At 70.4% G+C, this 57,407-nt stretch carries 49 protein-coding genes and 4 pseudogenes (1 of these 53 running past the window's edge); 39 read left to right on the forward strand and 14 right to left on the reverse strand.

The annotated features are described in order from the left end of the window. Positions 1 to 87 precede the first annotated feature (87 nt). The 5 genes and pseudogenes from ACWIHT_RS43805 to ACWIHT_RS43825 form a co-directional block, all read left to right on the forward strand. Positions 88 to 495: pseudogene (locus tag ACWIHT_RS43805) on the forward strand (DUF5994 family protein); the annotation flags it as partial. 201 nt (positions 496 to 696) lie between these two features. Next, positions 697 to 1,320 (forward strand): hypothetical protein, encoded by a 624-nt coding sequence (locus ACWIHT_RS43810; RefSeq protein WP_456174221.1) that lies wholly within the window; start codon positions 697 to 699, stop codon positions 1,318 to 1,320. A 13-nt stretch (positions 1,321 to 1,333) separates the two neighbouring features. Beyond that, positions 1,334 to 2,065, forward strand: a complete 732-nt coding sequence (locus ACWIHT_RS43815; protein ID WP_456174222.1) for a CBS domain-containing protein — start codon at positions 1,334 to 1,336, stop codon at positions 2,063 to 2,065. Between the two features lie 15 nt (positions 2,066 to 2,080). Continuing rightward, the gene (locus ACWIHT_RS43820; protein WP_456174223.1) at positions 2,081 to 2,590 is read left to right on the forward strand and encodes a flavodoxin domain-containing protein; all 510 of its coding nucleotides are present in this window, start codon (positions 2,081 to 2,083) and stop codon (positions 2,588 to 2,590) included. 162 nt (positions 2,591 to 2,752) lie between these two features. Further along, a complete protein-coding gene (locus ACWIHT_RS43825; RefSeq protein WP_456174224.1) occupies positions 2,753 to 3,454 on the forward strand; it encodes a response regulator in 702 nt (233 codons plus the stop codon). A 17-nt stretch (positions 3,455 to 3,471) separates the two neighbouring features. On the opposite strand, the gene ACWIHT_RS43830 is transcribed toward ACWIHT_RS43825, so the two are convergent. From ACWIHT_RS43830 to ACWIHT_RS43840, 3 genes are all read right to left on the reverse strand, one after another. Beyond that, positions 3,472 to 5,193: a GAF domain-containing protein gene (locus ACWIHT_RS43830; RefSeq protein ID WP_456174225.1), complete on the reverse strand. Its 1,722-nt coding sequence runs from the start codon at positions 5,191 to 5,193 to the stop codon at positions 3,472 to 3,474. A gap of 787 nt (positions 5,194 to 5,980) precedes the next feature. Continuing rightward, on the reverse strand, positions 5,981 to 6,526 hold the full coding sequence (locus tag ACWIHT_RS43835) for a hypothetical protein (RefSeq protein ID WP_456174226.1): 546 nt from the start codon (positions 6,524 to 6,526) through the stop codon (positions 5,981 to 5,983). Between the two features lie 495 nt (positions 6,527 to 7,021). After that, positions 7,022 to 7,876, reverse strand: a complete 855-nt coding sequence (locus ACWIHT_RS43840; RefSeq protein ID WP_456174227.1) for a slipin family protein — start codon at positions 7,874 to 7,876, stop codon at positions 7,022 to 7,024. 455 nt (positions 7,877 to 8,331) lie between these two features. Between ACWIHT_RS43840 and ACWIHT_RS43845 the strand changes: the two genes are divergently transcribed. After that, positions 8,332 to 8,793 (forward strand): universal stress protein, encoded by a 462-nt coding sequence (locus tag ACWIHT_RS43845; protein ID WP_456174228.1) that lies wholly within the window; start codon positions 8,332 to 8,334, stop codon positions 8,791 to 8,793. Positions 8,794 to 8,922: 129 nt separating this feature from the next. Further along, on the forward strand, positions 8,923 to 11,745 hold the full coding sequence (locus ACWIHT_RS43850) for a cation-translocating P-type ATPase (protein WP_456174229.1): 2,823 nt from the start codon (positions 8,923 to 8,925) through the stop codon (positions 11,743 to 11,745). An 83-nt stretch (positions 11,746 to 11,828) separates the two neighbouring features. Here the strand turns inward: ACWIHT_RS43850 and ACWIHT_RS43855 are convergent, their stop codons facing one another. Then, a complete protein-coding gene (locus ACWIHT_RS43855) occupies positions 11,829 to 12,806 on the reverse strand; it encodes an Acg family FMN-binding oxidoreductase (RefSeq protein ID WP_456174230.1) in 978 nt (325 codons plus the stop codon). 130 nt (positions 12,807 to 12,936) lie between these two features. Then, positions 12,937 to 13,638 carry a response regulator gene (locus ACWIHT_RS43860; protein ID WP_456174231.1) on the reverse strand — a complete coding sequence of 234 codons (702 nt, stop codon included), beginning with the start codon at positions 13,636 to 13,638 and terminating at the stop codon, positions 12,937 to 12,939. A gap of 984 nt (positions 13,639 to 14,622) precedes the next feature. On the opposite strand from ACWIHT_RS43860, the gene ACWIHT_RS43865 reads away from it, so the two are divergent. Next, entirely contained in the window at positions 14,623 to 14,970 is a 348-nt protein-coding gene (locus ACWIHT_RS43865; RefSeq protein ID WP_456174232.1) for a MerR family transcriptional regulator, read from the forward strand. Between the two features lie 22 nt (positions 14,971 to 14,992). Here ACWIHT_RS43865 and ACWIHT_RS43870 read toward each other — a convergent pair whose 3' ends face one another. After that, a complete protein-coding gene (locus ACWIHT_RS43870) occupies positions 14,993 to 15,400 on the reverse strand; it encodes a cyclic nucleotide-binding domain-containing protein (RefSeq protein WP_456174282.1) in 408 nt (135 codons plus the stop codon). Between ACWIHT_RS43870 and ACWIHT_RS43875 the strand changes: the two are divergent. The 17 genes and pseudogenes from ACWIHT_RS43875 to ACWIHT_RS43955 all read left to right on the forward strand — a co-directional run. Beyond that, positions 15,332 to 16,841, forward strand: a pseudogene (locus ACWIHT_RS43875) (pyruvate formate lyase family protein); the annotation flags it as partial. The gene ACWIHT_RS43870 and the pseudogene ACWIHT_RS43875 overlap by 69 nt on opposite strands. A gap of 14 nt (positions 16,842 to 16,855) precedes the next feature. Continuing rightward, positions 16,856 to 17,584: a pyruvate formate-lyase-activating protein gene (gene pflA, locus ACWIHT_RS43880; RefSeq protein ID WP_456174233.1), complete on the forward strand. Its 729-nt coding sequence runs from the start codon at positions 16,856 to 16,858 to the stop codon at positions 17,582 to 17,584. A 215-nt stretch (positions 17,585 to 17,799) separates the two neighbouring features. After that, a complete protein-coding gene (locus ACWIHT_RS43885) occupies positions 17,800 to 18,426 on the forward strand; it encodes a hypothetical protein (RefSeq protein WP_456174234.1) in 627 nt (208 codons plus the stop codon). Positions 18,427 to 18,591: 165 nt separating this feature from the next. Continuing rightward, entirely contained in the window at positions 18,592 to 19,503 is a 912-nt protein-coding gene (locus ACWIHT_RS43890; RefSeq protein WP_456174235.1) for a universal stress protein, read from the forward strand. 23 nt (positions 19,504 to 19,526) lie between these two features. Continuing rightward, a complete protein-coding gene (locus ACWIHT_RS43895; RefSeq protein WP_456174236.1) occupies positions 19,527 to 20,549 on the forward strand; it encodes a zinc-dependent alcohol dehydrogenase in 1,023 nt (340 codons plus the stop codon). 5 nt (positions 20,550 to 20,554) lie between these two features. Next, positions 20,555 to 21,439: a universal stress protein gene (locus ACWIHT_RS43900; protein WP_456174237.1), complete on the forward strand. Its 885-nt coding sequence runs from the start codon at positions 20,555 to 20,557 to the stop codon at positions 21,437 to 21,439. A gap of 47 nt (positions 21,440 to 21,486) precedes the next feature. Then, on the forward strand, positions 21,487 to 23,871 hold the full coding sequence (locus ACWIHT_RS43905; protein ID WP_456174238.1) for a phosphoketolase family protein: 2,385 nt from the start codon (positions 21,487 to 21,489) through the stop codon (positions 23,869 to 23,871). A 31-nt stretch (positions 23,872 to 23,902) separates the two neighbouring features. Continuing rightward, positions 23,903 to 24,916, forward strand: a complete 1,014-nt coding sequence (gene gap, locus ACWIHT_RS43910) for a type I glyceraldehyde-3-phosphate dehydrogenase (RefSeq protein ID WP_456174239.1) — start codon at positions 23,903 to 23,905, stop codon at positions 24,914 to 24,916. A gap of 181 nt (positions 24,917 to 25,097) precedes the next feature. Then, on the forward strand, positions 25,098 to 25,778 hold the full coding sequence (locus tag ACWIHT_RS43915) for a pyridoxamine 5'-phosphate oxidase family protein (RefSeq protein WP_456174240.1): 681 nt from the start codon (positions 25,098 to 25,100) through the stop codon (positions 25,776 to 25,778). A gap of 283 nt (positions 25,779 to 26,061) precedes the next feature. Then, positions 26,062 to 26,826 (forward strand): universal stress protein, encoded by a 765-nt coding sequence (locus tag ACWIHT_RS43920; RefSeq protein WP_456174241.1) that lies wholly within the window; start codon positions 26,062 to 26,064, stop codon positions 26,824 to 26,826. Between the two features lie 314 nt (positions 26,827 to 27,140). Further along, positions 27,141 to 27,341 (forward strand): annotated as a pseudogene (locus ACWIHT_RS43925) (universal stress protein); the annotation flags it as partial. A 285-nt stretch (positions 27,342 to 27,626) separates the two neighbouring features. Next, the gene (locus ACWIHT_RS43930) at positions 27,627 to 27,959 is read left to right on the forward strand and encodes a universal stress protein (RefSeq protein WP_456174284.1); all 333 of its coding nucleotides are present in this window, start codon (positions 27,627 to 27,629) and stop codon (positions 27,957 to 27,959) included. Positions 27,960 to 28,184: 225 nt separating this feature from the next. Then, positions 28,185 to 28,493: a transposase family protein gene (locus ACWIHT_RS43935; protein WP_456174285.1), complete on the forward strand. Its 309-nt coding sequence runs from the start codon at positions 28,185 to 28,187 to the stop codon at positions 28,491 to 28,493. A gap of 105 nt (positions 28,494 to 28,598) precedes the next feature. Further along, on the forward strand, positions 28,599 to 29,018 hold the full coding sequence (panD, locus tag ACWIHT_RS43940; protein ID WP_200717505.1) for an aspartate 1-decarboxylase: 420 nt from the start codon (positions 28,599 to 28,601) through the stop codon (positions 29,016 to 29,018). A gap of 22 nt (positions 29,019 to 29,040) precedes the next feature. Beyond that, entirely contained in the window at positions 29,041 to 29,394 is a 354-nt protein-coding gene (locus ACWIHT_RS43945) for a GNAT family N-acetyltransferase (protein WP_200717504.1), read from the forward strand. Between the two features lie 19 nt (positions 29,395 to 29,413). After that, on the forward strand, positions 29,414 to 30,082 hold the full coding sequence (locus ACWIHT_RS43950; protein WP_456174242.1) for an aspartate/glutamate racemase family protein: 669 nt from the start codon (positions 29,414 to 29,416) through the stop codon (positions 30,080 to 30,082). Positions 30,083 to 31,047: 965 nt separating this feature from the next. Beyond that, the gene (locus tag ACWIHT_RS43955) at positions 31,048 to 31,401 is read left to right on the forward strand and encodes a VOC family protein (RefSeq protein WP_456174243.1); all 354 of its coding nucleotides are present in this window, start codon (positions 31,048 to 31,050) and stop codon (positions 31,399 to 31,401) included. 39 nt (positions 31,402 to 31,440) lie between these two features. Here the strand turns inward: ACWIHT_RS43955 and gndA are convergent, their stop codons facing one another. Then, positions 31,441 to 32,880: an NADP-dependent phosphogluconate dehydrogenase gene (gene gndA, locus ACWIHT_RS43960; protein ID WP_456174244.1), complete on the reverse strand. Its 1,440-nt coding sequence runs from the start codon at positions 32,878 to 32,880 to the stop codon at positions 31,441 to 31,443. A 254-nt stretch (positions 32,881 to 33,134) separates the two neighbouring features. On the opposite strand from gndA, the gene ACWIHT_RS43965 reads away from it, so the two are divergent. Next, positions 33,135 to 34,364 carry a transglycosylase family protein gene (locus ACWIHT_RS43965; protein ID WP_456174245.1) on the forward strand — a complete coding sequence of 410 codons (1,230 nt, stop codon included), beginning with the start codon at positions 33,135 to 33,137 and terminating at the stop codon, positions 34,362 to 34,364. Here the strand turns inward: ACWIHT_RS43965 and ACWIHT_RS43970 are convergent. Beyond that, positions 34,354 to 35,478, reverse strand: coding sequence for a DMT family transporter (locus ACWIHT_RS43970; RefSeq protein WP_456174246.1), 1,125 nt, complete (start codon positions 35,476 to 35,478; stop codon positions 34,354 to 34,356). The two genes, ACWIHT_RS43965 and ACWIHT_RS43970, sit on opposite strands and share 11 nt — an antisense overlap. A gap of 210 nt (positions 35,479 to 35,688) precedes the next feature. On the opposite strand from ACWIHT_RS43970, the gene ACWIHT_RS43975 reads away from it, so the two are divergent. From ACWIHT_RS43975 to ACWIHT_RS44010, 8 genes are all read left to right on the forward strand, one after another. Next, positions 35,689 to 36,438 (forward strand): (2Fe-2S)-binding protein, encoded by a 750-nt coding sequence (locus ACWIHT_RS43975; protein ID WP_456174247.1) that lies wholly within the window; start codon positions 35,689 to 35,691, stop codon positions 36,436 to 36,438. Between the two features lie 39 nt (positions 36,439 to 36,477). After that, positions 36,478 to 37,629 carry a glycogen synthase gene (gene glgA, locus ACWIHT_RS43980; protein WP_456174248.1) on the forward strand — a complete coding sequence of 384 codons (1,152 nt, stop codon included), beginning with the start codon at positions 36,478 to 36,480 and terminating at the stop codon, positions 37,627 to 37,629. A 51-nt stretch (positions 37,630 to 37,680) separates the two neighbouring features. After that, complete coding sequence (gene glgC, locus ACWIHT_RS43985; protein WP_456174250.1) at positions 37,681 to 38,901, forward strand: glucose-1-phosphate adenylyltransferase; 1,221 nt, start codon at positions 37,681 to 37,683, stop codon at positions 38,899 to 38,901. Positions 38,902 to 39,044: 143 nt separating this feature from the next. Continuing rightward, a complete protein-coding gene (locus ACWIHT_RS43990; RefSeq protein WP_456174251.1) occupies positions 39,045 to 41,660 on the forward strand; it encodes a PA14 domain-containing protein in 2,616 nt (871 codons plus the stop codon). Positions 41,661 to 41,677: 17 nt separating this feature from the next. After that, complete coding sequence (locus ACWIHT_RS43995; RefSeq protein WP_456174252.1) at positions 41,678 to 43,987, forward strand: GH92 family glycosyl hydrolase; 2,310 nt, start codon at positions 41,678 to 41,680, stop codon at positions 43,985 to 43,987. Positions 43,988 to 44,142: 155 nt separating this feature from the next. Continuing rightward, positions 44,143 to 45,468, forward strand: a complete 1,326-nt coding sequence (locus ACWIHT_RS44000; protein ID WP_456174253.1) for a wax ester/triacylglycerol synthase family O-acyltransferase — start codon at positions 44,143 to 44,145, stop codon at positions 45,466 to 45,468. A gap of 106 nt (positions 45,469 to 45,574) precedes the next feature. Further along, positions 45,575 to 47,068, forward strand: a complete 1,494-nt coding sequence (locus ACWIHT_RS44005; protein ID WP_456174255.1) for an SDR family NAD(P)-dependent oxidoreductase — start codon at positions 45,575 to 45,577, stop codon at positions 47,066 to 47,068. A gap of 73 nt (positions 47,069 to 47,141) precedes the next feature. Continuing rightward, on the forward strand, positions 47,142 to 47,375 hold the full coding sequence (locus ACWIHT_RS44010; protein WP_456174257.1) for a hypothetical protein: 234 nt from the start codon (positions 47,142 to 47,144) through the stop codon (positions 47,373 to 47,375). A gap of 9 nt (positions 47,376 to 47,384) precedes the next feature. Here ACWIHT_RS44010 and ACWIHT_RS44015 read toward each other — a convergent pair whose 3' ends face one another. The 3 genes from ACWIHT_RS44015 to ACWIHT_RS44025 all read right to left on the reverse strand — a co-directional run bounded on the left by ACWIHT_RS44015 (position 47,385) and on the right by ACWIHT_RS44025 (position 49,567). After that, complete coding sequence (locus ACWIHT_RS44015; protein WP_456174258.1) at positions 47,385 to 48,194, reverse strand: SDR family oxidoreductase; 810 nt, start codon at positions 48,192 to 48,194, stop codon at positions 47,385 to 47,387. Between the two features lie 25 nt (positions 48,195 to 48,219). Beyond that, positions 48,220 to 48,795 carry an HD domain-containing protein gene (locus tag ACWIHT_RS44020; RefSeq protein ID WP_456174259.1) on the reverse strand — a complete coding sequence of 192 codons (576 nt, stop codon included), beginning with the start codon at positions 48,793 to 48,795 and terminating at the stop codon, positions 48,220 to 48,222. A 136-nt stretch (positions 48,796 to 48,931) separates the two neighbouring features. Further along, positions 48,932 to 49,567: a TetR-like C-terminal domain-containing protein gene (locus ACWIHT_RS44025; protein ID WP_456174260.1), complete on the reverse strand. Its 636-nt coding sequence runs from the start codon at positions 49,565 to 49,567 to the stop codon at positions 48,932 to 48,934. Positions 49,568 to 49,679: 112 nt separating this feature from the next. Between ACWIHT_RS44025 and ACWIHT_RS44030 the strand changes: the two genes are divergently transcribed. Further along, on the forward strand, positions 49,680 to 50,750 hold the full coding sequence (locus tag ACWIHT_RS44030) for an alpha/beta hydrolase (RefSeq protein ID WP_456174261.1): 1,071 nt from the start codon (positions 49,680 to 49,682) through the stop codon (positions 50,748 to 50,750). 19 nt (positions 50,751 to 50,769) lie between these two features. Here ACWIHT_RS44030 and ACWIHT_RS44035 read toward each other — a convergent pair whose 3' ends face one another. Further along, the gene (locus tag ACWIHT_RS44035; RefSeq protein ID WP_456174262.1) at positions 50,770 to 51,333 is read right to left on the reverse strand and encodes a class I SAM-dependent methyltransferase; all 564 of its coding nucleotides are present in this window, start codon (positions 51,331 to 51,333) and stop codon (positions 50,770 to 50,772) included. 131 nt (positions 51,334 to 51,464) lie between these two features. Between ACWIHT_RS44035 and ACWIHT_RS44040 the strand changes: the two genes are divergently transcribed. The 3 genes and pseudogenes from ACWIHT_RS44040 to ACWIHT_RS44050 all read left to right on the forward strand — a co-directional run. Beyond that, positions 51,465 to 52,775 carry a sensor histidine kinase gene (locus ACWIHT_RS44040; RefSeq protein WP_456174263.1) on the forward strand — a complete coding sequence of 437 codons (1,311 nt, stop codon included), beginning with the start codon at positions 51,465 to 51,467 and terminating at the stop codon, positions 52,773 to 52,775. Next, positions 52,772 to 53,479 carry a response regulator gene (locus ACWIHT_RS44045; protein ID WP_456174264.1) on the forward strand — a complete coding sequence of 236 codons (708 nt, stop codon included), beginning with the start codon at positions 52,772 to 52,774 and terminating at the stop codon, positions 53,477 to 53,479. The genes ACWIHT_RS44040 and ACWIHT_RS44045 overlap by 4 nt, the downstream gene beginning before the upstream one ends. Positions 53,480 to 54,045: 566 nt before the next feature. Further along, positions 54,046 to 54,126, forward strand: a pseudogene (locus ACWIHT_RS44050) (hypothetical protein); the annotation flags it as partial. Here the strand turns inward: ACWIHT_RS44050 and ACWIHT_RS44055 are convergent. Together ACWIHT_RS44055 and ACWIHT_RS44060 are read right to left on the reverse strand one after the other, a co-directional pair. Beyond that, positions 54,126 to 54,326: a DUF6882 domain-containing protein gene (locus ACWIHT_RS44055; protein WP_456174286.1), complete on the reverse strand. Its 201-nt coding sequence runs from the start codon at positions 54,324 to 54,326 to the stop codon at positions 54,126 to 54,128. The pseudogene ACWIHT_RS44050 and the gene ACWIHT_RS44055 overlap by 1 nt on opposite strands. Positions 54,327 to 54,483: 157 nt before the next feature. Next, positions 54,484 to 55,554, reverse strand: a complete 1,071-nt coding sequence (locus ACWIHT_RS44060) for a hypothetical protein (protein WP_456174265.1) — start codon at positions 55,552 to 55,554, stop codon at positions 54,484 to 54,486. A gap of 282 nt (positions 55,555 to 55,836) precedes the next feature. Here ACWIHT_RS44060 and ACWIHT_RS44065 point away from each other — a divergent pair, with 282 nt between their 5' ends. After that, a protein-coding gene (locus ACWIHT_RS44065; protein WP_456174266.1) for an acyl-CoA carboxylase subunit beta crosses the window boundary here: on the forward strand, positions 55,837 to 57,407 show its 5' portion. It continues 37 nt past the right edge of the window; only the first 1,571 of its 1,608 coding nucleotides appear in the window; its start codon is at positions 55,837 to 55,839; its stop codon lies beyond the right edge, outside the window.

Genomic DNA, 57,407 nt, shown 5'->3' on the forward strand with positions numbered 1-57,407 from the left:
AACTGGACGTGTCCATACAGGAGGCCCTGCTTCGCCTGCGGGCCCACGCGTACAGCAGTGAGCGGTCCCTGCGTGAAATCGCGGCGGATGTGGTCACTGAAGAGCGACGGCGCCACTTGTGGCCTCCTGGACGGCGCATGGTGGCCCCGCTCCCGGGATCTGCTGAGCGAACTGCCCGCGCTGGCTGCCGAGTTGGACCCGTTGTGGGGCCGCATCACCCGCATCGCCGTCAACCCGATGTACTGGCCGACCGTCCCCCGCACGGTCCCCGTGGACGGTCACATCGTCAAAGTGGGCTGGTTCGCCGCGGAAATCGACCCGCACAAGCTGCTGCTGCTCTCCTACGGCATCGGACGATGGGATCTGCTGATCATCCCGCCGGAGACCGGGGCGGAGTCGGCGGCCAGGCTGATGGCTGCCGCGTCCGACCACGACGGCCCGCCGCTGACCGCGAGCGCGCTCATCGCCGCGGACGAGGGCCGGCACGGCGTCGCCGCGGCCTAGGTGCCGCTGGATCCGGACGACGTGTGCTGTCCACGGCTCGCGGTCGCTTCTGCCGGGAACTTGATCGCGCCTCGTTTTAGGGCCGGTTGGCCCCCCGCACTGCCCTTCGGCCCACAGCGCGACGACGGCCGGGGCGGGACATTGGAGAAGCCACCGCACTCGCTGTGGCGGTGGCAGGAGGACGGGATCGCTATGGCAGTTCACGATCATTCGACCGGGCGAGCGGGACTACGGTTTCGCTCGCGCAGCAGGGCAGCGACCTCGGCGACCTCGGTCGCGGCGCGTGACACCACCCGGTCGGCCACGTTCGCCATGGTCTTCGCGGGCGTACGGATCCTGACCGGGTTCGTCTTCCTGTGGGCCTTCCTCGACAAGACGTTCGGGTGGGGGTACGCGACCGGTTCGGGCAAGGGCTGGATCGATGGAGGGTCGCCGACCAAGGGCTTCCTGAGCGGGGTCGCCGCGGGACCGTTGCAGTCGACCTTCCACGGCATGGCCGGGGACGGCTGGGTGAACTGGCTGTTCATGCTGGGGCTGTTGGCCATCGGCGTCACCGTGATGTCAGGCGTGGCGCTGCGGTTCGCCGCGGTGGCCGGCACCGTGATGATGACGTTGATGTGGGCTGCCGAGTGGCCGCCGGCCCAGCACCTTTCGACCGGTGCGCCGAGCATGTCGTCGAACCCCCTGGTCGACTACCACGTCCTGTACGCCGCGATTCTCATCACGCTCGCTGTCGGCCATGCCGGCCGCGTGTGGGGCCTGGGGCGTGGCTGGGAGCGTATGGCGATCGTGCGCGACAACCGCTGGCTGAGTTGAGAGGCCGGCGGTCATGCGACACAGCAAGATCGGCTCCGTGATGACGGGCGACGCCGTATGCGTCGAGTTCGGCACTCCGTTCAAGGAGGTTGCCCGTCTCCTCGCTCACCACCGGATCAGCGGCCTGCCCGTCGTGGACGACGATGAGCGGGTGTTGGGGGTCGTCTCGGGCAGCGACCTGATGCGTGACCAGGCTCGCGCGGCGCGTTCCCTTGAGCCGCCGCCGCGCCTGCGCCTCCTGCGCAAGGGACGAGGCGTCGGGCGCGAGGACACCAGGGTCCGGGCGCATTCGGCCGGCCGGCTGATGTCGAAGCCGGCCGTCACCGTGCACGCCGAGGACACCGTCGCCGTCGGCGCGCGGATCATGGCGCAGTACGGGGTCGAACGGCTGCCGGTCGTCGATGAGGAGGACCGCCTCGTCGGCATCGTGACCCGGCGGGACCTGTTGCAGCTCTTCCTGCGGCCGGATGCGCACCTGCACCGCGAAGTCGTGGAAGAGGTCCTGGGCGGGGCCCTGCATCTGCCGCTCGCGGCGGTCGCTGTCGACGTCCACGACGGGGTTGTCACTCTCACGGGCGAGGTGGAGCGGCGCATCGAGGCCACGGTCGCGCAGCGGATGACTCAACAGGTCGACGGTGTGATCGATGTCGTTTCCGAGCTGACCTGGCGTATCGACGACAGCGTGGGCGGGGCGGTGGAGGAGGACCTGAAGGACGTCGCGGACGCCTGGATCCACAAACTGTGAGACGGAGGATCGGCCATGGCACGGCGAGCACTCGTCGCGTACGGGACGAAGAACGGTTCGACACAGGGGATAGCCGAGGCCGTCGCGGACGCCTTGCGCACCCACGGCATCGAGGCCGAGACGCATCCAGCGTCCGAGGTCGGTGACGTGAGCCCGTACGACGTGGTGGTTCTCGGCGGAGCGCTGTACGCGGGCCGCTGGCACCGGGACGCGGTGCGGTTCGCGCGCCGACACCGTGCCGCGCTGCTGGATCGCGCGGTGTGGCTGTTCAGCAGCGGTCCGCTCGACGCCTCGGCCGACAAGCGGGATATTCCGCCGGTGCGCGGCGCACGGCACGCGGCGACGCGTCTGGACGCCCGGCAGCACGTGACGTTCGGCGGCCGGCTCGAAGCCGGGGCGCGAGGCCGCATGGCACGGATGATCGTCGAGTCCGGACGCGGCGGGGACTTCCGGGACTTCGACCGGATCGCCTCGTGGGCCACTGGTATCGCGCGGGAGAGCGCTGTGGAGGCACAAGTGCGATGACGGGCACCGGAGCCGCGATGCTGCGGTGGCGGAGCAATCCGCTGCGCGGGACCTCGGACACCGTCGAGGCGTGGACCGCGCTCCTGCTGGGAGTGCTTCTCGGGCGGGCGCCGAATGCAGCCGGTCTCGATCGACGGGGACCACCGATGTCCGGAGGGCGATGTGAGCCAGGAACGCGTTTTCACACCGGAGTCACCGATCCGGGTCTTCCTGCTCGACGATCACGAGGTCGTACGACGCGGGGTGCATGACCTGCTCGATCTGGAACCGGACATCATGGTGGTCGGCGAGGCGGAAACCAGTGCGCAGGCGCTGGTCCGCGGTCCGGCGTCGCGTCCGGATGTCGCGATCCTGGACATGCACCTCCTGGGCAGCGACGGCATCACCGTCTCCCGTGAACTGCGGGACCGGGTGCCGGAGTTGGCCTGCCTGATGCTGACCTCGTTCGACGATGACGACGCCCTGCTGGACGCGATCATGGCCGGGGCGGCGGGCTATGTGTTGAAGCGGATCAAGGGCTCCGACCTAGTCGCGGCGGTGCGGACGGTGGCGTCTGGGCAGTCGATGCTGGACCCGGCGAGCACCGGACGGTTGCTCAGCAGTCTGCGCGGCCCGTCCGGGCAACCCGCTTCGGAGGCAGGTCCGTTGGACGCTCTGGACGTGCGTGAACGCCAGATACTGGATCTGATCGGTGAGGGACTCACCAATCGGCGGATCGGCAAACGGCTCTATCTGTCGGAGAAGACCGTCAAGAACCACATCTCGCGGCTGCTGGCGAAACTCGGGGTCGAGCGCCGGGTCCAGGCGGCTGTTCTGGCGGTCCGGCCTGGCTCGCCGCCCCACGAGAACGACGAGAACGCCTGAGATCCCGCTGAGCCCGGCTAGCGGCGGTCAGGCAAGGGGACGGCCCAGCGGAGAAGGGTGCCGCCTGCGGGCGGGGCGGTCAGGGTGAGTTCGCCGGCCAGGTTCCGCGCGCGCTCGCTGAGATTGCGCAGCCCACTGGGGTCTCCGCCCTTGCCGATTCCGACGCCGTCGTCGGTGACGGTCAGCGTGAGCCGCTCGTTGCGGACGACGAGTTCGATCTCCGCGGACGTGGCGTGCGCGTGCCGGGCGATGTTCGACAACGCTTCACTCAGCACCGCCACGACCTCGTCCGCCACGGTGTGCGGGACATCGGTGTCGAGCAGGCCTTCCATGAGCAGGGACGGAGTGAACCCCAGCGCGGGAACGGCTTCCTCGGCGGTCTTGGAGGCACGGGCCCGCAGGCCGTGGCCGATCGCGGTGCTGTCGTGGGCCCGCAGACCGAAGATCGTGGACCGGATGATTTTGATGGTGGTGTCGAGGTCGTCGACCGCCCGGCCGATCCGCTCGGTCGCTTCCGGGTGCTCGACGAAGCGGTTCGCGCTCTGCAGCGTCATTCCCGTGGCGAACAGCCTTTGGATGGCCAGGTCGTGGAGGTCGCGCGCGATGCGGTCGCGGTCCTCCAGCAGGCTCACCTGCTCGGCCGCCCTGCGTCGGTCGGCGAGTTCCAGCGCGAGTGCGGCCTGGCCGGCGAAACCGGGCAGCGGTGCGATCTCCGCCTGGGTGAAGGGCGGACGCCCCGCGGTGCGCGCGAGTACGAGCACCCCGCGATCCTTGTCACTGGTACTCATGGGAACGGCGACCGCGGGTCCCAGCCCCGTCCAGCGTTCGGGACAGTAGGTGACCCTCGGGTCACTTCCCACGTCCGAGGTGACGACCAACTGCCCTGCGGCCAGGGCCTCTCCGCTCAGAGTCCCCTCGCGGGGCAGCCGCACACCACGATGCAGCGCGGCACCTTCCCCGAGCGCGAGTACCCCGTGCAGTTCCCGGGTTCCGGAGGTGACCAGTTCGACCACGCCGAGATCGGCCGACGTGATGTCCTGCGCCCGGTTCAGCATCAGCTCCAGCACCTTCGTCTCAGGCGTTCCGGAGAGCAGGTCACGGGTGAGTTCGGCGCTGGCCGCCAACCAGCGTTCTCTGACTTGTCCCTCCGCGTACAGACGGGCGTTGTCGATCGCCACCCCGGCGGCCACGGCCAGGGTCGACAGGACGGCTTCGTCCTCGCTGTCGAACTGGGCACCACCGTGTTTCTGGGTGAGGTAGAGGTTGCCGAACACTTCTCCCCGGACACTGACGGGTACCCCCAGGAAGGAGTGCATCGGCGGGTGGTGCGGGGGGAATCCGTACGAGGCCGGGTGCTGCGACAGCTCGGTCAGCCGCAGCGGTTCCGGATGGCTGATCAGCTCGCCGAGCACCCCGTGCCCGGCGGGCAGAGCCCCGATCCGTGCCTGCTCGGCCTCACTGATCCCGACCGTGAGGAACTGCGCGAGGCTCTGATCGGGACCTATGACACCAAGCGCGCCGTACTCGGCGTCGACCAGAACCACCGCGGCCTCGGTGATGTGGCGCAGCACCTGGGAGAGATCGAGCTCGCGGCCCACCGACAGGACCGCCTGCAGCAACCGGTGAAGGCGTCCTCGGGTGCCGCGGACCACTTTGATCTGGTCCTGGAGTTCTTCGAGCAGTTCGTCCAGGCGTAGTTGCGGCACCGTCTCGGACCGTGCGGGTTCCTCGACGTTCACTTGCTGCCTCCGGTCGCTCGGTCGTCCCGGGCGACCCTGCCGTTGCCGGTGCCCGGTGGGTGGCGCGGCCAGGTCAGAACTGGTGCTCCGCGTCGCAACAGGTGAGGCATGGGAGGCGGCGACCAGTTTCCCTGAGAACGGCGAGGCCCATGCCCTCGGGCCGTGCCAGATGCTCCACGGTGACCTTGACAGGATCGGGGCAGAGCGAGACTCCGCCATGCCGGCAGACGGCGACGGCAGCGGTGGTCGTCCCGGACTGGTGACAGTCGTAGGGGTTCATGCGTCCTTCTCCTCTCCGAGCGGTCGACGGATGCGACGGGACGCGAAAGCACGTCCGGTCGAGCCGAGTCCTGCAGCAGGGTGCACGCTCCAATGGCGCACGAGTTCGGGTGCCCCGTTCTGCGGTCCCTACATGCGTGCGGTGGTGATCATCGGCCGACAGTTCGGTAAGCGCAGAGGGGCGAAGGGGCACGGCCGCCGACGCTGCGGAGAGCCCCTCGGGCGACGGGTGAGCGGAAGTGCTTCGGCGCGACAGCGCGGTGGAAGCGGTACGGCCGGGGGCCAGGGCGCCACCATCCACACTAGTCCCCGGGTTCGGGCCTGCGCAGCCGCGATCGCCCCGGCGCCCCGGGATCGGACCGGGCCGGGGACAGGACCATTCGGCACGTGTGCCCGGTCGGGCGTGGTCCTGGTCCGGGAGACCACGTTCTGGTCCCCGGCGGCCGGACCACGCCTCCACTCCGGGAGGCACATCGGGCAGGACAGCGTGCTTCTGGTCCGCGGAGGTTCAGCCCGTGCCCTGGCGGTGGTCCGCCACGGTGCTGGAGTGCGGCCCCCGCAGCGAGTGGCCGGAATCGCCGGCGCAGGGGGTGAACAGCACCCACAGCCCCGAGCGCAAGGAGGCGACGACGGAGCGCTCGGGGAGGCCGAGCAGGTGGGAGACGCTCGCGCAGGAGCGGTCTCCGATGAGGTGGAGGGCGAGTTCGACGCGGTCGAACGGGGAGGCGGCCACGTCGGGGCAGCGGTCTCTCGTAGCGGGCAGGTGTCCGGCAGCGGCGTGCGAGAGTGCTCGGTGAGGAGCAGGCGCGGCACTGGCCGGGGCCTCTCCTCGGTCCTGGGAGGCGGCAGGCTCGACGGGGTCGCTGAGTACTTCGGACAGGGCCGCGTCGACTACGTCCGGGTCGTCCGTCATGAGGGTGGACAGGGCGTGGATGGCCATCAGGTGACGGTCGCACCAGGCGACGACCGAGCGCCGGCGGTCGAGGAGCCGTTCGATCCGGAGGTCATGGGGTGAGGTGTCGGCGGCCTGGATCCTGTCCGGTGTGGTCACCACGGCCGGCTCCGGGTGCCGGGCTCGGGGTGCGCTGGTGAGAACCTGCTGGAACGTCCAGTACGGGCCATCGGATCCCTGCCGGGTTCGCCTGTCCCGGTGATCAGGGCACGACCATCCGTGCCGTGTCGATGCGCTGTCGGTGCGTGAGGAGTGGGCATGGTGCCTCTATCCGGAAGCGGTCGGCACGGCGCCATGGTGCGGGACAGGGCGGGTGTCTTCGCGAGGGAAGGACTGGAGCAACGGTCCTTGCTGATGCCCCAGGACACGGTCATGGGCTCCGGGCCCAGCGCCGTGCGTCCGCGAATGCGGCCTACGGCAGGAGAGTTGGGACCGCGCCGGTGGCCGCTGGGGAAGCACCGGGCGGCCGTACGGAGGGCCGCCACAGTGCATCCGTGTCAACTGGCAGTAAGCCGCCGGGGTCCAGGACGTCTGACCGCCAGGGTAGCCCCATTCGGGTCAGGCACAAGGGGACCACCGCCACGGTGACGCCGTTGATCAGACGGTCTTGGTCGCCCCGTTCAGTACGGGGTCCGGGCTGGTCGTGGTGCGGTCGGCGGGCGGCGGTGTGGCAGCGCCCGCGGCCGCGGTCTCGCGGGCGAGGAAGGCGCCGAGCTCGCCGATGGTGCTCATCAGCGGGGCGGGGAAGACGACGGTGGTGTTCTTGTCGACGCCGATCTCCACCAGGCTCTGCAGGTTGCGGAGTTGGAGGGCCAGGGGGTGGTCCATCATGATGTCCGACGCCTCCCCGAGGGCCGCCGCGGCCAGGGACTCGCCCTGAGCGTTGATGATCTTCGCTCGCTTCTCCCGCTCGGCCTCGGCCTGGCGGGCCATGGCGCGCTTCATGCTCTCGGGCAGCTGGATGTCCTTGAGCTCGACCAGAGTGACCTCCACGCCCCACTCGACGGTGGCGACGTCGAGGATCTCGCGGATGTCCAGGTTGATGCGGTCGGTCTCCGACAGCGTCTCGTCCAGCGTGTGCTGTCCGACGACCTTGCGCAGCGTGGTCTGGGCGATCTGGTTGATCGCGGCGTGCACGTTCTCGATCGCGATGACCGACTTCACGGCGTCCACGACACGGAAGTACGCCACCGCCGACACGTCGACGCTGACGTTGTCGCGCGTGATGATCCCCTGCGACTGAATGGGCATCGTGACGATCCGCAGCGAGACCCGGTGCAGGACATCGACGAACGGAATGATGAACCGCAGACCGGGAGATCGAGGCCCGACCAGCCGACCGAACCGGAACAGCACCCCTTTCTCGAACTGCTTGACGACCTTGATGGCCATGGCGAACGTCACGACGACCAGCAGGGCCACGATGACGATCAGGAAAACGAGTACTTCCATGGTGCTGCTCCTCGGATAGGGCACGAGACCTCTGGCTCCCTCGTGCTCCAGCCGGAGCGCGAAGAGAGGACCAGAAGCCGGACCGGGCTCATGCACCAGAAGGAGCGTATGGCCCGCGGTGCCGGGCCCGGCCGGGCCCGGCAGTTCATGCCGTGTTCCGAGCATGGCGCGCTGCCCGCGGCGCCGGCAGAGGCCAACCGGCCCCTCATCGCGTTCACCGACACACCTCGGCCTGGACACGGGTGGGCCGGACGGAGAGGGCCGATCGGCCCGGGAGGCAGGGCCGGTCGGCCGGCCGCGGGTTCAGCGAGGGTGCGTAGCGTGAAGCTGTCCGTCCGGTAGCCCAGTGGCGGCCGGCACCTGTGCGTCTGCACCCCCATCGGAATCCGGGGGCGAGCCTGTGCCGCCCGCCGCGCAAGCCGGCTCTGTTCGTGACCGATCGGCAGGAGAACGACATGGCTCAGCGGATCGACGAGAGGTCCTCGCCCGTCGTCGTCGTGGGTGTCGACGGTTCTACCGGCTCGCAGGCGGCACTGCGGTGGGGCCTGGCGCAGGCCGAGTTGACCGGCAGCACCATCGAAGCGGTCGCCGCATGGCAGTACCCCGAGGTGTACGGATACACCCTTGGCTGGAGCCCGTCGGTGCCCGAAGGAACCGAGTTCGCCAAGATCGCCGAACGAGCCCTGCAAGAAGCCGTGGACACGGTACGCGACCAGCTGGACCATCCGGTCGAGGTGAGGATCCGCGTGAACGAGGGTCATCCCGTGCAGGTACTGATGGACGCGGCCCGCACCGCACAACTCCTGGTCCTGGGCAGCCGTGGCCACGGCACCTTCACCGGCATCCTCCTCGGCTCGGTCAGCCAGCACTGCGTGCAGCACGCGCCCTGCCCGGTCGTCGTCGTCCCCCAACCGTGACCCGCGCGACGGGAAGCCGGCCGACCGAGGACAACGACCGCCCTCTCGTGGCGTGTTGGCTCTGACCGGCAACCGCTTCGAGGCGCATCCGCTCCATCTCAGGCACGTTCCTTCCCCGGGAGAGCCCTCATGACCCGGTCATCACCCACCGGTGAGCGAACAGCCCAGCCGCCCGTTGAGTCCGACAACGCCGAGCAGGCCGACGAGCGGCGGCAGCCGGCGGAGATCTTCCGCGACCTGCGCACCTCCCCGTCGGGCCTCACCAGCCGGGAGGCGACCCGCAGGCGACTGGTCTACGGTCCGAACGTGCTGACCCGATCCGGGGGCAGGCGCTGGCCGGGCGAGCTGCTCTCCCAGTTCACCCAGCCGCTGGCGATCCTGCTGGCCCTTGCCGCTGTCCTGGCCTGGGCCGGAGGAACACCGGCGCTCTCGGTTGCTGTGGTGGCCGTGATCCTCCTGAACGCCGGATTCGCCTTCGTCCAGGAGATGCAGGCCGAGCGGGCCGTGGAGGCGTTGGCCGCGTTCCTGCCGCCCACCGCCCGGGTTGTGCGCGACGAGGTGCGGTGCGAGATCGCGGCCAAGGACCTTGTGCCCGGCGACATCCTCATCGTCTCCGAGGGCGACCGGGTCTGCGCCGACGCGCGGATCATCGAGGGCACCGTCACTCTGGACCTGTCCTCACTGACCGGCGAATCACTTCCCGTGACCCGTTCGACAGAGCCGTCCGACGAGACCGGCTCCCTGCTGGAGGCACATGAAATCGTCTTCAGCGGCACCACGTGCAGCGGCGGCGAGGCGGAAGCGGTCGTGACCCGGACGGGCATGCACACCGAACTGGGCCGCATCGCCGCGTTGTCGCAACGCGTGCACACCGAACGCAGCCCCCTGGAGAAGCAGGTGCGGCGGGCCACCTGGATCATCGCCGTCGTCGCGGTCGCGATCGGCGCGGCCTTCCTGCCCGTCGGGGTCGCCGCCGGGCTGGGCTGGGGTGCGGCCCTCAGCTTCTCCATCGGACTGATCGTCGCCAACGTCCCCGAAGGGCTGCTGCCCACCATCACCCTGGCCCTCGCCGCGGGAGTGCGGGAACTCGCGCGTGGAGGAGCCGTCGTCAAACGCCTCTCGGGAGTCGAGACCCTGGGATCGACGACCGTGATCTGCACGGACAAGACCGGCACCCTCACCGAGAACAGGATGAGGGTCACCCGGTTGTGGCTCGCGGGCAGCGAGATGGACGCGGACCGGGCCGTTCACGAGCCGCAGGCGGTGCTCCTCGCAGTGAGCGCCGCCGCCTGCACCACCGCGGAGGCACCCACGCCGGCACAGCCTCAGGGCAGCGGAGATCCCACCGAACTCGCGATCCTCCGCCTGGCCGAGGACCTCGGCGTCGCCATCGAGCACTCCCGGCGCAAGGCAGCCCGCCGCACGATCTTCCCCTTCGACGCCCACCTGAAGCGCATGTCCACCGTGAGCGACGAAGCGGGCGCCGCCACGGTGCACACCAACGGCGCCCCCGAAGCCGTCCTGCCCTGCTGCACCCACCTCCTCGACGCTCAAGGCAAGAGCGTCGAACTGGACGCCGCCCTGCGCAGAGAGCTGAGTGCCACCATCGATGGCTACGCGGCTTCCGGACTGCGGGTGCTCGCCATCGCCCACCATGTCCTGGGCGACGGGGAGATGGTGCCGGTGGACCGGTCGGCAGCGGAATCCGGCCTGACCCTGATCGGCCTGGTCGCCATGGCGGACCCCGCACGTGCCGGTGTCGCCGACGCCGTCAAGGACGCGCACGGGGCCGGAATCCGTATCCACGTCATCACCGGCGACTACGGACTCACCGCCGCGGAGATAGCCCGCCAAGTTGGCATCGGTCATGTCGGCAGCCCGGTCCTCGCGGGCGACGTACTGGACCGGATGAGCGACAAGGACCTCGACGAACTGCTCGCGCGACGACAGGAGATCGTCTTCGCCCGCACCTCACCAGAGGCCAAACTCCGTATCTGCGAAGCCTTGCGGGCGCAGGGCGAAGTGGTGGCGATGACCGGTGACGGCGTCAACGACGCCCCCGCACTGCGCCACGCCGACATCGGCGTGGCCATGGGCAGGTCGGGAACGGACGTGGCCCGTGAAGCAGCCACCATGGTGCTCACCGACGACAACTTCGCCACCATCGTCTCCGCGGTCGACGCGGGACGACGTGTCTTCGACAACGTGCGCAAGTTCGTGCTCTACATCTTCGCCCACGCAGTGCCCGAGGTCGTCCCCTTCCTCGTCTTCGCCCTCTCGGGCGGCCACATCCCGCTGCCGCTGACGGTTCTGCAGATCCTGGCGATCGACCTCGGCACCGAAACACTCCCCGCGCTCGCACTGGGACGCGAGCCCGCCGAGCCCGGACTCATGACCCGCCCGCCCCGAGCCCGTACGACGGGAGTCATCGACCGGGCCCTCCTCTTCCGCGCATGGGCGTTCCTGGGAACCATCTCCGCGGCCCTGGTCATGGGCGGCTTCCTCTTCACCCTCTGGCACGCCGGCTGGCACCCAGGGGATCCGACAGGCAGTGGCACCCTCCTGCACCAGGCATATCTGGAAGCGACGACCATCACGTTCGTCGGCATCGTCGCCTGCCAGATCGGCACCGCGTTCGCCGCTCGCACCGACCGCGCCTCCCTGTTCACAGTCGGCGTCTGGACCAACCGCCTGCTCCTGTGGGGCATCGCCTTCGAGCTGGCCTTCACCGCGGCGGTCGTGTACGCGCCGCCCCTCCAGCACATCTTCGGCACGGCAGCCCTCAGCCCGGCTCAGATCGCGGTCATCGCACCGTTCCCGATCATCGTCTGGGGAGCTGACGAAGTCCTCCGCTGGGCCCGCCGCCACCGCGACGCGACCAGGGCCGCGTCGCGCCATACGCCCATGGCCTCATCCTTCGTAGAGGGGCGTATGGCAGACCAGGCAGGGTGAGCAGCGGAGTTCGCCGAACCGGATCGGGGGTCGGTCTTGGAGGCCTTCGCGTACCTCCCTCCGATCGCCGTCGTAGCCCGACTTCAAGCGTTTTCCGGCGAGGACAGGCCTGCGGTACCACGAGGCGAGTGGGGCCCTTCGGGGCCGTACCCGAGGCGGATGACCATCTGGGCGTGTGAGGGGCGGGTCTCCGCCGCTGTCATGAGTTGTTCGCGCAGGTCGGGCCATTCCAGTGCCTGGTGCATGAGCGATGCCCTGATGCCGTGCGCGGTCGCGATCAGCAGGACTCGTTCGAGGGCCTGGCCTGCGCGGAGCCAGTCGGTCCGGCGGTCGTGAGTGGTGGAGAGGACGGCGATCGCGGGCCACCGCTCGAAGAGGCTCGCGGTGAGCGTCTCCGGGTGGGGGTGGGCGCCGAAGTCCCGCACCGGGATGCGGTGTTGGAAGTCCTGAGGACCGAGTATCTCAGGTGGCACACCCAGGCCGGAGTCGTCCGTCTTCGCCACCCAGTGGCTTTCCGCGGCCCGGTCCGGATCGCTGGTGTTGCGGTGCTCCGCCTCCCCGGTGAGCCGCAGCACGCGGTCGGTCTGTCCTGGTGAGAGACGGTGCAGTCGAGCCCCTTCCCTGTGTGCCGCTTCGGCCAGTTCGGTGAGCAAGGGGGTGGGCAGCTGTCGTTCGGAGAAGGGGAAGCGGCTGCTGTGCCGGCGCCACAGGGCGTCGTACAGGGAAGTGTGCGAGGAGGTCCGGGCGGTGCCTGCGAGACGTACGGTGGCGAGCAGGTCCGGCTCGTCCGGATGTGGGAGCAGCCGGGTCACCGGTTCCCAGCCGAAGTGCTCGACCGCGACCCGCAGGTTCAGTACGGCGCAGCCGACGGACAGGTGCAGGGCGCGGCCCGTCGGGTCGATGTGGCGCAGGCCGCGGTGCTTGGCCGCGCGGATCTCCAACGTGAGGGTCTCCGGGGCCAGGCGCAAGCGCCAGGGCTGGGTGTTGTGGATCGACGGGGCGGCTACGGCCGCGGAGAGCAGCCTCTCCAGAGTCGTCCCGTCGAAAGCTGCGGTACGCATCGGGGCCTCCTGCCCGCCCTGCGCCGGAGGAGGCGGTCCGGCTTTTCGGTGACCGGACCGGCGTGGCGCCGGGCAGCACGGGAGGGGCGGGGGTCGTCCGGCCGGGGCTGAGTGTCGACCCGGCCGGAACTCACCTCGTGGGGCGGTCACCGTCGTGCGGCTGCTCCAGATGGGAGGCCAGGACCGCGGCCTGGACGCGGCGCTGGACACCGAGTTTGGCCAGCAGCCGGGAGATGTGGTTCTTGACGGTCTTCTCCGACAGGTAGAGCTTCTTGCCGATCTCGCGGTTGGTCAGCCCGTCCCCGATCAGGGCGAGGATGTCCCGCTCGCGGGGGGAGAGGCTCGCCAGTTCGGGTGCGAGGGCGGGCGTCTCGGCGGGTTCGGCACGCAGTGAGCGCATCAGACGGGCCGTGGTTTCGGGGTCCAGCATCGACTGGCCCGAGGCGACGGTCCGCACGGCCGAGACCAGGTCGGAGCCTCTGATCTGCTTGAGGACGTAGCCCGAGGCCCCGGCCATGATGGCGTCGAGCAGGGCGTCCTCGTCGTCGAACGACGTCAGCATCAGACAGGCCAGCTCCGGCATCTGGCTGCGCAGCTCCCGGCAGACCGTGATGCCGTCGCCGTCCGGAAGACGGATGTCGAGCACGGCGACGTGCGGGCGCAGCGCCGCGCAGCGGACGAGGGCACGCTCGACGGTGTCCGCGTCGCCGACCACCGAGATGTCCGGTTCGGCGTCGAGGAGATCGGTGACGCCGCGTCGTACGACCTCGTGGTCGTCGAGCAGGAAGACACGGATCGGGTTCCGCTCCGAGAACGTGTGTGACTCGGCCATGTCAACCCTCTACTCCTCGATGACGGACGGCCTGCGAGTTGCCCGTGAGGACGATCATTGCTCGCCGGGCCCGGATGCACTAGGGCCGACCGGCCCCAGTCGGCTTCGAAACGCGTCCGTGCCGGCCTCATGGTGATGGCCCGGTGACCCCTGTTGCCGGGTGATTGGCCGGTGAGACCGCACCCGCCCCTCCCCGCCGTTCGAGGTGGATTGCCTTGCTGTCGAACGCGCGGAAATCTGTGTTTGTTGAAGTAGACATTGGGGTCGGGTCGTGGTTATGGTTCTCTCGTAGCCCAGAGAAACAGCAGGGCCTGGCAGACACGAACTGCCGGGCAGCAGTACATGCAGGTGCAGTTCGCAGGACGGTGCGGTGGTGGAGTTCCGAAGCCGGAGCGGTTGCAGGACGGCGGCGGGGCTGACGGCCGGACCGGGTGGCCCGCAGTGATCAGGGGCCGCCGTGAGCAGGACCGCAAGGGCAGTACCCGTAAGTGCAGTTCGCAGGACCCAGCAGTGAAGTAAGAGAGCAGCACCTCGGTGAAGGCGTCGGCTGCGGGCGCGCGCACCGGGAGGTTCGGCAGTGGGGTTCCAAGCCAGGGCAGACGCAGGACGGGCGACGGGGCTGGCTGCCGGAGAGCGGTGCTGCCACAGGCCGCCGAGCAGTACGCGGTATCAGCGGTACGTATCACCAGGAGTACGCAGTACCCCATTTGTAGGCAGTTGATCCCAGAGGGAAGAACGGAGGAGCCGAGCGCCATCAGGATCGCCCGGGCCGACATCTTGAACCCGGGTACCGCAGGACATCGATAGTGAGGTGGTCTCCGGTCAAGCAACCGCGATCCCAGCACCCCCGACGGCATTCAGGCCGGGGCTGCGGAAACAGAAGGCCGGCGCGGTAACAGGGCCGGCAGATGGTGTACAAGTTCCTTCGGGGCCCTGGTGCGATGAGCACCAGGGCCCCTCGACGCGTTCCACAGAGAGGTGCAAATGACAGCAGACGACTCGTTCGGCCGTATCGACGACGACGACTACCCCGCCTACACGATGGGCGGAGCCGCCGAACTTCTCGGTACCACCCAGGGCTTCCTGCGCGCCATCGGCGAAGCGCGCCTGATCACCCCGCTCCGCTCCGAGGGCGGACATCGCCGCTACTCCCGCTACCAGCTGCGCATCGCCGCCCGCGCCAGGGAACTCGTCGACCACGGCACTTCCGTCGAGGCTGCCTGCCGCATCATCGTCCTCGAAGACCAGCTCGAAGAAGCCCAGCGCATCAACGCCGAATACCGCCGCACCGCAGAAGCAGCGAACCCGACCAACCCGACGACCACGGCCTGAGACGGCCGCGCCCAGCGGGCGTTCAGCCCCGGCTGCCAGCGCCGTACGGGGCGTACAGGTCCAGCAGCCGGGTCCGGGCGGAGCGGAGGCGGTGGGCGAGCACGTCACCGACCCACTGGGCGATGGTGTTGCCGATGGCCGGATCTTCCTGGCACATCAGGCGGACGGCCGTGGCGTCGAACTCGTACGCCCGCACCGGGGTCGTCACTTCGGCGCCAAGGTGCCAGACGTGCGGGGTGAACAACCAAGGCCAGCCGACGAGTTCGTTGTGCCGGAGGGTCTCGATGACGGCCGCGGGGCGGCCCGGCACATGCATGTCGAGCTGGATCGTGCCCGTGCGGATGATCCAGAACCGGTCGGCCCTGCTGCCACCGCCCACGAGGCCGTGCAGTGGCTCTACCTCGGCTACCTCGCCGCCGTGAAGGAGCAGAACGGCGCCGCGATGTCCCTGGGCCGCACCTCGACCTTCCTCGATGTCTACCTCCAACGGGACCTGGAGGAAGGGGTCATTGACGAGACCCGCGCCCAGGAGCTGATCGACGACTTCGTGATCAAGCTGCGGATCGTACGGTTCCTGCGCACCCCCGAGTACGACGCCCTGTTCTCCGGCGACCCGACCTGGGTGACGGAGTCCATCGGCGGCATGGGGAACGACGGCCGCACCCTCGTCACCCGCACCTCCTACCGCTTCCTGTAGACCCTCTACAACCTCGGCCCCGCACCCGAACCCAACCTGACTGTCCTGTGGTCGCCCCAACTCTCCTTTGCCTTCAAGGAGTTCTGCGCCCAGGTCTCGATCGACACCAGCGCCGTCCAGTTCGAGTCCGACGACCTGCTGCGCCCGTGCACCGGCGACGACACCGCGATCGCCTGCTGCGTGTCGGCAGGCAAATGCAGTTCTTCGGCGCCCGGGTCAACCTCGCGAAGGCGCTGCTGTACGCGGTCAACGGCGGCCGGGACGAGATGACCGGCGACCAGGTCGCGATCCCGACGACCCCGCTGACCGGGGAGTACCTCGACTACGAGGAACTGTCGGCGGCGTACGACCACGTCCTGGACTGGCTGGCCCGGACGTACGTCAACGCGCTCAACGTCATCCACTACACGCACGACAAGTACGCCTACGAGCGCATCGAGATGGCGCTGCACGACTACCCGGTGCACCGCTTCATGGCGTGCGGCATCGCCGGTCTGTCGGTCGCCGCCGACAGTCTGTCCGCGGTCAAGTACGCACGGGTGAAGGTGTTCCGGGACGCCACCGGCCTCGCCGTCGGCTTCCGCACCGAGGGCGACTTCCCGGCATACGGCAACAACGACGACCGCGCCGACAGCATCGCCGCAGGACTCGTGGAGTCCTTCATGGCGAAGGTGCGCCAATACCCCACCTACCGGGACGTCGAGCACACCCAGTCCGTGCTGACGATCACCTCGAACGTCGTCTACGGCAAGCACACCGGCAACACCCCCGACGGCCGCCGAGCCGGACAGCCCTTCGCCCCGGCGCCAACCCGATGAACGGCCGCGACCGGCACGGGGTGGCCGCTTCGGCACTGTCGGTCGCCAAGTTGCCGTACGAGCAGGCCCGCGACGGCATCTCGCTGACGACGAACATCACCCCGGAGGGACTCGGTCACAACCCCGGGGAACGCGTCGGCCACCTGGTCGGCATCCTCGACGCCTACATGGCCGCGGGCGGCTTCCACATGAACGTGAACGTCCTCGACCGCGCCATGCTGGAAGACGCCATGGAACACCCGGACCAATACCCGGACTTGACCATTCGCGTGTCCGGTTACGCCGTCAACTTCGTCCGCCTGACCCGGGAGCAGCAGCTCGACGTGGTCAGCCGTACCTTCCACGGATCGCTGTGAGTGCCGTCCGGGCTGTGACGACCGGCCGGATCCGCTCCTGGGACCTGTCCACCGGCGTGGACGGCCCCGGGACCCGGTTCGTGCTCTTCGTCTCCGGCTGTCCGTTGCGCTGCCTGTACTGCGCCAACCCCGACACCTGGCACATGCGGGACGGGCGGGAGGTCACCGTCGACGAGGTGATGGCGGAGATCGAGAAGTACCGCGTCTTCATCACCACGGCCGGCGGCGGAGTGACCGTCACGGGCGGCGAGCCGCTGCTCCAGTCCGCCTTCACCGGCGAGGTTCTGCGCCGCTCCAAAGAGGCGGGACCGCACACCGCCCTCGACACCTCGGGCTTCTTCGGCGCCCGCGCCTCCGACCAACTCCTCGCCGACACCGACCTGGTGCTCCTGGACATCAAGTCCTTCCACATCACGGCCTACCGCCACCTGACGGGCGGCGAACTCGTGCCCACCCTGAACTTCGCCACCCGCCTCGACCGGCTCGGCGTCCGGATGCGGATCAGATATGTCCTGGTGCCGGGTTGGACGGACGATGCCGAGTCCGTGGAGGGGCTGGCCGACCTCGTCTGGGGCCTCGGCTCGGTCGACCGCGTGGACATCCTGCCGTTCCACAAGCTGGGCGCCACGAAGTACGAGGCCCTCGGCGTCCCGTTCCCGCTGCGCGACAGTCCCGTCCCCACTCCCGAACTGGTCGAACGTGTCCGTGCACAGTTCCGGGCACACGGCCTGTCGGCCTACTGATCGCGGTTCCACCGGCAGGCACACGGCCGTGACAGGTGAGGTGTGTCCGGGTCGCCGGGGGCCGCAACACGCCCCCAACAGTCCCTGGAGACAGGGCCGTTCAGCCCTGCGGTCACGGACCTTCGGCATCCGGTGGCCGCCGCCCCGCGAGACGAGAGTGAGGGGCGTCAGACACCGACCGGACACTCCCGCTCCTCCCCGAAGGGATCACCACCATGGCCGTTCACGAGAACCCTCACCGCAGCGAGGGCTTCCACCTGCCGTCCTCCCGCAGCAACGGGATCGCCCCCGCCTCCGTATCCGAGTCCACCGTGTCGGCACGCAGCGACGCCCGGGCCTACGCCCTCGCGTCCCTGCGCCTGCTCACCGGGTTCGTCTTCCTGTGGGCCTTCCTCGACAAGACTTTTGGTCTCGGCTACGCCACACCCTCCGGCAAGGGCTGGGTCGACGGCGGGTCGCCGACCAAGGGCTTCCTGAGCTCCGTCGCCGCCGGGCCGATGCGGTCCACATTCCACTCCTGGGCCGGGGCCGGCTGGGCCGACTGGCTGTTCATGCTCGGTCTGCTCGGGGTCGGGGTCGCGCTCATCGCCGGTGTCGCACTGCGCTTCGCGGCCGTCGCGGGCACCTTGATGATGGCGTTCATGTGGCTGGCCGAGTGGCCGCCCGCCCAGCACCTCGCGGACGGCTCGCCGAGCATGTCGCCGAACCCGTTCGTCGACTACCACCTCATCTACGCCGTCGCCCTGATCGCCCTGGCCGCCTTCTCCGCCGGCGACACCCTCGGCCTCGGCAGGCTCTGGGCGAAGCTCCCGCTGGTCCGCCGCAGCCACTGGCTGCGGTGACCGCGGGAGGGCGGCGGGCTCGTCGGTGGGCCCGCCGCGCCGAACACCGGCCAGGGCCGTTCGGTCCCTCGCAGGGACCTGCGGCCCCTGCCGGGCGCCTCATCCGAGGACCAAGCTCGCATCAGGACTCCCGATCCAGGACCCCCGATCCAAAAGGTGGACATCATGACCCGCACCGTCACCGCCGGCCTCGACGGCTCCGCCGAGAGCCGGGCGGCGGCCGAGTGGGCCGCCCGCGAGGCACGGCTGCTCGGCCTGCCGTTGAAGCTGGTCCAGGTCTGGGAGCCGGTGTCGGTGCCGGTGTCCATGGCGCAGGCACCGCTGCTCGGCGCCGAGACGTATCCGTACTGGCCCGAGAGGATTCCCCGCGAGACGGGCGAGGGCATCCGGCTGCGCCATCCCGGCCTCGACGTGACCGCCGAACAGCTTTCCGGCCGGACCACCGACGTACTGGCGAGCGCGGCGAAGGACGCGGAACTGCTCGTCCTCGGCTCCCGCGGACTGGGCGCGGTCGGCGGGTTCATGGTCGGCTCGGTCGGGCTGTCCGTCGTGGCACATGCCGACCGGCCGGTGGTGTTCGTCCGCGCCGGGGAACAGGCCGCCGACGAACACGAGATGGGCCCGGTCGGCATCCCGTCCGCGGCGACTCCGTTCCGGCCCGTCGTCCTCGGCCTCGACATCGAGAGCCCCGACGACGAACTGATCGGCTTCGCGTTCGCCGCGGCCGTCCGCCGCGGTACCTCCCTGCGCGTCGTGCACGGCTGGGACGCGCCCGCCTACTACGGCTACGGCCTCCCCGTGGACCTCGAAGTGCAGGGGGCCCTGGCCCTGCGCGAGTCCACCACCCTCACCGAGGTCCTGCGCCCGTGGACCGAGAAGTTCCCGGAGACCGAGACCACCGAGGAGTGCCCCTACGGCACCCCTGGCAACCACCTCGTCGACGCCTCCCGTGAGGCCTCGCTGGTCGTCGTCGGCCGCCGTGTCCGCCGCGGCCCGCTCGGCGCCCACATCGGCTCCGTCACCCACGCCGTCCTGCACCACTCCACCGCCCCCGTCGCCGTCGTCCCGCACGACTGACCCACACCTGAGGAGCAGCAACCATGAAGGCAGCGGTTGTACGAGCCTTCGGCGAACCCCTGGTCATCGAGGACCGCCCCGACCCCGAGCCCGGCCCCGGCCAGGTCCGCGTGTGTGTCGAGGCGTCCGGGCTATGCCACACCGACATCCACGCCGCCCGCGGCGACTGGCCGGTCAGGCCGATCCCGCCCTTCGTGCCCGGCCATGAGGGCGTCGGCCTCGTCGAGAAGCTCGGCGACGGCGTCACCCACCTGTCCGTCGGGCAGCGGGTGGCCGTGCCGTGGCTCGGCTGGGCCTGCGGCCGGTGCGAGCACTGCCTGTCCGGCTGGGAGACGCTGTGCGAGCAGCAGATCAACACCGGCTACGGCTGCGACGGCGGATACGGCGAGAAGATGCTGGCCTGGGCCGACTTCGCCCAGCCGGTGCCCGACGGCGTGACCGCCGTGGACGCCGCCCCGCTGGTCTGCGCCGGGGTGACCACGTACAAGGCCCTCAAGGTCGCCGGCGTGCGGCCCGCGCAGCTCGTCGCGATCTCCGGTGTCGGCGGGCTCGGTCACCTGGCGGTGCAGTACGCGAAGATCGCGGGGGCGACGGTCGCGGCGATCGACGTGACCGACGAGAAGCTCGAACTCGCCACCGCGCTCGGTGCCGACCTCGTCATCGACGCCCGCAAGGAGGATGTCGGCGAGGTCCTCAAGCGGCACGGTGGTGCGCACGCCGCGATAGCCCTGGCCGTGAACGAGTCCGCGTTCGCCGCGGTCAACTCCGGTCTGCGGCGCGGCGGGAAGCTCGTCATGGTCGCCTTGCCCGCGCACGGCACGATCCAGGTCCCGATCTTCGACATCGTGCTGAACGGCACCTCGGTGATCGGCTCGATCGTCGGCACCCGGCAGGACCTCGCCGAGGTCTTCCAACTGCACGCGGCCGGCCGGACCGAGGCCATCCGCGAGACCCGTCCGCTGGCCTCCGTCAACGAGTCCATCGCCGACGTGGTGCGCGGCGACGTCAAGGCCCGGATCGTCTTCGACCTCGGTACGGGACGGTGAGGGCGATGGACGACCTCCCGATCGTCGTCGGCGTCGACGGCTCCGAGCCCAGCCTGCGCGCCGTCGACTGGGCGGCCGACGAGGCCGTGCTGCGCGGGCTGCCGCTGCGGCTCGTGTACGCGTCGCTCTGGGAGCGCTACGAGGGCACCTCGCTCGCCGACGTCCTCGACAAGCCGTCCGAGCAGGTGCGTTCCGAAGACATCGTGGAGACCGCCGCCCGGCGCGCTCGCCACCGACAGCCTGACGTGAAGATCTCCACGGCCGTGCTGTCCGAGGAACCCGAGTACGCGCTGGTGCGGGAGAGCCGGAGCGCCTCGCTGCTGGTGACGGGAACCCGGGGCCGCAGCGGCCTCGCCGAGACGCTGCTGGGTTCCGTGAGCCTGATCGTGGCCGGGCACGCGCAGTGCCCGATGATTCTCGTGCGCGGCAACCCCGACAGCCGTGACAACCAGGCCCGGACCGGCATGCACGGACGCGTCGTCGTAGGCGTCGGAGAGAAACCGGCGGGCTCGGCGGCGATGCGCTTCGCCTTCGAGGAGGCACGGCGGCGCGGGGTGCCGGTGGACGCCGTACGGGCCTGGCGGTGGCCCGCGCGCGAGAACACCGACCAACCACTGCTCGCCGGAGAGCCCGCCAGACTGCATGTGCGGCAGGCGGTGGAGACCCTCGAAGCGGCACTCCAGGACGCCCCCACCGACGTCGCGTCACACCGCCGCACGGCCGAAGGCCACACCCGGACCGTGCTCGTGGACGCCTCGCGCGGCGCCGACCTCCTGATCGTCGGGGCCAGGCGCCGCCCCGGGCACTACGGGCTCCAGCTGGGCCGCGTGGCCCACGGGGTCCTGCACCACTCCGCCTGCCCGGTCGTGATCGTGCCCGAGCGGGTGTGACGGACAGCCGGACCGACGGCATTCCCCCGATGACTTACGGAGCCACCATGACCACGGTCGAAGACCAGCACGGCACCGCACTTTCCGACGACGAACTGCGCGCCCTGGACGCCCACTGGCGAGCCGCCAACTACCTGGCCGCCGGCCAGATCTACCTGATGGCGAACCCGCTGCTGACCGAACCCCTGAAGCCGGAGCACATCAAGCCCCGGCTCCTGGGCCACTGGGGCACCTCGCCCGGCCTCAACCTCGTGTACACCCACCTCAATCGGGTGATCAAGGGGCGAGGGCTCGACGCCCTGTGCGTGTGGGGTCCCGGTCACGGCGGGCCGTCCGTGCTCGCCAACTCCTGGCTGGAGGGCAGCTACAGCGAGACCTACCCGGACGTGTCGCGCGACGCGGCGGGGATGGACAGGCTCTTCCGGCAGTTCTCCTTCCCGGGCGGAGTACCGAGCCACGTGGCGCCGGAGACACCGGGGTCCATCCACGAGGGCGGCGAGCTGGGGTATTCGCTGGCGCACGCCTACGGCGCCGCCTTCGACAACCCGAACCTGCTCGTCGCCTGCGTGATCGGTGACGGAGAAGCGGAGACGGGGCCGCTCGCCGCCGCCTGGCACTCCAACAAGTTCCTCGACCCGGTCCACGACGGCGCCGTCCTGCCGATCCTGCACCTCAACGGCTACAAGATCGCCAACCCGACCGTACTGGCCCGGCTTCCCGAGTCCGAACTCGACGAACTGCTGCGCGGCTACGGCCACGACCCGATCCACGTCACCGGCGACGACCCGCTCCAGGTACACGAGGCCATGGCCGCCGCACTCGACGACGCGCTGGACCGCATCGAGGCGATGCAGCAGACGGCCCGCCGCGAGGACGGCGTGGCCGAGCGCGTGCACTGGCCCATGATCGTGCTGCGCACCCCGAAGGGCTGGACCGGACCCGCCGAGGTCGACGGCGTCCCCGTCGAGGGCACCTGGCGCGCGCACCAGGTCCCGCTCTCCGAGGTACGCGAAAACCCGGAGCACCTGAGGCAGTTGGAGGCCTGGCTGCGCTCCTACCGCCCGGAGAAGCTGTTCGGCGCCGACGGCCGGCCCGCCCTGGACGTCCTCGCCTGCGTGCCCGAAGGCACCAAGCGCCTCGGCTCCAGCCCGTACGCCAACGGCGGTCTCCTCGTGCGCGATCTGCCGATTCCGTCCCTGCACCGCTTCGCCGTCCCCGTCGACAAGCCGGGCACGACCCTGCACGAGCCCACCCGCGTCCTCGGCGACCTCCTGGAGCAGGTCATGCACGACACCTCCGAGCGCCGTGACTTCCGCCTGGTGGGCCCCGACGAGACGGCCTCCAACCGGCTCCAGGCCGTCTTCAACGCCAGCGGCAAGGCCTGGCAGGCACAGACGCTGCCGGTCGACGAGCACCTCGACCGGCACGGCCGGGTGATGGAGATCCTCTCCGAACACACCTGCCAGGGCTGGCTGGAGGGCTACCTCCTCACCGGCCGGCACGGACTGTTCTCCTGCTACGAGGCGTTCGTGCACATCGTCGACTCGATGGTCAACCAGCACATCAAGTGGCTCAAGACATCGAGGGAGTTGCCCTGGCGGGCACCCATCGCGTCCCTCAACTACCTGCTGACGTCGCATGTTTGGCGCCAGGACCACAACGGCTTCTCGCACCAGGACCCCGGCTTCGTCGACCACGTCCTCAACAAGAGCCCCGAGGTCGTCCGGGTCTACCTCCCGCCGGACGCCAACACCCTTCTCTCCGTGGCGGATCACGTCCTGCGCAGCCGCGACTACGTCAACGTGGTCGTCGCCGGCAAGCAGCCCTGCTTCGACTGGCTCTCCATGGACCAGGCCCGCGCCCACTGCGCGCGCGGCGCCGGCATCTGGGAGTGGGCCGGCACCGAGAACGGCGGCGAACCGGACGTCGTGCTCGCCTGCGCCGGCGACGTACCCACCCTGGAGACGCTGGCCGCCGCCCAGTTGCTCCGCCGTCACCTGCCCGATCTCGCCGTGCGGGTCGTCAACGTCGTCGACATCGCCCGGCTGCTACCGCGCGAGGAACACCCGCACGGAATGGGCGACTTCGAGTACGACGGCCTGTTCACCCAGGACAGGCCGGTCATCTTCGCGTACCACGGCTACCCGTGGCTGATCCACCGGCTCGCCTACCGCCGCGCGGGCCACGCCAACCTGCACGTGCGCGGCTACAAGGAGATGGGGGCCACCACGACCCCCTTCGACATGGTCGTGCGCAACGACATGGACCGTTACCGCCTGGTCATGGACGTCATCGACCGCGTGCCCGGACTCGGTGTCCGCGCCGCCGCCGTACGCCAGACGATGGCCGACGCCCGTACCCGGCACCACGCCTGGATCCGCGCACACGGTACCGACCTGCCCGAGGTCGCCGACTGGACCTGGACCGGCTGAAAACCCCCGCCACGCAAAGGAGTTCACCGCCATGACCGTACGCGTCGGCATCAACGGCTTCGGCCGTATCGGCCGCACCTATCTGCGCGCGGCACTCGACCGCGCCGAGGCTGGCACCCAGGACGTCGAGGTCGTCGCGATCAACGACATCACCTCGCCCGCCACCCTGGCCCACCTCCTGGAGTACGACTCCACGTTCGGGCGTATCGGACGCGACGTCATCCACGACGACAGCTCGATCACGGTCGACGGCTGGCGCATCGCCGTCACCGCCGAACGCGACCCGGCGGCGCTGCGCTGGTCCGACTACGGCGCAGGCATCGTCGTCGAGTCCACCGGACGCTTCCGCGACCGCGACTCCGCCGCCCTGCACCTGAAGGCCGGCGCCCACACCGTGCTGCTGTCCGCGCCCGGAAAGAACGCGGACGCCACCATCGTGATGGGAGTCAACGACGCGACGTACGACCGCCGACGGGACCGGATCGTCTCGGCCGCCTCCTGCACCACCAACTGTGTCGCCCCGATGGTCAAGGTGCTCCACGAGGCGTTCGGTATCGAGCGTGGCGTGATGACCACCATCCACGGTTACACCATCGACCAGTCCCTGCTCGACAGCCCGCACAAGGACCTGCGCCGGGCCCGCTCGGCGGCCCTGAGCATCATCCCGACCAGCACCGGCGCGGCGCGCGCTGTGGGCCTGGTGCTGCCGGAGCTGGCCGGCGTCCTGGACGGCATCGCCGTCCGTGTCCCCGTCGAGGACGGCTCGCTCACCGACCTCACCGTGGTCCTGAACCGCGAGGCGACCGCGGACGAGGTCAACACGGCGTTCACCGTGGCCGCCGAGGGACCGCTGAACGGCATCCTCCGGGTGACGAAGGCACCCATCGTGTCCCGTGACGTCATCGGCGATCCCGCCTCCTGCGTTTTCGACCCGGCCCTCACCCAGGCCAACGGCACGCTCGTAAAGGCCTTCGGCTGGTACGACAACGAATGGGGCTACACCAACCGGCTCCTCGACCTCACGGCACTGGCGGCGGACGACTGACGCGTCCGGAACAGACCCCGTTCGGTCGGGAAGATGGCCCGACCGGCCCAAGCGGTTCCCCTCGTACGCAGGTCAAGCTGGATGTGCGGGGCGAACCCGGCGCGAGCGGGACGCCTGACTCGTACGGGCAGCCGAGATCCCGCCCCCGACCGTCATCAGCAAGCCGAGGGATGTGACGACCATGCCCGAACGGACAACGACCAGCACCGACACGCCGGCGGAACGACCCCTGGGAGACCTGGGACGCCGCCTCGCCGGCCGGCGCGTACAACTGGGCCTGACCCGGCCGGAGGCAGTCGCCCGGGCGGGCATGGCGCCCAGCTACCTGAAGTACCTGGAGGAGCATCCCGGCGCCGCGCCGAGCAGGGGTGCGTTTCTCAGCCTGGCCGACGTTCTGGAGACCACGGTGCCGGAACTCGCCGGCGGGGCCGTCGATCTGCCGCCCGGGCTCGAACAGGCCGCTCGCAGCCCCGAGTTCACGGAGCTCGGCGCGGACGAGCGCAGGTCCCCGCTGGGCACGCACGGGGTGGGGAGAATCGCGGTGTCAACCGGTTCGGGACCTGTCGCCGTGCCGGTCAACTACAGCGTCGTAGACCACGCGATCGTATTCCGGACAACCTTCGGTACGACGCCGTCGCTTGCCGTCGGCCGGCGGGTGGCCTTTGAGGTCGACCGCATCGACGACGCGTTCAGCCGGGGCTGGAGTGTGCTCGTGCGTGGACGTGGGCGAGCGGTGACGGACCCCGACGAGGCACGCCGGCTCGCGGACAGTGCCCACAGCACGCCGTGGGCGGGAGGCGAGCGCGAACTGTGGGTGCGGGTCGAACCGCAGGCGGTCACGGGACGCCGGATCACCGTGTGACGGAGACGTCGTCGTCCGGCACCGTCCGGACGGGCGCCCCTTCTGTCGTCCCCTTACCCGCGCCGTAAGCCGAACGGCCCCTTCCCAAGGGGCCGTTCGGCTTTCTGACGGGTACTCATGGCTCCTGCCCCTTGCGGCGGCGGACGACGAGCATCGTCGGTGGAGGCACTCCGGCCCGGATCGTAGGGCGGCGCCCCTGGTCCGCCACGGACCCGCTTTCGGCGCCTCCTGCCCCAGGCACAGCTCCTGGGCACACCCTGAGCACGTAGAAGGAAGCAGGCCCATGACTCTCCAACACGTGGTCGTCGGAGTGGACGGCTCACTGGTCTCTGTACGGGCGTTGGACCAGGCCGCGGAGGAAGCGGTACGGCGTGGCGTCGCGCTGCGCGTGGTGTACGCCGTGCCCGACCGCGACGAAGCCGGTCCGGTTCTCGGGTCCGCCGCCTCGCGCGTGCGTGAACGGCACCCGGCCGTGCCCGTCGAGACCAGGGCCGTGGAGGACGGCGTCGTGCGTGGGCTGGTCCGCGAGAGCGCGGACGCGGTGCTCACGGTCGTGGGCACGCGGGGACTCGGTGGACTGGCCGGCCGCGTGTGCGGCGCGGTGAGTTCACGGCTCGCCGCGCAGGCGCACGGGCCGCTGCTGGTCGTACGCGGAGAACGTCCCCACGCCGACTGCCGCGATGTGCTGCTCGGCCTGGAGAGCGACACCGGCACAGAGGCGGGCCTCTACGCCGTCGAGGAGGCGGCGCGGCGCGGCGCGCGCCTGCGCGTCCTGCCCTCCTTGACGCACCGGCACACGAGTCCCGAACTGCCCTCGCTGATACCGGCGACGAGCCCGGGACACGAGCGCCACCCCGGGACGGAGGTCGAGAGCCGAACGGTCCGCACCACCCCGGCGCAGGCCCTGGTCGAGGCCACCCGGGATGCCGTCGTCGTGGTCATCGGATCGCACCGGCCGGGAAGTCGGCACGGCAGCCACCTGGGGCCGGACGCGCGCACCCTCCTGCACCACTCGCACTGTCCCGTGGTCGTCGTGCCCACCGGGTGACCGGCACCCCTCCCGCCATGGCCGGCCGGACACGGTGCGGACCGCGAACGTGGACCTTCCTCAACACGTCGGTGAGGGCCTGCGGAGACCGGACGGAATGGGGCGACGGGGCCGGACGGCGTGCTTCAGGGACCCATCCGGCCCTGTCGGGGGTGCGGCGCCGAGGGAGAGTCTTGAGGCCTGGGAAGCAGGACCGGGGCCGCCGGGCCCGACACCGCAAGGTCGCGGATTCGGCGGCACGCGGCTGCCCGTCGGTGAACCGCTGAGCGAGGCGCCCAGGTTCTGGGACTGTGCGAGGGGAAGGGAGAACCGTCATGAGCGGCCCGATCGTAGTAGGAGTCGATGGCTCGCAGTCGGGGATCGCGGCGGTGGAGGCCGCGGCGCACGAGGCCGACCGAATCGGGGTGGACCTCCGGTTGGCGCACGCCTTCGCGTGGCCGTCGGCCCAGGTGCCGCCCGGTGTTCCACCCTGGGATCGGGGTGGGGCCGGAGCGGGCCGGGTGGTGAGGGGCGCGTTGACCGAGGCCGAGCGATGGGCCGTTCGTGCCGTGCCTCATGTCCGTGTGACGCACGAAGTCCTCATGGGTTCCCCCGTGGCGGTGCTGGAGTCCGCATCCCGTGAGGCGTCTCTCATCGTGGTCGGCAGCCGTGCGTCGGGTAGGTCGGGTTCTCTGCGAGCCGGCTCGGTGGCCGTGCAGTTGGCAGCCCACGGACGTTCCCCAGTGTTGGTGGTCCGAGGCAGGCCTGATCCGGCCGGCCCCGTTGTACTGGCCTGCGGCCACACGCAGGACGTTTGGGCGGTGGCGGAGTTCGCCTACGCCGAGGCGTCGGCCCGTGGCGTCGGCCTGGTCGTACTGGACAAGATGACCGCCTGGAACAGCCGGTCGCACCACACCTTCGCCGACGCTCTGTCCGAGCTGGGCGAGAAGTACCCGGACGTCACCGTGCAACGTGCCCGCGTCCGAGGCGGGCTCTGCCGGGCGCTCGTCGACGCGAGCGCCCGCGCACAGCTCGTCGTGGTCGGTTCGCGAAACCGGGACCGCCTCGCGGGAGCACTGCTGGGCCGGGTCAGCCGGGCGGCACTGCACCACGCGGACTGCCCCGTTGCCGTGATCCGCTCGGAGAAGGGGTGACCGGGCGGCGACGTTGCTCGCCGGCGTCGCCGCCTGATGTCGGCGGCGGTTGAATCATGGTTCTGGATCACTTTCAGTGCCGGAGCCACGGTGGGTCACCGAACCCGCGATCATGAACGGCCGTGGGGAGTGTCTTCCTTGAGAGCCTGTGGTTTCACCGGGCCGATGATGTTCGGATCGAAAACGTAGTGGTCGAAGGCGAGTCGGCGGTCGCGAGGCAGGGCGATTGCCGGGCGGGCCAGGTGTTCCGGCTGCGGGGTGAGGTCCGCGCGGGTGCACAGCCGGTATGTACGCCGCCTTGCGGACAGTGCTGTCGGGCACCGCCGAGTGGTGATCGAGTTACAGGTCCGTCGGTTCCGCTGCGGTGAGGGCGTGTGGTCGCAGACGACCTTCGGCGAACAGGTCAACGGGCTGACCTTCCGCTACGGCCGACGCAGTGCGGATCCAGGTGGCGTCCGCGACAGTGGTGGGTGCCCTCTGCAGTCGCCTGGCGAGGTGTCAGGAAAGTCAGCAGGTGGTCAGCATGAGTCCTGAAAAACCCGGGGAGAGCTGACCGTACATGCGACTCGTTGTAGGGTGAAGAAACAGCCCTTGACCTGCAAAAACGCAGGCAGGGAGCCTACTTGTGGGAGCGCCCCGATGTTGCGTACCATGTTCAAATCCAAGATCCACCGTGCCACCGTCACCCAGGCCGACCTGCACTACGTCGGCTCCGTCACCATCGACGCCGACCTGCTGGACGCCGCCGATCTGCTGCCCGGCGAACTGGTCCACATCGTCGACATCAGCAACGGCGCCCGCCTGGAGACGTACGTCATCGAGGGCGAGCGGGGTACCGGTGTCATCGGGATCAACGGGGCCGCCGCCCACCTCGTGCATCCCGGAGACCTGGTGATCATCATCAGTTACGCTCAGGTGTCCGACGCCGAGGCGCGGGCGCTTCGGCCCCGGGTCGTGCACGTGGACTCCGCGAACCGGATCGTGGGCCTCGGCGCAGATCCGTCCGAACCGGTGCCGGGTTCGGAGCAGGCGCGGAGCCCGCAGGCCGTCACGGCCTGACCACCACACCAGGAGACGGCCCATGAGCGAGATCGAGATCCGCGACGACCGGGCGGCGGGCCGCCTGGAGGCGATCGGCGACGGCGAAGGCGACGAAGTCGTAGGCCACATCGAGTACTTCGTCCTCGAATCCCCCGAGCGCGCGCTCGTCCCGGTCCACACGATCGTGGAACCGGCCCACGAGGGAAAGGGCATCGCGGGTTCCCTGGCCCGCGAGCTGTACGGTATCGCCGCGCGCGAGGGCATCGTCGTCGCCCCGCTCTGCCCCTACGTCGTGAAGTGGGCGGCCCGCCACCCCGACGAGGCCCCGGCCGCGGACCCCGCGCTACAGAAGGCGGCGATGGAGTGGCTGACGGCGCACCCCGGCCGCTTCTAGGACCGACGGCCCTGTCGTTGTGAGCGTCCTGGAGAAAGGCCCCGCCCGCGTCCTCGCCCTCCTGCACACCTCACCCGCCCACATCCCGGTCTTCGACGCCCTGCGCGACGAGGACCACCAGGGCCTGGAACTACGGCACTTCGTCGACGAGGAGTTGCTGGCGAGGGCCCGCCGCGAGGGCCCGGAAGCGGTGACCGACGCGGTACGGGACGCGCTGGAGAAGGCCGTCGCCGAAGGGGCCCGGGCGGTGCTGTGCACCTGCTCGACCATCGGCGCGGTGGCGGAGTCGGCCGGGGCCGATGTCGGTGTGCCGGTGCTGCGCGGCGACCGACCGATGGCGGCGGCGGCCGTCGCCACGGGTGCGCGTGTCGTCGTGGCCGCCACGCTGGAGAGCACGCTGGGGCCGACCGCGGCGCTCATCGAGGAGGAGGCCCGCCGCATCGGCCGCTCCGTCGCTGTGCGCACGCTGCTGGTCGACGGCGCCTGGGCCCACTTCGAGGCCGGCGACACGGAGGGCTGCGCCCGGCTCGTCGCTTATGCCGTGGATGCGATCGAGGACGCCGACGCGATCGTCCTGGCGCAGGGATCCATGGCCGCCGCCCAGCAACTGACGACCACCCGGGTACCGGTGCTGTCGAGCCCGAGGTTGGGGCTGGGGGCGGGGGCTCGGGCAGTGCGGGTGGGGTGAGTCCGGTGGGGCCTGGGGGCTTTGGGCCGGGGAGTCCGGCTGCGTTCGGACGGTGCGCATCGGGTGGGTCCGGTGGGGCTTGGGCCAGGGTGTCGGGTGAGTTCGGAAGGGTCCAGCGGCTAAGTGTCGGGTGAGTCTGTCAGGGCTCGGGCGACGTGTGATGGGTCAATGAGGCGGGCCTTGGGGCACGGGTGTCGGGTGAGCCCGGCAGGGCCCGGGCTGTGCGTCAAGTGAGTCTGGCAGTGCTCCGACGACGCGCTGTCGGGTGAGTTCGGCGGGGCCCAGGCCGCGCGTGGCGGGTGAGTCCGGCGGGGTCCGGAGGCTCTGCGCCGGGTGACTCCGGCAGAGCCCGGGATATGCGGCGGATGAACCCGTCGGCGTCCGGATGGTGCGCGTCGGCCGAGTCCAGCGGCGGTCCGGCCCGCGCGTGGCATGGGCCCGCCCGGGTGAGTGGCCGCGCGGGTGTCGGGTAGGTGGGGGAGTAGTCCAGAGCCGACGCACCCACTGGCTGGAGGACACCATGACCAACCCGTACCCCGACCCCGTACTACCCGGACCCGCTTCTGGCCCCGACCCCGTACCCCCGGGACCGACCCCGGGCCCCGGCCCCGTACCGCCAGGCCCGACTCCCGGCCCCGGCCCCACGCCAGGCCCGGACCCGGAACCGCCGATGCCCCGGCCCACGCCACCGCCCGGCCGCGTCCCTGGCCCGTCCCCGGTCCCACCCGGGCCGACCCCGGAGCCCTCTCCGTCCCCCATCCCGCCGGGACCGGGACCGGAACCCGTACCGAACCCGGAGCCGGGACCGCCGCTCACCTGAAGCGGGTCGTATGAAGCCGGCCGTATGCGGCCGGGCACCCGCAAGTCGCCCACCTGAAGCCGACACCCGGCCATGACGCCCGCCAGCCTCGCCGAGCCCGCCGCCCGCCCTCCGTCCCGGCCGCTCTCCTGGCAGGATGGCCGATATGGAACGTGTGCTTGGAATCGGCGGACACTTCATGCGGGCCGACGACCCCGCGGCCCTCACCGCCTGGTACCGCGACTGCCTCGGTCTCGACGTCGACGAGCATGGGCTGTGGCAGCAGGAAGCCGGGCCGACGGTGTTCGCGGCCTTCCCCGCCGACACCGACTACTTCGGGTCCCGCGCCCAGCGGACCATGCTCAACTTCCGGGTCCGCGACCTCGACGCGATGCTCGCGCAGTTGCGCGCCAAGGGCGCGGACGTGGACGCGGAGACGCAGGACATGGACGGTGTCGGCCGCTTCGGCTGGGTCACCGACCCCGAGGGCAACCGCATCGAACTGTGGCAGCCCGCCTGACCGGATCCCCGGCAGGCGGGCTGGGTACGGTGGGCGACGTCAGCCCGTGACCTCCGAGCGGTCACCGCCCCACAAGGTGTGGAACGAGCCGTCCCGGTCCACCCGGCGGTACGTGTGCGCCCCGAAGAAGTCCCGCTGTCCCTGCGTGAGCGCCGCGGGCAGCCGCTCGGCGCGCAGTGCGTCGTAGTAGGCGAGGGCCGCCGAGAAGCCGGGCGTGGGGACACCCTGGCGGGTCGCCGCTACGACGACTTCGCGCCAGTCGTCCTGCGCCGCCGCGATCTCCTGCGCGAACGTCTCGTCCGACAGCAGGCTCGGCAGGTCCGCGCGGGCGTCGTACGCGGCGCGGATGCGGTCGAGGAAGGCCGCGCGGATGATGCAGCCGCCGCGCCAGATCGAGGAGACCGCGCCGAGGTCGACGTTCCAGTCGTACTCCTCGCTGCCCGCCGCGATCTCGTGGAAGCCCTGCGTGTACGACACGATCTTCGACGCGTACAGCGCCTGCTCGACCCGGTCCGCGAAGGCCGCCGCCTCGGCCTCGCCCAGGGGAGTCGCCGTCGGTCCGGCCAGACCCCGTGACGCCTCGCGCAGCGCCGCGTGCCCGGAGAGGGAGCGGGCGAAGACCGCCTCGGCGATGCCGGAGACCGGGACGCCGAGGTCGAGGGCGATCTGGACCGTCCAGCGGCCGGTGCCCTTCTGCTCGGCCTGGTCGACGACGACGTCCACGAACGGCTTGCCGGTGGCCGCGTCCACGTGGGACAGCACCTCGGCGGTGATCTCGATCAGGTAGGAGTCCAGCCGGCCCGTGTTCCAGGTGCGGAAGATCTCCGCGATCTTGGCGGGGGAGTACCCGGCGACATCGCGCAGCAGCTGGTACGCCTCGCCGATCAGCTGCATGTCGGCGTACTCGATGCCGTTGTGCACCATCTTCACGAAGTGCCCGGCGCCGTCGGGACCCACATGGGTCACACAGGGCGCCCCGTCCTGCGCCTTCGCGGAGATCTTCTCCAGCATGGGACCGAGCGAGTCGTACGACTCCTTCGGGCCACCCGGCATGATGCTCGGCCCGTGCAGCGCGCCCTCCTCGCCGCCGGAGACGCCCATGCCGACGAAGTGGATGCCCTGCTCGCGCAGGTCGCGCTCGCGGCGCCGGGTGTCCGCGAAGTGCGCGTTGCCACCGTCGATGATCATGTCGCCGGGTTCGAGGAGCGGGGCGAACTCCTGGATCACCGCGTCCGTCGGCTCACCGGCCTTGACCATGATGACCAGGCGGCGCGGTCGCTCCAGCGCGGTCACGAAGTCCTTGGCCGTCTCCGCCGCGATGAAGTCGCCCTCGCCGCCGAACTCCTCCACCAGGGCATGGGTGCGGGACGCGGTCCGGTTGTGCACGGCGACCGTGTAGCCGTTGCGCGCGAAGTTCCGGGCGAGGTTGCGGCCCATGACCGCGAGGCCCGTGACGCCGATCTGCGCTGTAGTGCTCATTCGGTTGGCTCCTAAGGATCAGGAAATCAAGCCTAAAGATCAGGAAGGTCCTGAACGTCGGTGGTACCGGTCGTGCTCGCCAGTATTGCCGCTCGGTCCATCCTGGCCTGCCGGTACCCCGACCGCACGTGCTCACCGCAACCGGAGCGGCCCGCTCGCCACTTGAGCCACAGGGAGGCCGGTTGCGGTCTTGTCATGGCCTGTTCGTGGCGCTTACTTTTGGCCCTCCTGACGTATGTCGAGGGGGATTCTCCATGGCCGTACGCGGCCGGCACCGCCGGTATCAGCCGAACAGGATCAACCGTTCCTCGCTCCTCACGGTCACGGCGGGCGGTGCGGGCCTCGCGATCCCCCTCGTCGGCGCCGGTGCGGGCAGTGCCCAGGCGGCCGATGTGAGCACCTGGAACAAGGTCGCCGCCTGCGAGTCCAGCGGCGACTGGAACATCAACACCGGCAACGGGTACTACGGCGGGCTCCAGTTCACCCAGTCCACCTGGGAGGCCTACGGCGGCACGGCGTACGCGAGCCGCGCGGATCTCGCCACCCGGGACCAGCAGATCGCCGTCGCGGAGAAGGTGCTCAAGGGCCAGGGGCCCGGCGCCTGGCCGGTGTGCTCGGTGCGCGCCGGGCTCACCCGGGGCGGCGACACCCCCGACATCCACGTCGGCGGCACCAAGACCACCGACACGGCCAAGTCCAAGGCCGAGGACGCCAAGGCACAGACCGTCAAGCGGTCCGTGAAGGACGTACAGCCGCAGACCACACCGCAGTCCCGCGCGGGCACCGTCGAGATGTACACGGTGGTGCGCGGCGACACCCTCTCCGGGATCGCCGAGACCGAGCGCGTCGACGGCGGCTGGCACGGGCTCTACGCCGAGAACCGTACGACCGTCGGCGACGACCCGGACCTGATCCTGCCGGGTCAGCGGCTGAACCTGCACGCCAAGACCGACACCACGACCCGTACCACGACGAAACCGGCCACCAGGCCAACCACCAAACCGGCCACCAAGTCCGCGACGAAGAAGGCCACTTCGGACACCGCGGAGAAGAAGACCACCACCAAGAAGTCGACGAGTCACTCACTCGTCGCCCCCGTCAACGCCCCCATCGGCACGGCTTACCACGCGGAGGGCTCCGCCTGGTCGAAGGGCTACCACACCGGCGTCGACTTCCTTGTCCCCACCGGCACTTCGGTGAAGGCCATCGAGGCCGGGCAGGTCGTCACCGCGGGCTGGGGCGGCTCGTACGGCTACCAGGTGGTGATCCGGCACGCCGACGGGCGGTACTCGCAGTACGCGCACCTGTCCGCGATCTCGGTGCGGGACGGGCAGTCCGTCGGCGCCGGGCAGCGCATCGGGCGGTCGGGGTCCACCGGCAACACCACGGGCCCGCATCTGCACTTCGAGGTGCGGACGGGGCCCGAGTTCGGTACCGACATCGACCCGCTCGCCTATCTGCGGGCCGGCGGCGTCAGGATTTGACTCGGGTGCGATGCCGGTCGTGGACCGGCATCATCACGTACAGCCCGGCGTGGAACGGGCCGAAGTAGCTCGGCGTTTCGGCCGACCCGGCCGGTTCCAGGGTCCCGTAACCCTCGTCGGCCGGGACCGCCGCCGGGGCCGGGACGAGGATGTCCCCGGCCGTGACGCCGAGGTCCGCGTCGACGTCCGCGCTCACGTCGACGGGCTGTCCAGAGAGGGCGTCGAGCAACTCCTCGATGGGCGACGGCGTGACGGGAGTCGCCGTGGTGGCCGGTGCGTGCTCGCTCTCCAGCCGCTCCGTGGTCAGCAGGATCAGGCCACCGGCGGCGACCACTCCGGCGCTCAGGGCGAGCAGGGTGCCCGTCGTGCCGTAGCGGAAGGTCTCGCCGAACATCGTGATGCCGACGACGGCCGCCACCACCGGGTTCACGACCGTCAGGACGGCCAGCGGAGCCGCCAGGCCCGCGCCCCGGTAGGAGGCCTGCGAGAGCATCAGACCGGCCACGGCGAACACGGCGATCACGGCGAGGAAGGGGATGTCGGACGCCGATATCGCGCCGTTGTCCCAGTCGACCGTCACCGTCTTCGTGAACACCGAGGACATGCCGAACGCTATGCCGGACGCGGTCGCCAGCAGCACGCTGCGCACCGCCGGGTGCCGGTGTGCCGCGCGGCCCGCGATCATCAGGGTCACGACCACCGCGCCGGTGAACACCGCCACGGACACCCGCTGGGCGGTGCTCAGCGAGTGGCTGTCGGACGTGCCGACCAGGGAGAGCAGACCGGCGAGACCGATCGTCGCCATGATCGCGCCGCGCCAGGCGGTGGAACCGGCCTTGCGGCCGACGAACAGGGCCGCCATCGGCAGCGCGAACACGATGGTCAGCGCACCCAGCGGCTGCACCAGGCTCAGCGGGCCGTAGGCCAGCGCCACCACGTGCAGCAGACCACCCGAACCGTTCAACGCGACCGCCGCCCACCAGCTCGGGCGGCGCAACGGCGCGTACTCCTGGTCGGGAGAGGACACCGCGACGCGCTCCTGCACGATCGCTCCGCCCGCGTAGGCCACGGCGGAGACGAGCGACAGCACGATGGACAACGCGAGGGCGCTCATCGGCAGCTCCTCTGCGTCAGGCGGGTACCTCTGGCACCACGCGGCGAACGGTCGGCTTTCATACAGAACACGATGCCGCTCGATGTTCTTCCCGTCGTCGTACCTGAGCACCGATTGGGTAGTACTGCCGATGGAGTACGAATCGCCCCTTGTCCTCCCCAAGGTGGGTGACAGCAGGGGGACACCCCCTGGGTGGAACCCCTAGGAGCCTTGGTACTACTGCTGTTCGTGGACCTCGACCCCGAACTCGCCGCGCTCCGCGCCCTCGGTGGCTTCTTCGTACTACGCACGGGCGCAGCACCGAACGGCCCGCTGCCGACGCTCGCGACGATCTACGAAAACCCGGTGTCGGATGTTTACCGAAATTCCCTGACTTTCCGTGTCCGTGTCGTCGCAGAGCGTCTCCAGGCCCCTGAGCTGCGCATTGCCGCCTCGGTCGCACAGCAGGCACTCGCGGCCCGGTTGTGGTCGACGGCACTCGGCTGCGCCGCCCTCTACGGCCGCATCCCGGACCTCGACCCACGCCTGCTGCACTGGGACGCGGGCAGCGCCGCGCCGGACGACCTGTGGCTCGCCGAGGTCCGCCCCCTGCCCGCCGACGCCCTGGCGGACGTCGTGCTCCACGGCCACCTGGAACCCCTGACCGCCACCCTGGTGACCCACCACCGCATGTCCGCCGGCCTGCTGTGGGGCAACGCGGCCTCCGCGCTGGCGGGCGCGGCCCGCGAACTCGACCGATGGGCACGCGCGCGTGGCCGTACGGAAGTGGCCACGCGCGCGCGTGCCCTCACCGAGGAACTTCTCGCCCACCCCCTCCTCGCCGGCACCGGAACCCTCACCGGAACCGCCTTCCGGCGCCGCAGCTGCTGCCTCTACTACCGGGTCCCCGGGGGCGGGGTCTGCGGAGACTGCTGCTTCACACAGCCGCCCGGCTCTTCCCCGAAAGCCGCTTCTGGGTGACCATGAGTGCAATCAGCCGCTGAGAACAAGGGGTTACGGGTGCGAGTGGGACTGCTGACCCGGGAGTACCCGCCGGATGTGTACGGCGGCGCGGGCGTCCATGTGGAGTTCCTGGCCCGGGAGTTGAGGCCCCTGGTCGACCTGGACGTGCACTGCTGGGGCGAGGGCCGCACGGAGGGCGTCGTACGCCACCGCTCCTGGCCGACCCTGGACGGCGCCAACGACGCCCTGCGCACGTTCTCCGTGGACCTCTCCATGGCCGCCGCCCTCGAAGGCCGCGAACTCGTCCACTCGCACACCTGGTACGCCAACCTCGCCGGCCACTTCGCCAAGCTCCTCTACGGCGTCCCGCACGTGATGACCGCCCACTCCCTGGAGCCGCTGCGCCCCTGGAAGGCCGAGCAGCTCGGCGGCGGCTACGCCCTCTCCAGCTGGGCCGAGCGCACCGCGATCGAGGCCGCGGACGCCGTGGTCGCCGTATCGGGAGCCATGCGCGAGGACATCCTCGCCTGCTACCCGTCGCTGGACCCCGCCACGGTGCGGGTCATCCACAACGGCATCGACACCACGCTCTACCGCCCCGACCACGACACCGACGTCCTCACGCGGCTCGGTATCGACCCCGACCGCCCCTACGTCCTGTTCGTCGGCCGGATCACCCGCCAGAAGGGCGTGCCCCATCTGCTGCGCGCGGTGCGCGGCCTCGACCCGGCCGCGCAGGTCGTGCTGTGCGCGGGCGCGCCCGACACGCCGGAGATCGACCGCGAGTTCCGCGACCTCTTCGAGGAGCTGAGCCGGGTCCGCGAGGGCGTGCACTGGATTCCCCAAATGCTGCCCCGCCCGGAGGTCATCCAGCTCCTCACCCACGCCACCGTCTTCGCCTGCCCCTCGGTCTACGAGCCCCTGGGGATCGTGAACCTGGAGGCGATGGCCTGCGGTACGGCCGTGGTCGCGTCGCGTGTCGGGGGCATCCCCGAGGTGGTGGCGGACGGCGAGACCGGCCTCCTGGTGTCCATCGAGGAAAACTTCGAGGAGAACCTGGCGTCGGCCCTCGACTCCGTGCTCGCCGACCCGGAGACTGCGAAGCGCATGGGCGAGGCAGGGCGGAAGCGCGCGGTGGGCGAGTTCGGCTGGGACGCCGTGGCGCTGCGCACCGCGCGGCTCTACGCGGAGATCCTCAAACAGGCTTAGTGTGCGCTGCTCAGGGGCAGGCTGGGGTCAACCAGGGTGAGGGGAGCGGCCATGCGTCGTGGCGGACCTTCGGTGCTCGGGATCGTACTGGCGGGCGGTGAGGGCAAGCGGCTGATGCCCTTGACCGCCGACCGGGCCAAACCCGCGGTCACCTTCGGCGGCACGTACCGCCTCGTGGATTTCGTGCTGTCCAATCTCGTCAACGCCGACATCCTGCGCATCTGCGTCCTCACGCAGTACAAGTCGCACTCGCTGGACCGCCACATCACCACCACCTGGCGCATGTCCAGCCTGCTCGGCAACTACGTCACACCCGTCCCGGCGCAGCAGCGCCTGGGCCCGCGCTGGTACCTCGGCAGCGCGGACGCGATCCTCCAGTCGCTGAACCTGATCTACGACGAGCGCCCCGAGTACGTCGCGGTCTTCGGCGCCGACCACGTCTACCGGATGGACCCCCGGCAGATGCTCGCCCAGCACATCGACAGCGGCGCGGGCGTCACCGTGGCCGGAATCCGCGTCCCGCGCGCGGAGTCCTCGCAGTTCGGCGTGATCACCCCGGGCTCGGACGGCCAGACGGTCGAGCGCTTCCTGGAGAAGCCCGCCGACCCGCCGGGCCTGGTCGACGACCCGGAGTGCGTCTACGCCTCGATGGGCAACTACATCTTCACCACCAAGACCCTGATAGAGGCCCTCCAACGGGACGCGGAGGACGTCAGCTCGATCCACGACATGGGCGGCTCGATCCTGCCAGCCCTCACCGACCGGGGCGAGGCCGCGCTGTACGACTTCAGCGCCAACCACGTCCCCGGCGAGACCACCCGCGACCAGGGCTACTGGCGCGACGTCGGCACCCTGGACGCCTACTACGACGCCCACATGGACCTCATCGCCGAGCGCCCCGCCTTCAACCTCTACAACCGCAACTGGCCCATCTACACCCACTCCGGCCAGCTCTCCCCGGCCCGCTTCAACGCCGGCGGCATGGCCAGCGAGTCGATCATCAGCTCCGGGTGCCTCATCCGCGGCCAGGTCACCCGCTCGGTGCTCTCCCCGGGCGTGGTGGTCGACCCCGGAGCGGTCGTGCAGGGCTCGATCCTGCACGACAACGTCCACATCGGGCGCGGTGCGGTGGTCCGGGGCGCCGTCCTGGACAAGAACGTCGAGGTACCGCCGGGCGCGACGATCGGGGTCAACCCGGAGCGCGACGCGGACCTGTACACGGTCTCCAAGGGGGGCGTGATCGCCCTGGGGAAGGGCCAACTGGTCACGTAGCAGCGAACATCGGCCCCGGTGCGTCCCGACCGCACCGGGGCTTTGCCGTGCCATGACCCAGGCTTGTCATGTCCCTGGACGGAAGGCGGAATCCGTGTTGTCATGCCAACTGCTGCCCATGACAACGTTGTTATGGAGGTTCCGTGCGCATCAGACGTCTCAGAGACCGACTCGCGTTACTGCTCGCGCTGGCACTCGGCATCGCCGCCCTGGCCGCCGTCCCCACCGCGAGCGCCACCACCGCCGACGACCCCGTCGAGATCCACGGCCTGAAGGGCGAGTACTACACCCAATCCGCCCCGGGTGCCTTCGACTTCGCCGACCTCAAGGCCACCGGCGTCGACCCGAACCTCGACTTCGACAACCTCGAACCCCGACTCGCCTTCACCACCGGCCAGTCCGACGACGTGAGCATCCGCTGGACCGGAAAGATCGTCCCGACGAAAACCGGCCCCCACACCTTCTCGATCATCGGCGACAACGGCTTCCGCCTCTGGATCGGCGGACAGCTCGCCATCGACCACTGGGTCGACGACTGGGACCGCGAACAGACCGCCGCGCCCGTCGAGTTGACCGCCGGCACCGCCTACGACATCAAGGTCGAGTACTTCGAGCACTACGGCGGCTCCAACCTCCACCTCCGCTGGACCGAACCAGGCGGCACCAAGGTCCCCGTCCCGCAGTCGGCCTTCCGCCTCCCCGACGGCTACGACTACGACGGCGCCCTCGCCACCACGGTCACCAGCACCGGCCGCACCCTCAAGCTCGACTTCGCCCAGCCCCTCGCCACGCCCCCGGCTGACCTCACCGACCACCTCGAAGCGGTGATCGGCGGCGCCAAGTGGCCGCTGGGAGCCGTCGAGTTGGACCCGGCGAACCCGCGCACCCTGCTCGTCCCGCTCAGCGAACCCGTCGTGGGCGACAAGACGGGCACCGCCCCCGGCACCGCAGACATCCGCTACGACGGCGAAGCCAGCTTCACCACGGCCGATGGCAACGTTATCAACGCGTTCTGGAGCACCGGCCCGAACCACTCCACCCACGAACTGCGCACCCAGTGGGCCGACCAGGTGGGCCCGCACAACGCACTCCCCGACTACCCGCGCCCCCAGCTCACCCGCACCGACTGGCGCAACCTCAACGGCAGTTGGCAGTTCGCGGCGGCCACGGCGGGCGAACAGCCACCGATCGGCCGTGACCTCGCCGAGCGCATCCTCGTCCCGTACCCCGTCGAGTCCCAGCTCTCCGGCCTCGAACGGCACGAGGACCGCATGTGGTACCGCCGCACCTTCACCGTCCCCGCCGACTGGAGGATCGGCTCGGGCAAGCGGCTGATGCTCAACTTCGGTGCCGTCGACTGGCGGGCCGAGGTCTACGTCAACGGCACGAAGGTCACCGAACACCAGGGCGGCTACGACAAGTTCAGCGCCGACGTCACCGACGCCCTGAAGCCCGGCCGCACCCAGGAACTGATCGTCGGCGTCTACGACCCCACGGACGCGGCGAACGGCGAGAACCCCCCGATCGGCAAACAGCGCCTCGACCCGAGCGGCATCTGGTACACCCCGACCTCAGGCATCTGGCAGACGGTCTGGATGGAACCGGTCGCCCCCGACCACGTCGACTCCCTCAAACTCACCCCGGACGTCACCAGGAGCCAACTCACCGTCGAAGCAAAGGGAGTTCGGGACGGCATACCGATCACGGCGACGGCATACGACGGAAAGCGAGCGGTGGCCACCGCACACGGCCGCACCGGTGACCCGCTCACCCTAACTATCAAGAACCCCCAACTCTGGTCGCCGGACCACCCGTTCCTCTACGACCTGAAGGTCACCGTCGGCGAGGACCGCGTCGGCAGCTACTTCGGGATGCGCTCGATCGCCGTCGAGAAGGTGAACGGCGTCCCGCGCACGGTCCTCAACGGCAAGCCCATCTTCATGATGGCCACCCTCGACCAGGGCTTCTGGCCCGACGGTCTCTACACCGCACCGACCGACGAGGCACTCGCCCACGACCTCAAGGTGCACAAGGAGTTGGGCTTCAACGCGGTGCGCAAGCACATCAAGGTCGAGCCCGACCGCTGGTTCTACTGGGCCGACCGACTCGGCCTCATGGTGTGGCAGGACATGCCCGCGATGACCGCCGGGGTGAACCCGTCACCCGCCGCCCGCGCCGAGTACGAGCGCGAGCTGAAGCAGATGATCGACCAGCACATCAGCAGCCCGTCGATCGTCATGTGGGTGACGTTCAACGAGGGTTGGGGCCAGTACGACGAGGCTCGCATCGCCGACCAGGCCAAGGCCTGGGACCCGACGCGGCTCGTCAACAGCATGTCCGGCATCAACCTCGGCGTCGACGGCGGCACCGGCGACATCATCGACGAACACGGCTATCCCAGCCCCGCCCTGCCACCCCATCCGGACGGTCAACGCGCCCTGGTCAGCGGCGAGTATGGCGGTCTCGGGCTCGCGGTACCGGGACACGCATGGTCGGTCCAGCAGTCGTACGTCGACGTCGACCCGGCCGCCTACACCGACGACTACCTCACCAAGCTCGCCGAGGTGCACGCCCTGACCTGTCAGGGGAGCAACGGCGCGGTCTATACGCAGATCTCCGACGTCGAGGGCGAGTTGAACGGCCTGATGACGTACGACCGGCGGGTCCTCAAGCCCGACGCGCAGCGGGTGCGGGCGGCCCAGCAGGCCCTGATCCGCGATGCCTCGCAGGCGACCCCCGCAAGGTGCCCCACCACCTGAACTCCCTTGGAGGACCCATGAGATGGACCCGGCGCCTGCGGTTGTGCATGGCGGGGGCGGTGGCAGTCTCCGCGCTGTTCGCCGCCCCCGCCACAGCCTCCGCCAGCGGTCAACTCACCGACCTGGTCAACCCGTTCATCGGCACCGAGAATGACGGCAACACCTATCCCGGCGCCGCCGTGCCCTTCGGCATGGTGCAGTTCTCGCCGGACACCGGCCACAACACCGGCTACGACTACTCCCAGAACCACATCCGCGGCTTCTCCCTCGTGCACCTCTCCGGCGTCGGCTGCGGGCTGGGCGGCGATCTGCCCGTACTGCCCACGACCGGCGAGGTGACGCGGACGGACTACGCCCAGTACGCGGCCGAGTTCAGCCACGACGACGAACACGCGAGCCCCGGCTACTACCAAGTCGGCCTGAAGACAGGTATCGAGGCCGAACTCACGGCGACCGCGCGCACCGGCGTCCAGCGCTACACCTTCCCGGCCACCGACAAGGCCAACGTCCTGCTCAACGCGGCCCAGTCACTACACTCCGGCGTCTCCTCGAAGGTGGAGGTCCTCGACAACCGGACCGTACGCACCACCATCACCGGCCGCGGTTTCTGCCAGGACACCAAGCCCTACACCGTCCACACGATCACTCACTTCGACCGGCCTTTCACCGCGTACGGCACTTGGAACGGTCCAGCAGTGACCGCCGGTTCCAGGACCGGGAGCGGCGGCGCGTACGTCCGCTTCGACACGACGAAGGACCGTACGGTCGAGGCGACCACGGCCCTCTCGTACGTCGACGCGCACGGCGCTGCGGTCAACCTCCGTGCGGAGGGCGGGAGTTCCTTCGACGCGGTACGCCACCGGGCCCAACGGGCCTGGGAGGACCGGCTCGACGACGTCCGCGCCCAAGGAGGCTCCGACAGTCTGCGCCGGACCTTCTACTCGTCCTTGTACCGGTCCTTCCTCGCGCCCAACATCGGCAGCGACGCCGACGGCCGCTACACCGGCTGGGACCAGAAGATCCACCGAGCGAATGGCTTCACCTACTACCAGAACTGGTCCTTGTGGGACACCTACCGCACCCAGTCCCAACTCCTCGCCCTCCTCGCACCCCGCGAGGCCCGGGACATGGCGATCTCGGTGATCAGGATCGACGAGGAGAGCGGCTGGCTGCCCAAGTGGGGCTACGGCACGGTCGAGACGAACATCATGACCGGCGACCCGGTCACGCCGTTCCTGACGAATGCCTATCAGCAAGGGCTGCTCAAGGGGTACGAGGAGCGTGCCTACCGGGCGTTGAAGCGGAACGCCGACGGTGTGCCGCCCACCGAGTCGGCGGCGGTCGGGCGGGAAGCCAACAAGGAGTACATCGCCGAAGGCTTCGCGCCGTACATCAAGGACCGCCCGCACGCGAAGCCCGGTGACTCGGACTACGACCACGGGGCCTCGGCCACCCTGGAGTACGCCCTCTCGGACGCGATGCTCGCGCAGATGGCCCGCGACCTGGGGCACCCTGCCGACGCCGCCCGATATGCGGCCCGCGCCCAGAGCTATCGCAACATCTTCGACCCCTCGACCGGCTTCTTCCGCGCCCGCGACACCTCCGGCGCCTTCGTCGGTCCGGCCGACCCGGCGCAGAGCGAGGGCTTCCACGAGGGCACGTCGTGGCAGTACCAGTGGCTCGTCCCGCAGGACCTGCCCGGCATGGTCGACCTCATCGGCGGGCAACAGGCGGCCAACCAGCGGCTGGACTCCTTCTTCGCCTACGACCAACTGCTCGCCGACCCCGCGAAGACGGCCCGTGAGGTCTGGGTCAACGGGCCGTACGACTACTACAACGCGGACAAGTACAACCCGCAGAACGAGCCCGACCTGATCGCCCCGTACACCTACCTGTCGACTGGACAGCCGTGGAAGACGACCGACGTCGTCCATGCCGCGCTGACCCTGTTCACGGACGGCCCGACCGGCATGACCGGCAACGACGACCTCGGCACCATGTCCGCCTGGAACGTGCTGTCGTCGATCGGGATCTTCCCGGTCCAGCCCGGCTACGACACCTGGGGCCTGTCCACGCCCGTCTTCGAGCGGGTCGACCTGACCCTGGACCGCCGCTACTACCCGCACGGCGCCCTGACCATCAAGGCACCCGGCACCTCCGCCGGCGACCGCTACATCCAGGCGGCCCGGACGGACGGGACGTCGTACGACCGCACCTATCTCACGACCGGGTTGCTGAGGTCCGTACGGTCGCTGGACTTCACGGTCGGCCCGCACCCGTCGGAGTGGGGTACGTCACCCAAGGCGGGGCCACCGGCACTGAAGTGATCTCAGGCGCCACTGGAGTCCCGCCCCTCCCACGGGGGCGGGACCGGGGTGAGTCGTTACCTGCTGTTAACTGTGCGTAGCTTGATCGTACTTGACCGTAATCGCTTGTCGGCGCTTCACTGCTTGCTCACCCCTAGTCGACGCGAGGCAAGCCTTTGACTTCCGATCTGCTCGCTCCTCTCGACCTGGCGTTCTGGAACATCGAGTCCGACCGGAACCCGATGCACCTGGGCGCACTCGGCGTCTTCTCGGCACACTCGCCGACCGCGGGAGCCCACGCCGCCGACCTCCTCGCCGCCCGGGCCGCCGCCGTCCCCGGGCTGCGCATGCGCATCCGGGACGTGTGGCGGCCGCTGTCCCTGTCCTTCGGGAGCGCCACCCGCGAGGAGGACCCCGACTTCGACCCGCTGCACCACGTCCGGCTGCACGCCCCGACCGCCGACTTCCAGGAGGTCGCGGGCCGGCTCATGGAACGCCCGCTGGAGCGCGGCCGACCCCCGTGGGAGGCGCATGTGCTGCCGGGCGAGGACGGTGTCTCCTTCGCCGTGCTGTTCAAGTTCCACCACGCCCTCGCCGACGGACTGCGGGCGCTGACCCTCGCCGCCGCGATCCTCGACCCGATGGACATGCCCGAGCGGCGCCCGCGTCCCGCCGAACCCGCGCGCGGTCTGCTGCCCGATGTGCGCAAGCTGCCGGGGCTGCTGCGGGGCGCCCTGTCCGACGTAGGCCGGGCCCTCGACATCGGGGCGTCCGTCGCCCGCTCGACCCTCGACGTCCGTTCGTCGGCGGCGCTGGCCTCCGAGCCGTCGGGCACCCGCCGTACCGCCGGAGTCGTGATCGATCTCGACGACGTGCACCGGATCCGCAAGACCGTCGGTGGGACCGTCAACGACGTGCTCATCGCCGTCGTCGCGGGCGCCCTGCGCCGCTGGCTCGACGAACGCGGCGACGGCAGCGAGGGCGTCGCGCCCCGCGCCCTGATCCCCGTCTCCAAACGCCGCCCGCGCGGCGCGCAGCCACAGGGCAACCGGCTCTCCGGGTACCTGATACGGCTGCCCGTCGACGACCCCGACCCGCTCGGGCGGCTCGACTCGGTGCGCGCGGACATGGACCGCAACAAGGACGCGGGCCCCAACCGGGGCGCGGGCGCCGTCGCCCTGCTCGCCGACCACGTACCGGCGCTCGGCCACCGGCTCGGCGGACCGTTCGCCGCACAGGCCGCCCGGCTCTGGTTCGACATCCTTGTCACCAGCGTCCCGCTGCCCGGCATCGGTCTGAAGCTCGGCGGCAACCCGGTCACCGCGGTCTTCCCGTTCGCCCCACTGGCCCGCGGGCAGTCCCTCGCGGTCGCCGTCTCCACCTTCCGCGGACACGTCCACTACGGGCTCGTCGCGGACGCGGCGGCCGTACCGGATCTCGATCTGTTCGCCCGCGCTCTCACCGAGGAGGTGGAGACGCTCATCACCGCCTGCGGGTCGTGACGTGGAACGAGTTTGGTGCTGCGGCCCGGCACTCCGTAAAATTCCCTGTTCGACGGCCGGTGCGCTCTGAGCGCCGCCGCGGACGACCCAAGGAAACGGCAGCGCGATGACGGTGACAGAGAACGGCTCCACGACCCCGGACGAGGTCGTGTACGGGCCCGGCATCGACCCCGAGCGGCTGGCCGTCTGCCTCAGCGTGCTCGACGAACTGGAGAAGATCGACGTCGACCACCCCGACGCGATCACCGTGCGCCGGGCCACCGCGGGCATCTACCGCAGCGTCAAGCAGCGCCGCCGTCAGGACCGCAGGGCCGCGAAGACCGCGCACGACAAGGCCGTCACCGAGTCCACCGCGACCGGCTCCGCGCAGCGCATCGACGACGAGACCGAGGGCCTGCTCCCGTCGTCGGTGACGGAGGAGGGCCGGATCGCCGGGATCCTCCAGCGCCCGCGCTCCTGCTACACCTGCAAGACCCGGTACGTGGAAGTCGACTACTTCTACCACCAGCTCTGTCCCGACTGCGCCCGCCTGAACCGCGAGAAGCGCGACGTCCACGCCGACCTCACCGGCAAGCGCGCGCTGCTCACCGGCGGTCGCGCCAAGATCGGCATGTACATCGCGCTGCGGCTGCTGCGCGACGGCGCCCACACGACGATCACGACGCGTTTCCCCAAGGACGCCATCCGCCGCTTCAAGGCGATGGACGACTCGGCGGACTGGCTGCACCGCCTCGACGTCGTCGGCATCGACCTGCGCGACCCGGCCCAGGCCGTCGCCCTCGCCGACCAGATCGCCGAGGCGGGCCCCCTGGACATCCTGATCAACAACGCGACCCAGACCGTACGACGGCTGCCGTCCGCCTACGCCGCGCTCGTGGACGGCGAGAGCGCCCCGCTGCCCGCCGGTGAGCTGCCCGCCCACCAGGTCATCGGCGCCTTCGGTTCCGGCGCGGTGGACGGCCTTGCCGCGCTGCCCGTCGGCATCAGCGGCCTCGACGCCCAGCAGGTCGCCGACCTCGCCCTGGTCGCGGGCAACGCCAGCGTCGCCCGGCACCTGGACGGCACGGCCATCGACGCCGGCGGCCTGGTCCCCGACGTGGTCGACACCAACACCTGGGTGCAGACCATCGAGCAGATCTCCCCGGTGGAGCTGCTGGAGACCCAACTCTGCAACTACACCGCGCCGTTCATCCTGATCAGCAAGCTCCGCCCGGCCATGGCCGCCGCCGCGAAGGCCGCGGCCAGCGGACGCGCGTACATCGTCAACGTCTCCGCGATGGAGGGCGTCTTCGGGCGCGGCTACAAGGGCGCCGGGCACCCGAACACCAACGCCGCCAAGGCCGCCATGAACATGGTGACCCGGACCAGCGGCCAGGAGATGTTCCAGACCGACGGCATCCTCATGACCTCCGTCGACACCGGCTGGATCACCGACGAACGCCCCCACTACGACAAGCTCCGCCTCGCCGAGGAGGGCTTCCACGCACCGCTCGACCTGGTCGACGGCGCGGCCCGGGTCTACGATCCGATTGTGTGCGGTGAACTGGGCGAGGACCTGTACGGCGTCTTCCTGAAGGACTACGCGCCCGGTAAGTGGTAACCCGCCGCTCCGGGCACGAGGCCCGGTGACCGCCGGGTCCCGGCCCTGGTGAGCACCGCGCGAGGAGGTTCCCATGGCCAGTGCGCACGGCGTCGATCCAAGGGCCTTCAAGGACCCGCGCAACCACTACCCGACCGACGACCAGTTCTACGCGAGCGACCGTCCGGCCCACCCCGTCCTGCCGGAGGACCGCCCGCGCGGCGGCGGGTCCACGGCCACGGTCAAGCACCGCGGCATCTGGGCCACCGTCGCTCTCGTCGCCGGGATCGTCCTGCTGATCCTTGTGGGGATCGCCCTGTTCCCGTGAGCGAGCCGGTCATGAGTGCGGCGGCCCCGCCGACCTCAGCCGGTCGTGGACGGCGTACCCGCCCGACGTGTACGCCGCCCGCACCCGCGTCCCGCCGTCCACCAGCAGCTCCGCCCCGGTGATCCACTCGGCCTGGTCGGAGGCCAGCCACAGCACGGCCCGTGCGATGTCGGCCGGTTCCCCGATCCGGCCGAGCGGCAGCCCGGCGGCGATCTCCGCCTCGCCCGGCTCCCACACGAAGCGCGCCATCTCGGTGCGTACGAGTCCGGGGGAGACCGAGTTGACCCGCACCCCCGGCGCGAGTTCCCCCGCGAGCTGCTGGGTGAGGTGAAGGAGCGCGGCCTTGCTGGTGGAGTACGCCCCGACGTTCGGCCCGACATGCCCGGCACCCTCCGTGCACACGTTGACCACCCCGCCGCCGTGCTCCCGCATCCACGCCCGCCACGCGCACTGCACCAGCCGCAGCGGCGCCTCGACGTTCACGGCGAACGCCGTCCGCCAGGCATCCGGATCGGCCTCCATCAGCGGGCCGTACGGCTGGTTCGTCGCCGCGTTGTTGACGACCACGTCGATCCGGCCGAAGGCGCGCAGCGCGAACTCGGCCAACTCCCTCGGGTGTTCGGGGTCGCCGACATCCCCGGCCAGTCCCACCCCGCCCAACTCCTCGGCGACGCGCGCCACTTCACCGGCGTCCCGCGCGCTCACGCACACCAGCGCCCCAACCCCGGCGAACGCCTCGGCGACCGCGCGACCGATCCCGCGCGTACCCCCGGTGACCAGGACGGCCCGGCCCCGCAGACCGTACGACGACGACGTCATCGCCGTACGATCTCATGACGGACCGTCAGTCGACAGCCCCCAGGCGGGAGTTGGGAAGTCGGGAGTTCCGGGCGGCGACGATGCCCAGGACCGTGCGCCAGTCCTCCAGGACCCCGGCGTCGAGGCCGACGACCTTGGCCGCGTCGTCGGCCTGGCGGAGGGTGATCGCGTCGTCGGCGAGCGGATCGCGCTCGAAGGCGACGGCCTCGGCGCGGGACATCGGGCCGCCTTGGGCGCGGAGCGTCAGCGTGCTCTGCGCGGACAGGTCGTGGTCCGGTGCGGCGGTGGCCAGATAGCGCTTCGCGGGCACGTGCAGCCGGACCAGGTGGGCGACCCGCTCGCCGAGCAGTGCGTGGACCGCGTCCGCCGCGTGGTCGGCGTGCCCGGCGTCGTCTCCGGGTTGCAGGAGATGCCCGATGTCGTGGACCAGGCCGGCGACCTGGAGTTCCTTGTCGGCGGGGCGACTTCGGCGCAGCAGCGCGGCCGTCTGTAGTGCGTGGTCGTGCAGATCGACCGGATCACCGCTCCGGTCCGGGGTGTCCCAGGCACCCCGGCAGGCGTACAGCAGGTCCATCAGCTCCTCGACGCTGCGCAACTCCATGCGTCAGTCCTCCCGCGAGACAGCCTGTGCGGAACGCCAGGAGATCATGGCGAGCTTTCGGCGCAGCCAACGGGACCTGAACTGCGCGACGCCTTCAGTGACGTAGGCCATGTCCTCGTTGGCGCGGTCCTCGGTGTTACCGGGAGTCGGGCCGTGTGCGGGCGGAGCCCGGTCCGGCCAGGCCGTGCAGGAGCGTGTCGACCATCCGCTCGATCCGGTCCTCCTCGACGGGTTGCCGGACGAGCAGCGCCCTGAAGTGCAGCGGTGCGACCAGCAGTTCGAGGGTGAGCTGGTGGTCGGTGTCGGCCGGAAGCTCGTGGCGGTCGATGGCGCGGTCGACGATGATCCGGGTGACGTCGTAGCGGGTCTCCCAGAACCGGGCGCGGCTCTCGGCCAGTTGGGGATCCTCCTCGGCGGTGGCCAGCGCCTGGGCGAGTGCGGCGCCCAGGGGAGTGTTCAGGTAGGCCGTGATCAGCCGGGCCAGCGCGATCATGTCGTCGCGGAGGTTCCCGGTGTCGGGGACCGGTAGTTGTTCCTGGCTGTAGGACAGCAGCGCGTCCAGGATCAGGCTCGGCAGTGCGCCCCAGCGCCGCTGGATCGAGGTGGCGTGGACGCCCGACCGCCGGGCGATCTCGCTCATGGTCAAGCCGTCCGTGCCGTTCTCGGCGAGTGCTTCCAGGGTCGACCGCAGGACATCGGAGCGGACCCGTGCGGACCGGCCGCCCGGACGGCGGGACGCCTCGACCTGGTCGCTCGTCTCGTTCTTGCTCACGGCATCACGTTAACGCATGAATCTTGCGTTTGTATTCGAGGGGGCGTAGCGTCCGCTAACGCAGAATGTGTGCGTTAGTGATTGGGTTGCGGAAAGAACGGAAGGAGCCGTCATGTCCTACCAATGGCCGCTGGACGCGTCGGAGCTGTTCGGCGAGCGGTATCCGCAGATGGTCAACACCGGGCTGCCGGTGGCCGACGTCGACGCCGTGCGGGCCGCGGTCACCGAGATGTGGGCGGACGCTCCAGGCGGTTGGGTCCACGAGTGGTCGAAGCTGGCCGCGGCCTACGCCGACGCGGGAGCCCATGAGCAGGCGGCGCTGGCCTACGGATGGGCGAAGTTCCCCGCCCTGGCCGACGAGAGCAAGCGGGCCGCGCTCGCCAAGCAACTGGAGCAGTACCGGCTCGCCGCTCCCGGTTTCGGGGTGCGGTTCGATCGGTACGTGCTGGAACTGCCGTACCAGGGAGACACCACCAGCGTCCCGGTCCACGTGCTCGCGCCCTTCGACCTCCCCGCCGACCGGCCGGTGGTGCTCGCCAGCGGAGGCGTGGACAGCTGGAAGATGGACGTGCACGCGCTGATGGTGCTGCTCGCCATCCAACTGCGCACCCGGGTGCTGGTGTTCGACATCGCGGGAACCGGCGAGTCGACGGTCCCGATGACCGGCGCCGGCGGCGCGGACATGGTCAGCGGGCTGATCGGTCACGCCCGGTCGCTGGGCAACGGCGTGGTGGCGCACCTGGGCATCTCGATGGGCGGGTACTTCTCGGCCCGTTCGGGTCTCGGTGGTGAGGTCGACGCGGCCGTGGTGCTGGGCGGGCCGGTCGAGGCGGCGTTCACCGACGCGCGCAAGGACGCCTTCGGCATGGACGGGATCCTCGGCAACGCGATGGGCTTCGACGCGCTGCCCACCCCCGAGCAACTGGTCGCGGGCAGGGCCGAGTTCTCGCTGCGCCCGCTGCTCGACCAGGACCGCAACAGCCCCATGCTGGTGGTCAACGGCGCCGACGACGTCCATGTGCCCCAGCACGACACCCTGGTGTTCCAGGGCCGCCGCGACACCGTCGTGAACCTCGTCCCCGACACCGGACACTGCGCGGTGAGCAAACTGCCCGAGGTGTTCCCGACGATCATCGGCTGGCTGGACCGCGCGCTGGCCGCCACGGGGGACACGGACCGGTGAGCGACCGTGTCCCGGCCGGTCACGGCTGGGTGGCCCGGTGCACGAAGGCGGGTGGGAGGTTCGGCCACACCACGGTCGAGCGTTCCAACTGGCCGAAACGGCAGGCCAGTTCGGCGGTGAAGCGACGGGCGGGCGGGGTCCAGGCGGCGTGGAGGTAGGCGAAGGTGGTGAACCGGCCGCCGGGCGTGAGGACTTCGGCCACGGCGTCCAGGATGTGCTCGCGCTGTTGCCGGGGCATGACCGTCCACGGCAGCCCGGAGACGACCGCGTCGGCCGGTTCGCCTGCCACGGACGGCAGTTCGGCCGCCGAGCCTCGTACGACGGTCAGGCGTGCGTCGCGCCGGGTGGCCGACAGCCGGGCCGCGAGCACCGGGTTGAGCTCGATCGCGACGAGCCGTGCGGTGGGCGCGAGCCGGGCGAGGATCGCGTCGGTGAACACCCCGGTCCCTGGGCCGAGTTCGACCACGAGCCGGGCCTCCTCCAGGCCGATGCCCTCGGTCATCGCGCACGCCAGCCGTCGTGAACTGGCCGCCACGGCACCAGTTATGAGCGGTCGCTTGAGGAATTCGGTGGTGATCGACATGGCGGCCATGGTGGAAGCGCCCGGGGTGGCCGTACGTCGTGTCCCCGGCCGGTACGTGTACGACCGTGGGAGGACCCCATGACGCCCGCCGGGACGATGTGGGGGAGCGGCCCCGGCCGTAGCGTGAAGTGGTGCTTCGGCTGATCGAGACCCTGTCCCGCCTGCGGCGGAGTCACCCGTGGCTGGCGGACGCCCTGCTGGTCGTACTCGTGGCGGTGCCGCCGGTGATCCGACCGGAACCGGGCTGGCGGCCGGTCTGGGTGCAGGCGGTCGTGTATGTCGCCCTGGTACTGCCCCTGTTGTGGCGCCGCCGCCGGCCGGTGCTGGTCGCGGCCCTGGTGACCGCGGTGTTCTGGGCGCAGTACCTCGGACACGTGTGGGGACAGGAGCCGGGCCGCGGCGCCGTCGCCCTGGCCGCGGCACTGGCCACCCTCACGGTGCGCGGCCTGCGCCGCGCCGCCGCGGTCACGGTGGTCTGCGCCGCCGGCTGCGTACTGCTGTGGATTCCCGCGTGGCAGCGGGACTACGGCGGCGGCCCGGGCGCCCGGGGGGCCTGGCTCACCCCGCTCGCGGTGGGGCTGCTGCTGGCCGGGGCCTGGGTGTTCGGCGAGTACGTCCGGGCGCGGCGCGCCTACGTCGCCGAGTTCGAACGGCGGGCCGCGCTCGCCGAGTCGGAACGCCTCGCCCTGGCCAAGGTCGCCGTCGCCGAGGAGCGGGCGCGCATCGCCCGCGAGATCCACGACGTCCTCGCGCACAGCGTGAGCGTGATGGTGCTGAACGCCGAGGGCGGCAGGCTGATGCGGCAGATCGACCCCGCCGTCGTCGATCGCACCCTCGGCGTCATCAGCGCGACCGGCCGCGAGGCCCTCGGCGAACTGCGCCGACTGCTGGAGGTGTTGCGCACCCCCGACGCGTCCGCGGACTCCGGGTTCACTCCCGATGGTTCCGCTTCCGACGGGGCCGGTCTCGATGGCGTCGTTCCCGATGGGGTCGGTCCCAATGGGGTCGGCGAACACCTGTCGGACGATCTGCGGCGGCTGGTCGGGCGCCTCAACACAAGTGGCAGGCATGCCCAGTTGGACCTTCGCGGAGAGCGGGACGGACTTCCGCCGGACCTCACCGCGCAGACGTACCGCATCGTTCAGGAGGCGCTCACCAACGTCGTCAAGCACGCCCGTCCGGACGCCACGATCCACGTAGGGGTCGACACCGGTAGCCAGGGGCCCGGGCGGCTGGTCCGCGTCCGGGTGGAGAACTCGGCCGGAGTGTCGGGCGGACGTCCGGCTCCGCCGCTCCCGTCCGGTCGCGGACTCACCGGCATGCGTGAGCGCACCGCCCTGTACGGCGGGCGCCTCGACGCCGGTCCCACGCCCGACGGCGGCTACCGCGTCGTAGCAACTCTGCGTCCTGTCGGGCCCGGGTCCACCGCGGCGACCGCGTGACCGGCTTCGGCCCGACCCCGGAACGCGCCGCGTCATCGTCGTCGCCGTCGCGGGTGCTGATCTGCGACGACCAGGAGCTGATCCGGATGGGGCTGCGCATGGTCGTCGACAGTCAGCCCGACCTCACCGTGGTGGGCGAGGCCGCCGACGGTGACGCGGCGATCACGGGGGTGGCCGCGCTGGAGCCGGACCTCGTCCTGATGGACGTCCGTATGCCCGGTCTGGACGGGCTCGCCGCGACCGAAATCATCTGCGCGCAGCCCCATGGGCCCCGCATCCTCCTCGTCACCACCTTCGACCTCGACGAGTACGCCTACGCGGCCCTGCGGGCCGGTGCGAACGGCTTCCTCGTCAAGGACGCCCCCGCCGAGGAGATCCTGGTGACCGTCCGCGCGGTACTGCGGGGCGAGACCATGGTGGCGCCCTCGCTGACCCGGCGCCTGGTCGAACGCTTCGTCCTGCACGCTCCCGCGTCCGCGCCCGCCCAGCGTGGCCGGCTGGCGGCTCTCACCGAGCGGGAACGGGAAGTCCTCGCCCTGGTCGCCCGGGGACTGGCCAACGGCGAGATCGCGGACCGCCTCTTCGTCGGGGAGACGACCGTCAAGACCCACCTCGGCCGGATCCTGACCAAGCTCGGCCTCCGGGACCGTATCCACGCGGTGATCTTCGCCTACGAGAGCGGGCTGGTACGGGTCGGGGACTGAGCGGTGACGTCCCGAAAATCGGAGTGACATGAAGTTCACGTTCCGCGTGCGATTCGGGAGGGCCGTGGCAGCCGCTGTCTTGGCCATGGCCGCCCTCCCGAAGACCGCGGTCCCGACGACGAGACCGGCAAGGATCTCGACAGGGTCGGCGCCCAATGCGCCGAGCTGACGGTCCCCCTGGACTACGCGACCCCCGGCGGCCGGACGATCAGCATCGCGATGGCCCGCCTCCGGGCCGCCGACCCCACGCACCGCATCGGCACGCTCCCCTACAACATGGGTGGACCGGCTGATCCCGCGATCGAGTCCTTGCCGGCGGTCGGCGCTGCGATGGGGGAGACGGCCCGCCGCTACGACATCGTCGGCGTGGACCCGCGCTGCACCGGCCGCAACACACCACTCAACTGCGCCTGGCGGACCGAGACTTACTTCCGCTCGGCGGGATCGGACCGGGCGGGCTTCGAGCGGATGCGGGCCTTCGAGCGCGGTCTCGCCGAGCAGAGCAGTGCTACGACCGCGCCGGAGCCCTGCTGCCCCACGTCTCGACGTCCGACGCGGCCCGCGACATGGACGCCGTCCGCGCCGCCCTCGGCGAGCGCCGGATCTCCTTCTACGGTGTTTCGTACGGCACTTATCTGGGCGAGGTCTACACGGCGATGTTCCCCGCCCGCACCGACCGTGTCGTCCTCGACGGCGTGCACGATCCGAGCCGCCGGAGCGACTCGTTCGCCCAGGACCACAGCCAGGTCTGTCGGGCGACGCTGACACTGCCGATCACCGTAAGTCGGCCTGTGAGGAAATCCTTGCCGTCGCGCGAGCATGACCGCCTTCCAGCCGGAGTGGTCATGCTTCGAGCGGTCGTTCACGTTGCCTCCTCCTGCTGAACTGTCGGCAAGATCCTGCCGCCCTCGTATGTGGCCAGGGCATTCGCCTACGGACGACCCATCAAACTGACCATAGAGGCCGTCTGGTTCATGGCATTCCGCGGCCGTAGGTCGTCGGAACTAGGGGACGGGGATGAAAGTCCAGCTCATTTGCGACTGGGTGAGGCCGGTGCTCCAGGAGGTGACCGCGGCGGGCCGCACGGGCGCGGCGGTGTAGCCGTTGAGGTTGAGGTCGTAGTTGCCGGAAGGGCGGAACGCCGTGTAGCCGAGGTCGGTGGTTGTCGGGTTCCACCACTCGTAGGTCTGGAGCGGGTTGGTGTAGAACGGCTGGAGGTTGACGGGGGTGGGGTCGTTCAGCGGGCCGCTGCTGTTGATGTCGAGCACCTTGCCGGTGGCGGGGTTGTACAGGTAGGTCACGTTCGACGGGGCTCCGTCCGGCCTGCCCTGCTGCCACATGCAGTACGGGTTGAGGGTCTGGCTGAGCAGCTGTAGCCGCACATCGCTGTCATCCGTGTCGGCGCAGAGTGCCATGCCGGGGCGGGGAGAGCCGGCGATCGGCCGTGCGGACTGGTCCACCAACAACCCGCGCCACCCGACGGCGAACGGTGCGGGGACATATGTGGCCGTGGGCGCCGTCGCGACCGGGTCCATCATGGTGAACTGCCAGCTCATGGACCGCCGATCCTGGTCCCACGTGGTGAGCATGAGACCTTTGCCCCCGGTGGAGTCGTAGCCGCTCATGTTGATGTTGAGATCGAGGTTGGTGACCGGACGTATCGCCACGCCGCCGTTGCCGGTCTGGCCGCTGAAGTCGAACTGTTGCAGGTTGACCGCGGACGCACCGGAGAGCTGGGGTTTGAGTGTGAAGCCGACGCCGCTGTCAGGGTTGCCGAGCAGGGTGAGGTATTCATCGAGGCCGGTGTTGTACAGGTAGTAGTTGTCTCCCACCGGTTTCAGCAGCCACTGGCACTCGGCGCCCATGGTGGGGGTGGGGCGACGGACCAGCACGAGGTGCTGAGAGTCGGGGGAGCTGAACCCGCACAGCGATCCGCCGCCGGCGGTGAGGACGAGGGTGATCGAGACGGCGTGCGCGGACGCCGCGGCCACGATCACGGTGCTGACGCTCAGGGCGGCTGCCACCACGTAGCGCAGGACACGTCCAAGACGGCGGCAGGCGACTAACAGGGACACGTCGGAGGCCTTTCGGAGGGGAGACGGTTCAGTGATGACTCGCTCGACCGCCGCCTGAGTACGGAGCGGCCCCTGATTATGCGTGGAAGTGGCCTGCTGCGGTGAGCGGTCGCGGACACGTGGGCACGCTGCCGTGACCGCGGCGGGACCGATACCTCAGTCCGTTTGTAGTCCACCTATGAACCCGGCCCCCCGGACCACTCAACAACCTCACATTGGCGGCGGAAAGGAGGACCGCACCGCGCGGAGCTGCCATGCTCACAACCCCCGAAGGAGGTGGCTGTGACCTCGACCGCGGAAACCCTGGGATCACCCGTGCCCGTCGCGCGTACAACGGCGGCACGTCTCGCGGACCTCGCCGCCCGACAGCAGCGGGCCCTCGCGGGCGGCTCCGTTTCAGCCGTCGCCCGGCAGGCGGCCCGTGGCCGGCTCACGGCCCGTGAACGCGTCGCCCGGTTGCTGGATCAGGGGTCCTTCGTCGAGACCGGCGCGCTGGTACGCGCCCGCAGTGGCACCGATGACGCGGCGTACGGCGACGGTGTGGTCACTGGCTCAGGCACCGTCGGCGGGCGCCAGGTGTTTGTCTTCGCGCAGGACGCCACCGTCCACGGCGGCAGCATGGGGGAGGCGTTCGGGGAGAAGGTCGTCAGCACGATGGACCTGGCACTGAAGACCGGCTGCCCCATCATCGGCCTCAACGACTCGGGTGGCGCCCGCATCCAGGAGGGTGTGGCCTCGCTCGCCCTCTATGCCGAACTGGCCCGCCGCAACGTCGAGGCCTCGGGTGTCATCCCGCAGATCTCCGTGATCATGGGCCCGTGCGCGGGCGGCGCCGCCTACTCGCCGGCCATCACCGACTTCACCGTCATGGTCGACGGCACCTCGCACATGTTCGTCACCGGCCCGGACGTCATCGAGGCCGTGACCGGCGAGCGTACGACGGCAGAGGAACTGGGCGGCGCCCGCGCCAGCAACTCCGGCAACGGCAACGCCCACTTCCTCGCCGAGGACGAGGACGACGCGCTGGACATCGTCCGGGTCCTGCTCGCCTACCTTCCGGCGAACAACCGCGACAGGCCCCCCGAGTACGCCTTCGCGCCGCGCACCCTCGACCCCACCCCCGACGACCTGCGCCTGGACGGCCTCATCCCCGACCGCCCCGAGACCGCGTACGACATGCGCGAGATCCTGCGCACGGTCGTCGACGACGGTGAACTGCTGCAAGTGCACGAGCTGTTCGCGCCCAACATCCTCTGTGCCCTGGCCCGGGTCGAGGGCCGTTCCGTCGGAGTCGTCGCCAACCAGCCTCTGCACAATGCCGGCGCGCTCGACATCGACGCCTCCGAGAAGGCCGCGCGGTTCGTGCGGTTCTGCGACGCGTTCGGCATTCCGCTGCTGACCTTCGCCGACGTGCCCGGCTACCTCTCGGGCACCCAGCAGGAGCAGACCGGGATCATCCGCCGCGGCGCCAAGCTGCTGTACGCCTACGCCGAGGCCACCGTCCCCAAGGTCACCGTCGTGGTCCGCAAGGCCTACGGCGGCGGGTACGCCGTCATGGGCTCCAAGCACCTGGGAGCCGACGTCAACCTCGCCTGGCCCACCGCCAGGATCGCCGTGATGGGCGCCGAGGGCGCGGTCACCGTCCTGCACCGCCGTGAACTCGCCGCGGCGGCCGGGGCCGGCGAGCAGGCCGCGGCGGACCTGAGGGCGAAGCTCGTGGAGGAGTACGAGACCGCCTGGGCCACCCCCTACGCGGCCGCCGCGCGCGGCTACATCGACGCGGTCATCGCGCCGAGCACCACCCGGGCGTACATCACCCGGGCCCTGAACACGCTGCGCACCAAGCGTGCTGC

This window comes from Streptomyces sp. NPDC002276 (assembly GCF_053891435.1).

What these genes read in the sequence shown, in the direction of transcription:
- ACWIHT_RS43810 (WP_456174221.1), top strand. Translation starts at nt 697, where the DNA reads ATGGCAGTTCACGATCATTCGACCGGGCGAGCGGGACTACGGTTTCGC.
- ACWIHT_RS43815 (WP_456174222.1), top strand. Translation starts at nt 1,334, where the DNA reads ATGCGACACAGCAAGATCGGCTCCGTGATGACGGGCGACGCCGTATGC.
- ACWIHT_RS43820 (WP_456174223.1), top strand. Translation starts at nt 2,081, where the DNA reads ATGGCACGGCGAGCACTCGTCGCGTACGGGACGAAGAACGGTTCGACA.
- ACWIHT_RS43840 (WP_456174227.1), bottom strand. Translation starts at nt 7,876, where the DNA reads ATGGAAGTACTCGTTTTCCTGATCGTCATCGTGGCCCTGCTGGTCGTC.
- ACWIHT_RS43845 (WP_456174228.1), top strand. Translation starts at nt 8,332, where the DNA reads ATGGCTCAGCGGATCGACGAGAGGTCCTCGCCCGTCGTCGTCGTGGGT.
- ACWIHT_RS43850 (WP_456174229.1), top strand. Translation starts at nt 8,923, where the DNA reads ATGACCCGGTCATCACCCACCGGTGAGCGAACAGCCCAGCCGCCCGTT.
- ACWIHT_RS43855 (WP_456174230.1), bottom strand. Translation starts at nt 12,806, where the DNA reads ATGCGTACCGCAGCTTTCGACGGGACGACTCTGGAGAGGCTGCTCTCC.
- ACWIHT_RS43860 (WP_456174231.1), bottom strand. Translation starts at nt 13,638, where the DNA reads ATGGCCGAGTCACACACGTTCTCGGAGCGGAACCCGATCCGTGTCTTC.
- ACWIHT_RS43865 (WP_456174232.1), top strand. Translation starts at nt 14,623, where the DNA reads ATGACAGCAGACGACTCGTTCGGCCGTATCGACGACGACGACTACCCC.
- ACWIHT_RS43885 (WP_456174234.1), top strand. Translation starts at nt 17,800, where the DNA reads ATGGCCGTTCACGAGAACCCTCACCGCAGCGAGGGCTTCCACCTGCCG.
- ACWIHT_RS43890 (WP_456174235.1), top strand. Translation starts at nt 18,592, where the DNA reads ATGACCCGCACCGTCACCGCCGGCCTCGACGGCTCCGCCGAGAGCCGG.
- ACWIHT_RS43895 (WP_456174236.1), top strand. Translation starts at nt 19,527, where the DNA reads ATGAAGGCAGCGGTTGTACGAGCCTTCGGCGAACCCCTGGTCATCGAG.
- ACWIHT_RS43900 (WP_456174237.1), top strand. Translation starts at nt 20,555, where the DNA reads ATGGACGACCTCCCGATCGTCGTCGGCGTCGACGGCTCCGAGCCCAGC.
- ACWIHT_RS43905 (WP_456174238.1), top strand. Translation starts at nt 21,487, where the DNA reads ATGACCACGGTCGAAGACCAGCACGGCACCGCACTTTCCGACGACGAA.
- gap (WP_456174239.1), top strand. Translation starts at nt 23,903, where the DNA reads ATGACCGTACGCGTCGGCATCAACGGCTTCGGCCGTATCGGCCGCACC.
- ACWIHT_RS43915 (WP_456174240.1), top strand. Translation starts at nt 25,098, where the DNA reads ATGCCCGAACGGACAACGACCAGCACCGACACGCCGGCGGAACGACCC.
- ACWIHT_RS43920 (WP_456174241.1), top strand. Translation starts at nt 26,062, where the DNA reads ATGACTCTCCAACACGTGGTCGTCGGAGTGGACGGCTCACTGGTCTCT.
- panD (WP_200717505.1), top strand. Translation starts at nt 28,599, where the DNA reads ATGTTGCGTACCATGTTCAAATCCAAGATCCACCGTGCCACCGTCACC.
- ACWIHT_RS43945 (WP_200717504.1), top strand. Translation starts at nt 29,041, where the DNA reads ATGAGCGAGATCGAGATCCGCGACGACCGGGCGGCGGGCCGCCTGGAG.
- ACWIHT_RS43955 (WP_456174243.1), top strand. Translation starts at nt 31,048, where the DNA reads ATGGAACGTGTGCTTGGAATCGGCGGACACTTCATGCGGGCCGACGAC.
- gndA (WP_456174244.1), bottom strand. Translation starts at nt 32,880, where the DNA reads ATGAGCACTACAGCGCAGATCGGCGTCACGGGCCTCGCGGTCATGGGC.
- ACWIHT_RS43965 (WP_456174245.1), top strand. Translation starts at nt 33,135, where the DNA reads ATGGCCGTACGCGGCCGGCACCGCCGGTATCAGCCGAACAGGATCAAC.
- ACWIHT_RS43970 (WP_456174246.1), bottom strand. Translation starts at nt 35,478, where the DNA reads ATGAGCGCCCTCGCGTTGTCCATCGTGCTGTCGCTCGTCTCCGCCGTG.
- glgC (WP_456174250.1), top strand. Translation starts at nt 37,681, where the DNA reads ATGCGTCGTGGCGGACCTTCGGTGCTCGGGATCGTACTGGCGGGCGGT.
- ACWIHT_RS43995 (WP_456174252.1), top strand. Translation starts at nt 41,678, where the DNA reads ATGAGATGGACCCGGCGCCTGCGGTTGTGCATGGCGGGGGCGGTGGCA.
- ACWIHT_RS44005 (WP_456174255.1), top strand. Translation starts at nt 45,575, where the DNA reads ATGACGGTGACAGAGAACGGCTCCACGACCCCGGACGAGGTCGTGTAC.
- ACWIHT_RS44010 (WP_456174257.1), top strand. Translation starts at nt 47,142, where the DNA reads ATGGCCAGTGCGCACGGCGTCGATCCAAGGGCCTTCAAGGACCCGCGC.
- ACWIHT_RS44015 (WP_456174258.1), bottom strand. Translation starts at nt 48,194, where the DNA reads ATGACGTCGTCGTCGTACGGTCTGCGGGGCCGGGCCGTCCTGGTCACC.
- ACWIHT_RS44020 (WP_456174259.1), bottom strand. Translation starts at nt 48,795, where the DNA reads ATGGAGTTGCGCAGCGTCGAGGAGCTGATGGACCTGCTGTACGCCTGC.
- ACWIHT_RS44030 (WP_456174261.1), top strand. Translation starts at nt 49,680, where the DNA reads ATGTCCTACCAATGGCCGCTGGACGCGTCGGAGCTGTTCGGCGAGCGG.
- ACWIHT_RS44035 (WP_456174262.1), bottom strand. Translation starts at nt 51,333, where the DNA reads ATGTCGATCACCACCGAATTCCTCAAGCGACCGCTCATAACTGGTGCC.
- ACWIHT_RS44055 (WP_456174286.1), bottom strand. Translation starts at nt 54,326, where the DNA reads ATGACCACTCCGGCTGGAAGGCGGTCATGCTCGCGCGACGGCAAGGAT.